The sequence below is a fragment of the Teichococcus aestuarii genome (assembly GCF_042651065.1).
Taxonomy (GTDB): domain Bacteria; phylum Pseudomonadota; class Alphaproteobacteria; order Acetobacterales; family Acetobacteraceae; genus Pseudoroseomonas; species Pseudoroseomonas aestuarii.
In genome coordinates this window covers 1-46,002 of sequence record NZ_JBHSCH010000033.1, presented here as the reverse complement: position 1 = coordinate 46,002, position 46,002 = coordinate 1, and the positions used below count along the sequence as shown (strand labels likewise).

The 46,002-nt window shown below is 71.1% G+C and carries 37 protein-coding genes; 17 read left to right on the top strand and 20 right to left on the bottom strand.

Features of this window, described 5'->3' with window-relative positions; all coding sequences use genetic code 11:
- The 8 genes from ACFOY6_RS13755 to ACFOY6_RS13720 form a co-directional block, all read right to left on the bottom strand.
- Window positions 1-1,469 (bottom strand): acetate--CoA ligase family protein (locus ACFOY6_RS13755; protein WP_379651272.1); only part of this gene is annotated, 1,469 nt, incomplete at its 3' end.
- 62 nt (window positions 1,470-1,531) lie between these two features.
- Window positions 1,532-2,512 (bottom strand): tripartite tricarboxylate transporter substrate binding protein, encoded by a 981-nt coding sequence (locus tag ACFOY6_RS13750; protein ID WP_109517091.1) that lies wholly within the window; start codon window positions 2,510-2,512, stop codon window positions 1,532-1,534.
- Window positions 2,513-2,581: 69 nt separating this feature from the next.
- Window positions 2,582-3,349, bottom strand: a complete 768-nt coding sequence (locus ACFOY6_RS13745) for a tyrosine-protein phosphatase (RefSeq protein WP_379651270.1) — start codon at window positions 3,347-3,349, stop codon at window positions 2,582-2,584.
- A 2-nt stretch (window positions 3,350-3,351) separates the two neighbouring features.
- Window positions 3,352-4,146, bottom strand: a complete 795-nt coding sequence (locus ACFOY6_RS13740) for a crotonase/enoyl-CoA hydratase family protein (RefSeq protein ID WP_379651268.1) — start codon at window positions 4,144-4,146, stop codon at window positions 3,352-3,354.
- Window positions 4,143-5,168: an acyl-CoA dehydrogenase family protein gene (locus tag ACFOY6_RS13735; protein WP_379651266.1), complete on the bottom strand. Its 1,026-nt coding sequence runs from the start codon at window positions 5,166-5,168 to the stop codon at window positions 4,143-4,145. Before ACFOY6_RS13735 ends, ACFOY6_RS13740 begins: the two co-directional genes overlap by 4 nt.
- Window positions 5,168-6,316 carry an acyl-CoA dehydrogenase family protein gene (locus ACFOY6_RS13730; RefSeq protein ID WP_379651264.1) on the bottom strand — a complete coding sequence of 383 codons (1,149 nt, stop codon included), beginning with the start codon at window positions 6,314-6,316 and terminating at the stop codon, window positions 5,168-5,170. The genes ACFOY6_RS13735 and ACFOY6_RS13730 overlap by 1 nt, the downstream gene beginning before the upstream one ends.
- Before the next feature lie 18 nt (window positions 6,317-6,334).
- On the bottom strand, window positions 6,335-7,342 hold the full coding sequence (locus ACFOY6_RS13725; protein WP_379651262.1) for a tripartite tricarboxylate transporter substrate binding protein: 1,008 nt from the start codon (window positions 7,340-7,342) through the stop codon (window positions 6,335-6,337).
- Window positions 7,339-8,661: a CaiB/BaiF CoA transferase family protein gene (locus ACFOY6_RS13720; protein ID WP_379651260.1), complete on the bottom strand. Its 1,323-nt coding sequence runs from the start codon at window positions 8,659-8,661 to the stop codon at window positions 7,339-7,341. The genes ACFOY6_RS13725 and ACFOY6_RS13720 overlap by 4 nt, the downstream gene beginning before the upstream one ends.
- 191 nt (window positions 8,662-8,852) lie before the next feature.
- Between ACFOY6_RS13720 and ACFOY6_RS13715 the strand changes: the two genes are divergently transcribed.
- Window positions 8,853-9,647 (top strand): IclR family transcriptional regulator domain-containing protein, encoded by a 795-nt coding sequence (locus ACFOY6_RS13715; protein ID WP_379651258.1) that lies wholly within the window; start codon window positions 8,853-8,855, stop codon window positions 9,645-9,647.
- A gap of 18 nt (window positions 9,648-9,665) precedes the next feature.
- Here ACFOY6_RS13715 and ACFOY6_RS13710 read toward each other — a convergent pair whose 3' ends face one another.
- The 3 genes from ACFOY6_RS13710 to ACFOY6_RS13700 all read right to left on the bottom strand — a co-directional run bounded on the left by ACFOY6_RS13710 (window position 9,666) and on the right by ACFOY6_RS13700 (window position 14,666).
- Window positions 9,666-11,162, bottom strand: coding sequence for a lipopolysaccharide biosynthesis protein (locus ACFOY6_RS13710; RefSeq protein ID WP_379651256.1), 1,497 nt, complete (start codon window positions 11,160-11,162; stop codon window positions 9,666-9,668).
- A gap of 130 nt (window positions 11,163-11,292) precedes the next feature.
- On the bottom strand, window positions 11,293-12,000 hold the full coding sequence (locus tag ACFOY6_RS13705) for a sugar transferase (protein ID WP_109517099.1): 708 nt from the start codon (window positions 11,998-12,000) through the stop codon (window positions 11,293-11,295).
- 488 nt (window positions 12,001-12,488) lie between these two features.
- On the bottom strand, window positions 12,489-14,666 hold the full coding sequence (locus tag ACFOY6_RS13700; protein WP_379651254.1) for a GumC family protein: 2,178 nt from the start codon (window positions 14,664-14,666) through the stop codon (window positions 12,489-12,491).
- A gap of 556 nt (window positions 14,667-15,222) precedes the next feature.
- Between ACFOY6_RS13700 and ACFOY6_RS13695 the strand changes: the two genes are divergently transcribed.
- From ACFOY6_RS13695 to ACFOY6_RS13645, 11 genes are read left to right on the top strand one after another with little or no spacing between them, the layout of a single operon-like run.
- On the top strand, window positions 15,223-16,437 hold the full coding sequence (locus ACFOY6_RS13695) for a hypothetical protein (protein WP_379651252.1): 1,215 nt from the start codon (window positions 15,223-15,225) through the stop codon (window positions 16,435-16,437).
- The gene (locus ACFOY6_RS13690) at window positions 16,434-17,294 is read left to right on the top strand and encodes an aldo/keto reductase (protein ID WP_379651250.1); all 861 of its coding nucleotides are present in this window, start codon (window positions 16,434-16,436) and stop codon (window positions 17,292-17,294) included. Before ACFOY6_RS13695 ends, ACFOY6_RS13690 begins: the two co-directional genes overlap by 4 nt.
- Entirely contained in the window at window positions 17,291-19,018 is a 1,728-nt protein-coding gene (locus ACFOY6_RS13685; protein WP_379651248.1) for a GMC oxidoreductase, read from the top strand. Before ACFOY6_RS13690 ends, ACFOY6_RS13685 begins: the two co-directional genes overlap by 4 nt.
- Window positions 19,018-20,271 carry a glycosyltransferase gene (locus ACFOY6_RS13680; RefSeq protein ID WP_379651246.1) on the top strand — a complete coding sequence of 418 codons (1,254 nt, stop codon included), beginning with the start codon at window positions 19,018-19,020 and terminating at the stop codon, window positions 20,269-20,271. Before ACFOY6_RS13685 ends, ACFOY6_RS13680 begins: the two co-directional genes overlap by 1 nt.
- Before the next feature lie 9 nt (window positions 20,272-20,280).
- Window positions 20,281-21,321 carry a class II aldolase/adducin family protein gene (locus ACFOY6_RS13675; protein WP_379651244.1) on the top strand — a complete coding sequence of 347 codons (1,041 nt, stop codon included), beginning with the start codon at window positions 20,281-20,283 and terminating at the stop codon, window positions 21,319-21,321.
- A gap of 1 nt (window position 21,322) precedes the next feature.
- The gene (locus ACFOY6_RS13670; protein WP_379651242.1) at window positions 21,323-23,047 is read left to right on the top strand and encodes an NTP transferase domain-containing protein; all 1,725 of its coding nucleotides are present in this window, start codon (window positions 21,323-21,325) and stop codon (window positions 23,045-23,047) included.
- Window positions 23,044-23,634, top strand: a complete 591-nt coding sequence (locus ACFOY6_RS13665; RefSeq protein ID WP_109517106.1) for a phosphatidylinositol-specific phospholipase C/glycerophosphodiester phosphodiesterase family protein — start codon at window positions 23,044-23,046, stop codon at window positions 23,632-23,634. Before ACFOY6_RS13670 ends, ACFOY6_RS13665 begins: the two co-directional genes overlap by 4 nt.
- A complete protein-coding gene (locus ACFOY6_RS13660; RefSeq protein ID WP_379651239.1) occupies window positions 23,625-25,739 on the top strand; it encodes a glycosyltransferase 87 family protein in 2,115 nt (704 codons plus the stop codon). Before ACFOY6_RS13665 ends, ACFOY6_RS13660 begins: the two co-directional genes overlap by 10 nt.
- Window positions 25,740-25,750: 11 nt before the next feature.
- Window positions 25,751-26,500 (top strand): HAD family hydrolase, encoded by a 750-nt coding sequence (locus tag ACFOY6_RS13655; protein ID WP_109517108.1) that lies wholly within the window; start codon window positions 25,751-25,753, stop codon window positions 26,498-26,500.
- A 50-nt stretch (window positions 26,501-26,550) separates the two neighbouring features.
- Window positions 26,551-27,675 (top strand): glycosyltransferase family 2 protein, encoded by a 1,125-nt coding sequence (locus tag ACFOY6_RS13650; protein WP_379651237.1) that lies wholly within the window; start codon window positions 26,551-26,553, stop codon window positions 27,673-27,675.
- Window positions 27,675-29,003 (top strand): hypothetical protein, encoded by a 1,329-nt coding sequence (locus ACFOY6_RS13645; protein WP_379651235.1) that lies wholly within the window; start codon window positions 27,675-27,677, stop codon window positions 29,001-29,003. Before ACFOY6_RS13650 ends, ACFOY6_RS13645 begins: the two co-directional genes overlap by 1 nt.
- 22 nt (window positions 29,004-29,025) lie before the next feature.
- Here the strand turns inward: ACFOY6_RS13645 and ACFOY6_RS13640 are convergent, their stop codons facing one another.
- From ACFOY6_RS13640 to rfbF, 4 genes are read right to left on the bottom strand one after another with little or no spacing between them, the layout of a single operon-like run.
- The gene (locus tag ACFOY6_RS13640; protein ID WP_379651233.1) at window positions 29,026-30,315 is read right to left on the bottom strand and encodes an NAD(P)H-dependent oxidoreductase; all 1,290 of its coding nucleotides are present in this window, start codon (window positions 30,313-30,315) and stop codon (window positions 29,026-29,028) included.
- An 18-nt stretch (window positions 30,316-30,333) separates the two neighbouring features.
- Complete coding sequence (gene rfbC, locus ACFOY6_RS13635) at window positions 30,334-30,900, bottom strand: dTDP-4-dehydrorhamnose 3,5-epimerase (RefSeq protein ID WP_379637090.1); 567 nt, start codon at window positions 30,898-30,900, stop codon at window positions 30,334-30,336.
- The gene (locus ACFOY6_RS13630) at window positions 30,897-31,955 is read right to left on the bottom strand and encodes an NAD-dependent epimerase/dehydratase family protein (RefSeq protein ID WP_109517112.1); all 1,059 of its coding nucleotides are present in this window, start codon (window positions 31,953-31,955) and stop codon (window positions 30,897-30,899) included. Before ACFOY6_RS13630 ends, rfbC begins: the two co-directional genes overlap by 4 nt.
- 4 nt (window positions 31,956-31,959) lie before the next feature.
- Window positions 31,960-32,736: a glucose-1-phosphate cytidylyltransferase gene (gene rfbF / locus ACFOY6_RS13625; RefSeq protein ID WP_109517113.1), complete on the bottom strand. Its 777-nt coding sequence runs from the start codon at window positions 32,734-32,736 to the stop codon at window positions 31,960-31,962.
- A 357-nt stretch (window positions 32,737-33,093) separates the two neighbouring features.
- On the opposite strand from rfbF, the gene ACFOY6_RS13620 reads away from it, so the two are divergent.
- On the top strand, window positions 33,094-33,987 hold the full coding sequence (locus ACFOY6_RS13620; protein WP_109517114.1) for a glycosyltransferase family 2 protein: 894 nt from the start codon (window positions 33,094-33,096) through the stop codon (window positions 33,985-33,987).
- A 17-nt stretch (window positions 33,988-34,004) separates the two neighbouring features.
- Here the strand turns inward: ACFOY6_RS13620 and ACFOY6_RS13615 are convergent, their stop codons facing one another.
- Both ACFOY6_RS13615 and ACFOY6_RS13610 read right to left on the bottom strand, forming a co-directional pair.
- The gene (locus ACFOY6_RS13615; protein WP_379651230.1) at window positions 34,005-36,824 is read right to left on the bottom strand and encodes a bifunctional diguanylate cyclase/phosphodiesterase; all 2,820 of its coding nucleotides are present in this window, start codon (window positions 36,822-36,824) and stop codon (window positions 34,005-34,007) included.
- Between the two features lie 171 nt (window positions 36,825-36,995).
- Window positions 36,996-38,351: an MmgE/PrpD family protein gene (locus tag ACFOY6_RS13610; protein WP_379651228.1), complete on the bottom strand. Its 1,356-nt coding sequence runs from the start codon at window positions 38,349-38,351 to the stop codon at window positions 36,996-36,998.
- 133 nt (window positions 38,352-38,484) lie between these two features.
- Between ACFOY6_RS13610 and ACFOY6_RS13605 the strand changes: the two genes are divergently transcribed.
- Window positions 38,485-39,273, top strand: coding sequence for an SDR family NAD(P)-dependent oxidoreductase (locus ACFOY6_RS13605; protein ID WP_379651226.1), 789 nt, complete (start codon window positions 38,485-38,487; stop codon window positions 39,271-39,273).
- Between the two features lie 27 nt (window positions 39,274-39,300).
- On the opposite strand, the gene ACFOY6_RS13600 is transcribed toward ACFOY6_RS13605, so the two are convergent.
- Complete coding sequence (locus ACFOY6_RS13600) at window positions 39,301-40,113, bottom strand: N-acyl homoserine lactonase family protein (RefSeq protein WP_109517117.1); 813 nt, start codon at window positions 40,111-40,113, stop codon at window positions 39,301-39,303.
- Window positions 40,114-40,180: 67 nt separating this feature from the next.
- On the opposite strand from ACFOY6_RS13600, the gene ACFOY6_RS13595 reads away from it, so the two are divergent.
- Window positions 40,181-41,215, top strand: coding sequence for a LacI family DNA-binding transcriptional regulator (locus ACFOY6_RS13595; RefSeq protein WP_379651224.1), 1,035 nt, complete (start codon window positions 40,181-40,183; stop codon window positions 41,213-41,215).
- A 109-nt stretch (window positions 41,216-41,324) separates the two neighbouring features.
- On the top strand, window positions 41,325-42,221 hold the full coding sequence (locus tag ACFOY6_RS13590; RefSeq protein WP_379651222.1) for an NAD(P)-dependent oxidoreductase: 897 nt from the start codon (window positions 41,325-41,327) through the stop codon (window positions 42,219-42,221).
- A 72-nt stretch (window positions 42,222-42,293) separates the two neighbouring features.
- Here ACFOY6_RS13590 and ACFOY6_RS13585 read toward each other — a convergent pair whose 3' ends face one another.
- Entirely contained in the window at window positions 42,294-43,262 is a 969-nt protein-coding gene (locus tag ACFOY6_RS13585; protein ID WP_181378112.1) for a Bug family tripartite tricarboxylate transporter substrate binding protein, read from the bottom strand.
- Between the two features lie 309 nt (window positions 43,263-43,571).
- A complete protein-coding gene (locus ACFOY6_RS13580; RefSeq protein ID WP_109517120.1) occupies window positions 43,572-44,027 on the bottom strand; it encodes an Lrp/AsnC ligand binding domain-containing protein in 456 nt (151 codons plus the stop codon).
- 140 nt (window positions 44,028-44,167) lie between these two features.
- Between ACFOY6_RS13580 and ACFOY6_RS13575 the strand changes: the two genes are divergently transcribed.
- Window positions 44,168-46,002 (top strand): proline dehydrogenase family protein (locus tag ACFOY6_RS13575; RefSeq protein ID WP_379651219.1); only part of this gene is annotated, 1,835 nt, incomplete at its 3' end.

Sequence of the window (46,002 nt, the reverse complement as noted above, 5' to 3'; positions counted from 1 at the left end):
GCCCCGGCGGCGCCTTCGGGGGCGGCACGGCGGCGGTCGGGGGCGCCCGCCGCGCGGAGCGCCCCGCGCGCCTGCCAGGCACCGATCGCCGCCATGCAGCGGTCCATCGAGCGGAACAGCGCCACATGCGGCTGCGCCTCCGCCTCCCGCGCGCCGGGGCCTTCGAGATACTGGCTGGTCCAGACCACGCAGGCCGGCTTGCCATGCTCGGCGGCAAGCTCGTTCAGCATGGCGAAGCGCGGCGTGGCGGTGTCGTAGGCATAGCCATTGGGCAGGATCAGCGTGCCGAAGGCGGGGTCGGCCAGCAGCGCGCCGGCGCAGGCGCGGAGCGATTCCGGGTCGGTCAGCACCTGCGCCGTCACGTCGCAGGGGTTGCGGGCGGAGCCGAACTCCGGGATGCGCGCCTCCAGCACGGCGCGCGCCGCCTCGCCCGGCTGCGGCATGGCGATGCCGCGCGCCTCCGCCCGGTCCGCCGCCATGATGGCCGAGCCGCCTGAGGTGGAGACCACCGCCACCCCCGCCGCGCGCGGCGCCGGCGCCTTGGCCAGAAAGCCTGCCAGTTCCAGCAGCCCCTCGTATTGCTCGGCCATCACCGCGCCGCTGCGCGCGAAGGCGGCGCGATAGGCGGCGTCCGACCCCGCCAGCGAGCCGGTGTGGGAGAGCGCGGCCTCCGCCCCGCTGGCGCCGGTGGCCAGCTTGTGCACCACCAGCGGCTTGTCGTTGGCCCAGGCCAGTTCGGCGGCCTCCAGCAGGCGGCGCGGGTCCGCCATGCCCTCGAACAGCAGGGCGATGGCCGAGCAGGCGGGATCTTCGGCCAGGGCCGCCACATAGTCGGCCACATCGACATCGGCCGAGTTGCCGCAGGTGAGGATGCGGCCGATGGCCACCCCCGCCTCGGTGGCCTGCGCCAGCGCGAAGCCCAGATTGCCCGACTGGCTGACGATGCCGATGGCCGGGCCGCCGAGCGGCCGCGCCGGGCGCGGCACCGTCATGAAGCTGGCGCCGGCACCGCTCGCATAGTCCACCACGCCGAGGCAGTTCGGCCCGACCAGCCGCACCCCGCCCTGCCGCGCCCGCGCCACCAGCCGCGCCTGCAATTCCACCCGCTCCGCGCGCCCCGTCTCGGCGAAGCCCGCCGCGTAGAGCACCAGCGCGCCCGTGCCGAGGGCGATGCACTCCTCCAGCACCGCCTCGGCGGCCTCCAGCGGCGTGGCGGCCACCACGAGGTCCGGCGCCTCCGGCAGGGCGGTGAGGCTGGGGTGGCAGGGGCGCTCGCCCAACCGGTCGTAGCGCGCATTCACCAGGTGCAGCCGGCCGGTGAAGCCGGAGAGGTGGTGCACCGTGCGCTCGCCGAAGGAGCCCTTGCGGGCCGAGGCGCCGACCACGGCGATGCTCCGTGGCGAGAGCAGCGGGCGCAGATCGGCCGCGCGGTAGAGCGGGCGGGGGGCGAGGAAGTGGGCTTCGGGCATCGTGTCCAGACTCTCGGGCTTCTTGGTCCGGCCGGGCGGCGGCGCCCGGCCGGCGGGCACCCCTAGCGGGGTGCCGTGGCGGCGAGGCGCTGCACCAGCGGGCGCCAGCGCTCCATCTCGGTGCGCAGGAAGGTGGCGAAATCCTCCGGCGAGCCGCCTGCGACGTACTGCGCCTCCGCCAGCAGCCGCTCGCGCAGCGCCTGCGCTTCCATGGCCTTCAGCGCGGCGGCGTTCAGCGCCGCCACGGCCTCGGGCGGGGTGCGGGCGGGGGCGAGCAGGCCGAACCAGGTCTGCGCCACCATGTTCGGGCCGAACTCGGAGAAGTTGGGGATGTCGGGCGTCGCCGCCACGCGCTGCTCGCCCGTCCAGCCGATGATGTGGGCGCGGCCCGAGCGGTGCGCGTTGAGGCCGGAGCTGCCGCCCACCACGATGGCGTCCAGCGTGCCGCCCAGCAGGTCGGTGAGCTGCTGGGAATCGCCGCGATAGGTCACCTCGGTCAGCCGGATGCCCATCCCCTCGAAGGCGACGATGGCGGCGATGTTGTTGAAGCTGGTGGGGCCGTTGGAGCCGTAGTTCAGCTTGCCCGGCTGCTTCTTCGCCAGCGCGACGAATTCGGGGATGGTCTTCGGCAGCCCGCTCTTCACCGCCACGGCGAAGGGCAGCTTGGAGACCAGCACGACGGGCGCGAAATCCTCCGGCTTGTAGGGCAGCCGGTCCGGCAGCAGCGGGTTCAGCGTCAGCGTGGTGCCGGAGGACATCAGCAGCGTGTGCCCGTCCGGCGCCGCGCGGGCCACCGCCTCGGCGCCGATGATGGTCTGCGCGCCGGGCTTGTTCTCGATGATCACCGGCTGCCCCAGCAGGGGCGCCATGCTGTCCGCCATGGTGCGGGCCGCGACGTCGGTGGAGCCGCCCGGCGGGAAGGGGACCACGATGGTCACCGGCCGCGTCGGGAAGGCCGCCGCGCGGGCCGGGCGCGGCCGGGCGGCGGCGGCACCGCCTAGCGCCAGGGCGGTGGCCGCCCGCAGAACATCTCGTCTTTCCATGGTGTCCTCCTGTTGCCGCGGCCGCTCATTCAGGCGGCGGCCGCTGGCGGGTGGTCTGTGGTGCCGCGCCTATTCGAGCAGGCTGTCGCGCAGCGCGGCGCGGCGGGGCGCGTCCAGCCCCAGCGCGGCCTCGAGGAAGGCGTCGGTATCCGCGTGGCCGCGCAGCGCCGTGGCCAGCGCCGCCTCCAGCAGTGGCGCGTGGGCGCGCTTCAGCGCCTCGGAGACGGCGGGCGGCGTGCCGGGCGGCAGCGCGGCGTGGCCGTCCCAGAAGCGGTTGGTGGCGAGGTAGTCCTCCAGGATGGTCTCGCGCGGCACGCCGAGCGCCGTCAGCAGCAGGGCGGCGCCGAAGCCGGTGCGGTCCTTCCCCGCCGAGCAGTGGAACACCAGCGGCCGCCGCTCCGGTTGCAGCAGCAGGCCGAACAGCGCACGGTACTGCGGCAGCTTGCTGGTGGCGTAGGCTTGGTAGGCCTGCCCCAGCAGCCCCACCACATCCTCGCCTGTCGCCTCGGCGCGCGCCAGGATGTCGCGCAGCGCGGCGCCGACGGTGGGCTCGATCGGCAGCGGCACGACCTCCGGCCCGCCTTCCGGCAGGCGGGAGGGGGCGCGGGCGCGCTCCTTCTCGCCGCGCAGGTCGCACACCGTGCGCAGGCCGAGCCGCCCCAGCAGCACGAGATCGGCCTCGGTCAGCGCATGCAGCGCGGCGGCGCGGAACACCTGCCCGAAGCGCACCCGCCGCCCATCGGCGGCGCGGTAGCCGCCGAGGTCGCGCAGGTTGGTGCAGCCCTCCAGCAGCACGCGGCGCGGCAGCACCTCATCGCGGGCGGCGGCGTGGTCCATGCTCACCGCCCCTGGAACTGCGCGGGGCGCTTCTCGAACCAGGATTGCAGCGCCTCGCGGTGGTCCTCCGTGCTGTGCGCCAGCGCCTGGTAGGCGGCGGAAAGCTCCAGCAGCGAGGAGAGGCGCATGTGCTGCCCCTCGCGCAGCAGCCGCTTGGTCAGGCGCAGCACCTGCGGCGGGTTGCGGGCGATGCGCGCCGCCAGCGAGCGCGCCTCCTCCATCAGCAGGTCGTCCGGCACCACGCGGGAGATCAGGCCGCAGGCCAGCGCCGCCTTCGCGTCCAGCCGGTCGCCGGTGAAGGCCATCTCGGCGGCCATCGACTGCCCCACGGCGCGCGGCAGCAGCCAAGCCCCGCCATCGCCCGGCACGATGCCGACGCTCACGAAGCTCTCGGCATAGGAGGAGCTTTCGGCGCCGATGCGGATGTCGCACATGCAGGCGAGGTCGAGCCCCGCGCCGATCGCCGGGCCGTTCACCGCGGCGATGGTCGGCACGTCGAGCTCGTAGAGCGCCAGCGGGATCTTCTGGATTCCCCGCCGGTAGCTGTCGCGGATCTCGGCCGGCGGCATGCCGTAGCGGTCGCGCATCGCCTTGAGGTCGCCGCCGGCCGAGAAGGCGCTGCCGGCGCCGGTCAGAATCACCGCGCGCACGTCGCGCTCGGCGGCGATCCAGGCGCAGGCCTCGGTGAAGGCCTCGGTGCTGCCGCCCTCGATGGAGAGCGCGTTGCGCTTCTCCGGCATGTTCATCGTCAGGGTGACGATGGGGCCGTCGCGGGCGATGGTCAGGAAGTCGTTCAAGGCGTCGTCTCCTCAAGCGGCGGGGGCGCGAGCCGGGCGCGCACGAAGGCCAGGGATTCGGCCTCGGCCCCGCGCAGGAACTCGGCGCCCAGCCAGGCATTCCAGTGGCCCTCGGCCCCGAAGCGCAGCCTGCCCCGGTGCAGCAGCCCGGTCCAGAGATGCAGGTCCACCTCGGCAGTGATGCCCATGGCGCCGTGCACCGCATGCGCGATGCCGGCGGCGCGCGAGGCTGCCTCGCCGATGCGCGCCTTGGCGGCGGCGACGCGCGCCGTGTCGAGCCCCGCCACGCCCGATCCGCCCGGCAGCGCCGCGAGCTGGGCGGCGATGCGCGCGGCGAAGACATCCTCCGTCATCAGGCTGATCTGCTGCTGCACGGCCTGGAAGGCGGCGATGGGGCGGCCGAACTGGCGGCGCTCCCCGGCATAGCGCACCGTCTCCTCCAGCATGCGCTCCAGCGCGCCGGCCATGCCGGCCAGTGTGGCGAAGGCGCCGGCGGCCAGCCAGTCCGCTTGCGGCAGCGCGCGCGCATTCCCGGCCGAGGCCCAGCGCAGCACAGCGCCATAGGAGGAACTGTCCTCCCGCGTGGCGCCGTCGGCGGGCAGCAGCCACGCGCCGCCCTCCGGCCGGGGCAGCAGCACCCAGGCCGCCGGCCCCGCCGCCGCCATCCGGCCGCGCGGCACTTCGCCCTGCAGCGCCTCGGCCAGCGGGATGGGGCCGGGCGGCACCTCCAGCCCGGCGCCGGCCAGGGCAGCGCGGGCGAGCATGGTCTCGCCCAGCGGCAGCGGGGCCGCGGCGCGGCCGGCGGCCAGCAGCACGGGCAGCGCCTCGGACAGCGCGAGCCCGGCGCCGCCGGCCGCCTCCGGCACCAGCGCGTCGGCGAAGCCGGCCTCCTCCACCGCGGCCCACAGCGCATCGGCGGGGCCGCCCTCCTGGATGGCCCGCACGGCGGCGGGGGCGGCATGGCGCGCGAACAGCTCCGCCGCGGCCCGGGCCAGCAGGTCGTCGGTCATCACGGCGTCCATCAGCGCAATCCCATGCCGCGCGCGATCATGCCGCGCAGGATTTCCCGTGTGCCGCCGCGCAGCGAATAGGAGGGCGCCATGGCGCTGGTATAGGCCAGGGCGCGCAGCAGCGCGGCGGGCGGCTCGCGCGCCGGGTCGGCGCCCAGCCGGTCCTCCAGCAGGGCGGGGACAGCCTGCTCGAACTCGGTGCCGAGATCCTTCACCAGCGCCGCCTCCACCACCGGGCTCTCACCGCGCACCAGGCGGTCCGTCACGGCCACCGACATGGCGCGCAGCACGGCCAGATGCCCGAGCAGCCGCCCGAGCAGCGCGGTGGAGGCCGCGTCCGTCGCCCCCGCCCGCAGCCAGCCGATCCATTCGTCGAGCAGCACGGCGGAGGAGAGCACGCGCTCCGGCCCGCTGCGCTCGAAGGCCAGCTCGGCATTCACCTGCGCCCAGCCGGCGCCCTCCTCGCCGACCAGCGCGTCCTCCGGCAGCAGCACATCCTCGAACACCACCTCGGAGAAATGCGCGTCGCCCGCCAGGTCGCGGATCGGGCTGATGCGCACGCCGGGCAGCGAGAGGTCGATGATGAACTGCGACAGCCCCTTGTGCCGGTCCTGCGCCGTGCCGGAGCTGCGCACCAGCGCGATCATGTAATGCGAGTGGTGCGCGTTGGTGGTCCAGATCTTGGCGCCGTTCAGCCGCCAGCCGCCCGCCTCGCGCACCGCCCGGGTGCTGACGCTGGCGAGGTCCGAGCCGGTGTCCGGCTCACTCATGCCGATGCAGAAGAAGCTCTCGCCGCGGCAGATGCGCGGCAGGTGGAAGCGCCGCTGCGCCTCCGTGCCGAAGCGCAGGATCAGCGGCCCGCTCTGCCGGTCGGCGATCCAGTGGGCGGAGACGGGGGCGCCGGCGGCGAGCAGCTCCTCCACCAGCACATAGCGGGCGAAGGGGCCGCGGCCGGCGCCGCCATATTCCTCCGGGAAGGTGAGGCCGAGCCAGCCCTGCCCGCCCAGGGCGCGGCTGAAGCCGGCATCGAACCCCATCCAGGAGCGGGCGCGCCGCTCGGGCGGGATCTGCGGCACCTGCTCCGCCAGGAAGGCGCGGATGGCCGGGCGCAGCGCCTCGTCCTCGGCCGGGATGGCGGACAGCGGCAGGGCGGCGAGCATGGCTTCGTTGTCTTCCCTTCAGTCCAGCCGGACGCCGCTCTCGGCGATGACCCTGCCCCAGCGGGCCGTCTCGGAACGCAGATACGCGCCATAGGATTCCGGCGTGCCGCCCAGCGGCTCGGTACCCTGGCCGGCGAGGCGGGCGCGCACATCGGCATCGGCCAGGGCGGCCAGAACGGCGCCGTTCAGCCGGGCAACGATGGCCTCCGGCGTGCGCGCAGGCAGCATCATCCCCTGCCAGGCTCCCACCTCGAAGCCGGGCATCAGGGTCTCCGCCAGGGCCGGCACATCGGGCAGCGGCGCGATGCGGCGCGGGCTGGTGACGGCCAGCGCCCGCAGGCGGCCATCGCGGATCAGCGGAAGGGCGGAATTCACCGTGTCGGTGAGGAACTGCACGCGGCCGGCGGCGGCATCCAGCAGCGCCGGCGCGCTGCCGCGATAGGGCACGTGCACCGCCTCGAGCCCCTGGGCGCGCAGCAGCATGAAGGCGGCGAGATGGGTGACGTTGCCATTGCCCGCCGACCCATAGGTGAGCTGCCCCGGCCGTGCCCTGAGATGCGCGACGAAGCCCGCCACGTCCCGCACCGGCAGCTCGGCGTTCACCGCCAGCACCAGCGGGATGGTGGCCGTCAGCGCCACGGGCCGCAGGTCGCGCAGCGCGTCATAGGGCAGCTGGGCATAGAGCGCCGGGCTGAGCGCGATGGAGGAGGTGTTGTAGAGCACCGTGTAGCCGTCGGGCTCCGCCTTGGCCACGGCGTCGTTGCCGATGTTGCCATTGGCCCCGGGCCGGTTCTCGGCCACCACGGCCTGGCCGATCTCGCGGCCGATCCGCTCGGCCAGCACGCGCGCGACGATGTCGGTCGGGCCGCCGGGCGGGAAGGGGATGATCAGCCGGACGGGACGCTGCGGCCAGGCATGAGCCTGGGCATGACCCTGGGCCTGGGCGGCAGGATTGGCCGCGAGGGCCGCGGGCAAGGTGGCGGCGGCCAGCAGGGCGCGGCGCCCGACGAGCGGAGAGGACGTCATGCCGGCAACTCCACATCTTGACGCGCGGCACGGGGCACGGCGCACTGCACCACGCCCGCCGCCTGCAGGCGCGCGATCTCCCGGGGCTCAAGACCCAGCGTGCCCGCCAGCACCGCCTCGGTGTCCTGGCCCAGCCAGGGCGGCGCCTGGCGGTAGCTGGGCGGCGTGCGGGAGAACCGGCCGGGATAGCCGATCACCGTCAGCGCCGTGCCATCGGCGCGGCGCATGGCCTGCAGCAGGCCGCGCGCCGCCACCTGCGGGTCGGCCAGCACCTGGTCGATGGTGTTGATGGGGCCGCCGGGCACGCCGGCCTTCGCCATGGCGGCCAGCAGGTCGGCCGCCTTCCAGGGGGCGATGGCCTTGGCCAGCGCCAGCTCCAGCGTCCGCCGCTCGCGCGCGCGGCCGGCATTGGTCGCGTAGCGCGGGTCCTCGGCCATCTCGTCCAGGCCGAGCAGTTGGCAGAGCGCGCGGAACTGCCCGTCATTGCCGCAGGCGACGATGACGTAGTCGTCCGCCGCGGCGAAGTCCCGGTAGGGCACCACGTTGGGATGGTCGTTGCCGAGCCGCTGCGGCACCGCGCCGCCCACCAGGTAGTTCATCCCCTGGTTGACCAGCAGGGCAAGCTGGCTGTCGAGCAGCGCGCAGTCGAGATGCTGGCCCTGACCGCTGCGGTCACGCTCGCGCAGGGCCGCCAGGATGGAGATGGTGGCATAGAGGCCGGTGAAGAGGTCGCTCACCGGCAGGCCCACCTTCATCGGCCCGGCGCCCGGCGCGCCATCGGGCCGGCCGGTGATGCTCATCAGGCCGCTCATGCCCTGGATCAGGAAATCGTAGCCGCCACGCTGGGCATAAGGGCCGGTATGGCCGAAGCCGGTGATGGAGCAGTAGATCAGCCGCGGGTTGGCGGCGCAGAGCGTGGCCTTGTCCAGCCCGTACTTCTCCAGGCCGCCCGTGCGGAAATTCTCCACCAGGATGTCCGCCTGCAGGGCGAGGCGGCGGACCAGCGCGGCACCCTCCGGCCGGGCGAAGTCGATGGCGAGGGACTGCTTGTTGCGGTTGGCGCAGAGGTAGTAGGCCGCGTCCGGCCGCTCGGAGCCATCCTCCAGGAAGGGCGGGCCCCAGCGGCGGGTGTCGTCGCCGCCGCCGGGCTGCTCCACCTTCAGCACCTCGGCGCCGAGGTCGCCCAGGACCTGGGTGGCCCAGGGCGCCGCCAGCACGCGGGAGAGGTCCAGCACCTTCAGCCCGGCCAGCGGTCCCGGCGCGGCGGCGCCCTCCCCTTCCCCGTTCACGGACTCCTCCGCGGGCGCGTGATGGCGCATGCGGCGTCTCCTCCCTGGCCTGCGGCGCCTCGTGCAAGATGGCGCGCGGTTCTGCATCCGAGGCAGAGTTTCATTGTTTGAAATGACGTTTCATAGGGACTATGACACGCCCCTCCCGGGCCGTGAACCGGGAATCGGCTGGCCTGGGGCTTTCCTTGAAGCCGGCCGTCTTTGCGAGGAGTCCACCGGGCATGCCCTCCTACGAGCCTGTCACCGCCGTGCTGCGGGGCCTGGAGGTGCTGCGGGCGGTGAACCACCTGCGCAGCGCCACGGTGCGCGAGATCCATGAGGCGACCGGCCTGAACCAGCCCACCGTGGTGCGGATGCTGGAGACGCTGATCCATGCCGGCTTCGTGGCGCGCCAGCCAGGCCAGCCGCGCTACCTCCCCACGGGCCGCACCCTGGAACTGAGCGCCGGCTATGAGCTGCAACGCGAGGTCGGGCTTGCCGCCACGCCGGTGATGACGCGGCTGCGGCGCGGCATCGGCTGGCCCTCCGATATCGGCGTGTTCGACGGCGATGCCATGGTGGTGGTGCACACCAGCCGCGGCGAGGGCGGGCGCTTCCTGTTCGAGCGCCGGCCCGGCTTCCGCGCGCCGATCCTGGCCACCTCGCTCGGCCTTGCCTATCTCGCCCATTGCAGCGAGGCGGACCGGCGCCAGGCGCTGGAACGCGCCGCCCGCCTGCCCGAGCCCTGGAACGAGCCCGCCCGGCAGCCGGCGGCGCTGGAAGCCCTGCTGCACCGCATCCGCACCGAGGGCTATGCCGGGATGGATGAGGCCTATGCGGCGCGCGACTATGGCGGGATGGCCAGCGCCATCGGCGTGCCGGTGCTGGAGGGAGGCGTGGCCATCGCCGCGCTGAACCTGATGTATCTGCGCGACGCCATCGACCAGGGGAGCGTCGTGCAGAAGCTGCTGCCGGCGCTGCAGCAGGCGGCGCGGGAGCTGGCCGAGGCCCTGAGCGGCCTGAAGCGCCCCGGCTGACGGCGCCCCCGCCCGGAGTCAGGCCCGCGCCTGGGCGCCCCTGCCGCGCCGCAGGCCGGGCAGGTGCACCCGCAGATGGTCGCTCGCCAGCACGGCGGCCGCGAGGGCCAGCCCCGAGGCGCCCACCGCGATCGCCAGGCGCGTCAGCAGCGGCAGGCTCTCCGGCGTGACGAAGCGCACCAGCCCGTAGGCGAGGCCGACCGCCACCAGCTGCGGCAGCACGCTGCTGCGCAGCCAGCGCCCGGCGAGCCCCTTCAGCCGGTTGCGGAAGGCCGTGGCGGTGAAGATCACGAAGGCCAGCCCGTTGGCGCCGATCAGGCAGAGCGCCGGAAGGATGACGCCGTAGCGCGGCGTCAGCAGCAGGATGGCGGGCAGGTAGAGCGCGCCGGTGACGAGGTTCGACTTCAGCGCCGTCGCCGGGTCGCCCTCCGCCATCTGCAGGGCGTGGGAGGGGCGGCAGAGGCCGCTCAGCGCATAGGCGGCGGCCAGCGCCGCCAGCACGGGCGCGAACTCCCGCGCCGCGTCGGGCCGGCCGCTGACCAGCTCGATGAAGGCGGCACCGAAGAAGACCAGCGCGCCCGCCGCCGTCAGCATCAGCGCGAAGGTGGCCTGCGAGGCGGTGAAGAACAGCACCCGCAGCTCCTGGATGTGCTCGCCGCGGACATAGGCGGACATGCGCGGGAAGGTGGCGGTGATGAGCGGCGTGGTCAGCCGCACCATGGCCGAGCACATGGTGGAGACCAGCGAATAGGTGCCGAAGACGGAGAGCGGCAGCATGGCGCTGATGACGAGGGAGTCGGCGATCTGCACGAAGGTGCCCGTGGCGGCGGAGGCCATGTTGGTGCTGGCGAAGGCCACGGTCTGGCCGATCAGCGCCATCTCCAGCCGGCGCGGCCGGAAGGCGCCGGGCACGACGCGCGCCACCACCAGCGCGAAGCTGCCGGTCTCGACGATGCTGGCGGCGATCTGGCTCCAGAAGAAGGCATGCGCGCTCGGCTCCACGGCCAGGGCGCCGAGGCCCAGGACGAGGCGCAGGATGCCGGTGGAGGCGAGCAGCACATTGCAGGTGACCTGCCGCTCCAGCCCTTCCAGCGTGGCCTGGAACACGCCGCGCAGGCGCTGGATGCCCATGGCAATCCCCATCAGCACGAGGCTGGAGGCCACATAGGAGGTCTCGATGTCCTGCGGCTTCAGCCAGTGCCGGGCCAGCAGCCCGGAGCCCGCCCAGACGGCGAGGACGAGGATGGTGGCCAAGGCCAGGTAGATCAGCAGGAAGTTGAAGACGAGCGAGCCGGTGCCGGCCGGGTCCTCCACCTGCTGGCGCGCGACCGCCCGTGTCGCCGTCTGGCCGAGGCCGGCATCGAAGATGGCGGCTGCCGTCATCAGCACGGTGAAGAAGCCGATCAGGCCATATTGCTCGGCGCCGGCGAGCCGGTAGCCGCCGAAGGCAAGCCCTGCCTGCACCGCGATGGAGACCGCCATTCCGACCAGATTGGCGAGGACGTTGCGAGCCATCATGTCCGTCGTGGAACCTTGTCTGGACAAAGGGAATGTTGCTTGGCGTCAAGGCGGAGGGCGCAACGAAAAATGGCTTCGCCATACCGCGAAGCCATCTCCGGAGTTCCCCTTGGTGGCTGCCGCCGCCTCAGTAGGCGCCGCGGCTGAACAGCACGGCCGGGACGGTCTTGAAGAGGATCTTCAGGTCGCGCCAGAAGGAGAACTCGCGCACATAGCGGCAATCCAGCGCCACGCGCTCGGTGTAGCTGGTGTCGCTGCGGCCGCTGATCTGCCACAGGCCGGTGATGCCGGGGCGCACCATCAGGTAGCTGGCGGCGGCCACACCATAGTGCTGGTCGAGCTCCTCCTGCACCACGGGGCGGGGGCCGACCAGGCTCATGTCGCCGCGCAGGACATTGAGGAGCTGCGGCAGCTCGTCGAGGCTGGTGGCGCGGAGGAAGCGGCCGATGCGGGTGACGCGCGGGTCGCGCGGCAGCTTGCGGCTGGTGGCCCAGAGGCGCGCCGCCTCCGGATCGTTCTGCAGCAGCTGCGCCAGCACCTCGGCCGCGTTCGGCACCATGCTGCGGAACTTCAGGCAGCGGAAGCTCCTGCCACCGCGCCCGATGCGCGAATGGCCGAAGATGGCCGGCCCACCATCGGCCGCCACGATGGCCATGACGATGAGGAAAAGCGGAGCCAGCACAACGAGCGCCATGCCTGAAGCCAGAATATCCAGCGAACGCTTGGCGACATGATGCCAGAAACTGTTCTTGCTCTCCAGCCGCCCATAGAGTTGGGCATCCAGAGATGTCGAATTGTCGATCTGGATATTATTTGGCCAATTTGCATGGGTCATTGGGCAACTCCGGTTACAGATGGCCGGTAAGGTATCCGTCTTTCGCCGTCTAAAAATACACGAAACAGTTGACTAAGATAGAATATTTTTGAAAACGCGTCTGCGAGTGCTTTCAACTGTCTGTGTCCATAAGAAGTAAAGCCGAGAGTTGTGCAGTAGAGTTCCACAACCTGAAGTCGTCCCTCGGTCTGGGACAGATTTCTTCTTATCTGTACGAGGGGAAAGAGGGCCTTTTCGGCGCTACCATTCCATGGTGCAGCGCACCATCAACATGACGGTTTCGGAGAAAACAGGCAAATCCGCCTGCCTGACGAGGATTTTACGAGTAGCGCCGAAATAACAGCCAGGCGGCCCCGGGGAAGCCTGCCAAGCCGCCGAGGCGACGGGGCGGCCGGAGGGAAGCGGCGGGCGGCGCTCCTCCCTCCCCTGCATGAAAAAGGCGCCGCCGGCGGGAGGCCGGCGGCGCCGATGGGGATGGCCGAGGAAGCTCAGGCGCCCGGCGCGGGCAGACGCTTGAGATCCGGCGAAGCGCTCTTGGCGTAGCCCGCATAGTAGCCGAGCGGGTCCAGCCGGCCGGGGCGCACGCGCGTCAGCACCGTCGCCATGCGCGCCCGCATGGAGCGCGGCAGGCGCCGGATGGCTTCCAGCACCATGGTGCGTGGCGCCCGCTCCCAGCCGACCGCGAACAGGACGGAGTCCGCGTGCTGCGACAGCACGACCGCATCCGCCACCCGCATGACCGGCGGGCTGTCCATGATCACCAGGTGGTACTCGCGCCGCGCGCGGCTGATCAGCTCGGCGAACTGCCGGGATTCGATCAGCGCCTGCGGGTTGGGCGAGGAGCGGTCGGAGAGCAGGGTGTGCAGGCCCGAGCGCTCGTCCACCTGCACGGCGTCCTCGAAGCGCGTCTCGCCGTTCAGCACCGCCTCGATGCTGCGGCCCGGCCAGGGCGCGCCGAAGATGGTGGACATCTGCGGCCGGCGCATGTCGGTCTCCAGCAGCAGCACCCGCAGCCCGTCGGCCGCCGAGAGGCGCGCCATGGAGGCCGCCACGGTGCTCTTGCCGTCGCCGATGCCGGGCGAGGTGACCAGCACCGTGTTGGCGGGCCCGCCGCCGGCCACGGACTGCATGGTCAGGCGCAGGGCGCGCAGCGTCTCGGCGATGCCGGACTGCCCCTGCTCCATCACCATCCCCGGCATCCGGCGGCGGCGGCCGCTGCCGAGCGCCGGCAGGCTGCCGGCATTCTGGATGCCGGTGATGGTCACCAGATCCTGCACCGAGTTGACCGTGCCGTGCGTCATCCGGCGCAGCACCAGCAGGCCACCCATCAGGAACAGGCCGATGAAGCCGCTGAACGCCGCCACGACGGAGGCCGGCGGGCCGTTCGGACGGAAGGGCACGGCGGCCGGCGAGATGACGCGCGCCGCCGGGAACTGGGCGGAGGCCAGGCGGGTCTGCTCCGTGCGGGTCAGGAAGGCCTGGTAGACCTGCCGCTTCGCCTCCGCGTCGCGCGTCAGCTGCGCGAGCATCACCTCGGCCTGGGCACCGCTGCGGGCGGTGGTGGTGGTGGTGGCCAGCGAGGCCTGGGCGTCCTGCAGGCGGTCGCGCGCGGCATCCACCTCACGCCGCAGCGAGGTGACGATGCGGCTGGTCTCGCCGGCGATCTGCCGCTGCAGGTCCCGCAGCTCGGCCTCGGCGGCCAGGCGGTCGGGATGGCGCGGGCCAAGGCGCTGGCCGAGCGTGGCGGCGCGCTGGACGATCTCCGCCTCGCGGTCGCGCAGGCTCTGGATCACCGGCGAGGCCAGCGCCTCGCTGGAGGCGCTGCCGCGCAGGCCGGAGCGCATCACGCTGTCCAGCGCCGCCTGGGCGCGGGCCAGCTCCTGCCGGGCCAGCGCCACGCGGGCCTGCTGCTCGTTCAGCTGCAGGGCGCCGAGCGAGCCCTGCGCCGTCTCCAGCAGGCCGCTCTCGCGCCGGAAGGCCTGGATCTTGCGGTCCGCCTGCTCGACATCCTCGCGCAGCGCGGTGAGCCGCTCGGTCAGCCACTCATTGGCCTGCAGGGTGGTGTCCCGCTTGGCGGCCACCTCGAGGGAGATGTAGCGCTCCATCAGGATGTTCACCACCTGCGCCGCCTCGTCCGGGGAGGGCGACAGGTAGCGGACGCTCACCACGTTGCTGTTGTCGGAGGTGCGGATGCTGAGCCGCTGCTGCAGCTCCTCGATGGCCAGCGCGACACGGTCGAGCGGCTGCTCCGGCTCCGCCGGGGCGGGGGGCACGCCGTCCACCGTCTCGCTCCACCAGCGGCCCGCCGAGGCCATGAGCCCGCGTGCCCAATCGCCCGCGTCCTGCATGGCCTTGGAGAAGCCGCTTTCCTGCTCCTCCTTCTGATGGAGTTCCAGCGTGCGGACCACCTCCTCGGCCAGCCGGCGCGAGCGCAGGATATCCGCTTCCGTCCGGATCCGCTGCATGCCGGGAGGCGCATTGGCGACGGATTGGTTCAACTCGGGGATGGGCGGCTCGCGGTTCTCGACCAGCAGCAAGCCTTCGCTGGCGAAGCGGACGGGCAGGGACTTCGCAACGACGAAGCCCAGCACAGCCGTGACAAGGGCCGCAAAGGCCAGCGTCATTTTGCGTCGCCACAAAAGGCTGAGAAGATCGGTCAGGCGCATAGGGTTTGCCTCATGAAGGCCACTGGACAATCGCAAAGGTTGCCAACATTGGGCAGCGGCGGGGCGCCGGGTTTTCCGGCGCCATGCTGAGACCCGCAGGGTGCAGCGTTACTAAACACAGCCTCAACGATCTGTCCAAATAATCGTCCTAGCCTCACACGAATGTGGCTGGTGAATGATAATGTGTCTCTTTAGAGCATTCGTGACGTCATTTTACGCGGTGTCAGGCCCTTGCCGACGCCCGCTTGTCATGTCGCGCATCCGGCACTTCATGCCTGGAGGACGGAATGTTGTTGGTACCGACTGCGTTTTCCCGATCGGCCGCCTGCAGGATTGCATGCTGGCGCGACCGTGGCGGAAAAGGCGACGGTCAAGCTTCAGCCCGCCGCTTTCAGCATAGTGTTTTGTGCAGCGCAAAAAAATCGGGAAGAAGCCCGAAACCGCCCGGCTTCTCGCGCGATTGCGTGAGCCCCTCCCTCCTGACGATGCAGATCCATCCATGATGCCACCCCTTCGCCCGGGACTGCGGGATTCCTCGGAATCCGAAGACGCCCGGATGGTGCGCCGCTGTCTGGTCGTGGCTCTGTTCGCCTCGATCTTCCTGCAGCGCTTCGCGATCCCCATCGGCGAGGATGGGCTGGCGATCAACCTGCTGGTGACCCTCCTGGTGCTGGGGGTGATGGCCGTCAGGGGCGTCTTCACCCTCGATCCGGTGCGGACCGTGGCCTTCTTCGCGCTGGCCACGGCCGTCTCGCTCAGCACCGCGCTGAACGCCGGCACCGCCTCGCTGCCCTCGATGGTGCTGATGCTGGTGATGTACGCCCCCTTCACCCTGGCGTTGAACGTCACCGACGGCGTGTTCAGGGGCTGCGTAAGCGCCTTCCAGAAGATGGTCCTGGTCTGCGCCGTCTGCGGCGTGGCGCAGTTCGTTGCGCAGTTCGCCATCGGCGCCGAGCACCTCTTCACCTTTCACGAATTCGTGCCCGAATCCTTCCTCCTGCCCAATTTCAACACCGCCAACCCGCTGACCTGGGATTCCCCCTACTACAAGAGCAACGGCTTCTTCCTGCTGGAGCCTTCGACCTTCTCCCAGTACCTGGCCATCGCCATCGTGCTGGAGCTGCTCTTCTACGGCGTGACCCTGCGGCTGCTGGCCTTCGGCATCGCCCTGCCCACCTCCTACTCCGGCACCGGGCTGGTCCTGCTGCTGTTCGTGCTGCCCTGGCTGATGCTGCATCTGCGGGCCTACGGCGCCATCGTGGGCGGCCTCGCCTTCGTCGTCCTGGCCGTGGTCACCGGCAGCCTCTGGAACATCGACGTCCTGCTGAACCGGATCAACGAGTTCCAGTCGGAGGATTCGAGCGCCAATGCGCGCTTCATCGCCGGCGCCTGGCTGATCGGGGAATTCCTGCTCTCCTCGGCGCGGGATGTCATCTTCGGGCTCGGGCCGGGCTCCTACGCGCAGCACACGCCGCTCGTGGCCTATGAGGCCCATGATCCGGCCTGGGCGAAGATGCTGTTCGAATACGGCCTGATGGGCTCCGCCATCTTCTGGCCTTTCTTCTTCGTCTCGCTGTTCAGCAACACGCCCTCGCGCTGGATCAGCGCCTCGCTGCTGATCGGCTACTTCACTTTCGGCGGCATGTTACTCGATCCCAGGCTGCAGATCATGATCCTGGTCTTCTGCGTCTGGCCGAAGCAGCCCTCGGCCCTGCCGGAGCGCGAGCGCCAAAGCTGGGTCCCCACCTTCAACAGCCGGCATGCCGCATGACCCTTCCCCTTCTCCCGCTTGGCCACCGCAGCGGCCTGCAGGCTTCCGCGATCGGGCTGGGATGCAGCCGGCTGGGCTCCACCCTCGGCGGCTGCACCGGCGATGACGCGCTCCGCCTGCTGCGCCACGCCCTGGACGCCGGCGTCACCCTGTTCGACACGGCCAACATCTATGGCCAGGGCGAGAGCGAGCGGCTGCTCGGAGCCGCGCTGCAGGGGCGGCGCGACGGGGTCATCCTCGTCACCAAGGCGGGGCAGCGCTTCACCCCGGCGCAGCGCGCGGCGAGCCTGGTGAAGGCGCCGCTGCGCTTCCTGGCCGGGCATGTGCCCGCGCTGCGGGCGGCCATCGCCAGCCGCCGCGCCGGCGCCCTGCCGCGCGACGTCTCGCCGGCGCATCTGCAATCCTCGATCGAGGCCAGCCTGCGCCGGCTGCGCACCGATCGCATCGATCTGTTCCTGCTGCACAGCCCGAGCGCGGCGATGGTGCGGGAGGGGGCGGCCTTCGCCATGCTCGACGCGCAGGTGAAGGCCGGCAAGCTGCGCGCCTGGGGCGTCTCCTGCGACGATGCCGAAACGGTGGAGGCCGCGCTGCGCGTGCCCTCCGTGGCAGCGCTGCAGGTGCCGCTGGACGTGGCGCGATCCATGCGCCCGTCGCTCGACGCCGCCGCCAGCCAGGGCGTGGGCCTGATGCTGCGCGAGATCTTCGCCGGCCAGCCCGCCTCCGCCCCGGCACGGGCCGCCGCCATCGGCGAGGCCCTGGGCCACCGCAACGCCATCGCCCTGGTCGGCACCACCTCCACCGCCCATCTCGACGAGGCGCTGCGCCACGCCCGGCAAACCCTGGAGATTTCCGCGTGATCCTCGACGCGCTTTCCCTGGCCCCCGGCACGACGCTGGAAGCAGATATCTGCATCGTGGGCGGCGGTGCCGCCGGGCTTTCGCTGGCCAGCGCGCTGGAGGATTCCGGCCTCTCGGTCCTGCTGCTGGAAGCCGGCGGCCGCAAATTCGATCCCAAGTTACAGGACGGGCTGCAGGGCAGCGTGGCGCCCGGCTCCAGCCACTCGCCGCCGCACATGTACCGCCGCCGCGTGCTCGGCGGCGCGACGGCGATCTGGGGCGGCCGCTGCGTGCCCTTCGACCCGATCGACCTCGAGGCGCGGGACTGGGTGGAGAGGAGCGGCTGGCCGATCGGCTGGGACGACCTCGCCGCCTACTACCCGGCGGCGCAGGTGCATTGCGAGGCCGGCGCCTATGCTTATGACGTCGGCACCGCCCTGCCGGTGGGTGCGCCACCCACCATCGAGGGCTTCAGCGACCCGGACCTGATCGCCGACCGGCTGGAGCGCTTCAGCCGCCCGACCGATTTCGGCAAGTCCACCTTCGCCCGCCTCACCGCCGCGCGGCAGGTCCGCATCCTGCTGAACGCCCAGGCGCTGCGGCTGGTGACCGAAGGCGCGGTGGGCCAGGCCGGGCCGGTGCAGCGGCTGGAGGCCGCCAGCGCCCCGGGCCGTGGCCTCACCGTCCGCGCGCGGCGCTACGTGCTGGCCACGGGCGGGCTGGAAGTGCCGCGGCTGCTGATGGCCTCCGACGAGTCGCGCCGTGGCGGTCTCGGCAACGAGAGCGGCGCGCTGGGCCGCTACTACATGTGCCATGCCGAGAACACGCTGGGCCGCCTGCGCCTGACTCCCTCGAACCGGCCCGTGGCGCTGGATTTCGAGGTGACGGAGGACGGCACCTATGTCCGCCGCAAATTCGGCCTCTCCGCCGCGGCCCAGCGCCGCGAGGGGCTGCTGAACACCATCTTCCGGCTGCACTACCCGCTGATCGCGGACCCGGCGCATGGCAGCGGCGTGCTCTCCGCCATGTATCTGGTGAAGGACGCCATCCTGCCGGAATACCGGCGCAAGCTGGCCACCATCGAGATCGCCAACCGCGGCCGCATGGTACGCGATTCGCGCTTCTGGCTGTCGCACATGGCCAATGTGGTGAAGGACAGCCCGGGCGTGCTGAAATTCGGCCAGGCCTGGCTGCGCAAGCGCACCTTCGCCAGCCGCAAGCTGCCCTTCGTCGTCGTCCGCTCGCGCGACGGCAACTACCCGCTCGACGTGAACGCCGAGCAGGTGCCGAATGCCGACAGCCGCGTGACCCTCACCGGGGAGCGGGATGCCTACGGCCTGCCGCGCCTGCAGGTGGACTGGCGCCTGCACCGGCAGGACATCGACAGCCTGGTGCGCAGCATGCGCGTGGCGCGCGACGCCTTCGCCCGCTCGGGCACCGCCACGCTGACCTTCGACGACGCCACCATCGAGGATGAGGTGCGCGCCTCCACCCCGGTGGGCGGCCACCATATCGGCACGGCGCGCATGGCCGAGTCGCCGCGCGACGGCGTGGTGGATGCTCATTGCGCGGTGCACGGCGTGCCCAATCTCTATGTGGCCAGCGCCGCGGTGTTTCCCACCAGCAGCCATGCCAACCCGACGCTGACGATCGTCGCCCTCGCCCTGCGTCTGGCCGACCACCTGAAGGCCTGCGCCGCGCGGGAGGCCGCCCCCGCCCCCAAGGCCGTCCCGGAGCTGACCTGATGACCCGTTGCCTCTGGCTCGCCCGCACCCTGCCCTTTCCGCTCACGGCCGGGGACCGAATCTACACCGCCAAGCTGGCTGGCGCGCTGGCCTCGGCGGGGGTCGAGATCACCTTCGCCGGCTTCGCGGGCGATGCGCCGGCGCAGGCCATCCCGGGCGTCACCTGGCATACCGTGCCCGGCGGCCCGCGTGGCCGGCTGCAGGCGCTGGCCAACCCGATGCCGCTGGTCGCCGCCCGCCACGACACCCCGGCCTACCGCGCGGCGCTGCGCGACCTCGCCGCCCAGGGCCCGTGGCAGGTGGTGGTGGTGGACCAGTACGGCATGGGCTGGGTGCTGCGGCACCGCCATCTGTTCGAGGCCGGCCGCCCCGCCTTCGTCTTCGTCACGCACGACCATGAGGAAAGCGTGACCAAGATGCAGTGGCAGGATGCCACGGCCAGCCTCGGCAAGCGCCTCTACCTTGGCCAGAACTACGTCAAGACCCGCTGGTTCGAGCGCTGGATCGCCCGCCGCAGCGATCTCGTCACCACTATCACCCAGCACGATGCCGAGCTGTTCGGCGCCAACGCGCCGGGTGTGGCCATGCTGCCGCTGGTGCCGGGCTATGACGGCGTGCGCGTGGCGAGCCGCGAGATCACCGCCGAGACGCCGCGCGCCGTCGTGCTGTTCGGCTCCTACCGCTGGAGCGCCAAGCAGGCCAACCTGCGCATCTTCCTCGAGCATGCGGACCCGGTGCTGTCCCGGGCGGGGATCGAGATCCGCGTCGTCGGCGACATGCCGGACGACCTGCGCCAGCAGCTGGAAGGCCGCTACAAGGCCGCCCGCTTCACCGGCTTCGTCGACGACCCGGCGCCGCACCTGGCCGGCGCGCGTATGGCCGTGCTGGCCGAGCCGATCGGCGGCGGCTTCAAGATGAAGCTGCTGGAATATGTGTTCAACCGCGTGCCCGTGGCGGCGCTCACCGCCTGCGCCAGCGGCCTGCCGGAGAGCGTGAGCGGCGAGATGCTGCTGGAGCCGGAGCTGGACAGGCTGATGCAGCGCGTCATCGCCGAGATCGACGACCTGCCGGCGCTGAACCGCCGCCAGGAGCACGCCTTCACCGCCGCCGAGCACGCCTTCGACTGGCGCGAGCGTGGCCGGATGCTGCGCGATGCCATCGCCGAGCGGCGCAGCGCGGCGGCGCGCGGCGCGGGAACGCCGAAGCCGGATTACGGGGCGCTGGAGAGCGCCCCGCAGCCCGGCAAGGCCTGAAGCCCCGCCATGGCATCCTCGCTTGCCGCGGCGCTGGCGCCGCTCGCGGCCCTCTCGGCGCGCCTGGGCGCGAACCGCGACCTGGTGCAGGGCGCGGGCGGCAACACCTCGCTGAAGCGCGGCGACAGGGAGCTGTGGGTGAAGGCCTCCGGCACCTGGCTTTCGGCCGCCGAGCGCCAGCCCATCTTCGTCGGGCTCGACCTGCCGGAGGTGCTGCGCCGCCTGAAGGCGGATGAGGCGGAGCCCGCCCTGCCGGCCCTGCTCGACCCCGCCGGCACGCTGCGCCCGTCCATCGAGACCACGCTGCATGCGCTGCTGCCGCACCGCGTGGTGCTGCATGTGCATTCGGTGAACGCCCTGGCCTTCGCCCCGCGCGCCGATGGCGAGGCGCTGGTGGCCGAGCGCCTTGGCGGCCTGCGCTGGGCCTGGATTCCCTACGCCAAGCCCGGCCTGCCGCTGACCCGCGCCGTGCAGGCCCGGCTCGGCGGGGCGCCGGACATCCTGGTGCTCGGCAATCACGGCTTGGTCGTGGGCGGCAGCAGCCCGGAGGAGGCGGCGGCGCGCCTCGACGCGGTGGAGCGGCGCCTCGCCACCCCCGCGCGCGCCGCGGCGCTGGCCGACCTGGCGCTGCTGGAGCGGCTGGCCGACCTCTCGGGCGGCCGCTACCGCCCGGCGCAGCTCACCGAGGCCCATGCGGCCGCGACCGACCCCGCGAGCTTCGGCATGGCCGCGCGCGGCGCGCTCTACCCGGATCACGTGGTCTTCCTCGGCCCCGCGCCGATCCCCACCCTCTCCGCCGCACAGGCCGCGGAATGGCTGCGCAAGCCGCCGGAGCCGGCCCCTGCCCTGCTGCTGGTGGCCGGCGCCGGCGCGCTGCTGCGCGCGGATCTCGGCGCCGGCGCGGAGGAAATGGCCGCCTGCCTCGGCCTGGTGCTGCCGCGGCTCGACCTCGCGGCGCCGCTGACCGTGCTCAGCCCCGCGCAGGAGGCCGAGCTGCTCGACTGGGACGCCGAGAAATACCGGCAGTCGCTGAACACCGCCAAACCGTAGAATGGACCGCCAGAGCATGCAGATCGTCATCCCCATGTCCGGCTTCGGGGAGCGCTTCCGGCGCGCCGGCTATCCGGTGCCGAAGCCGCTCATCGAGGTGGATGGCAAGCCGATCATCGCCCATGTGCTCGACCTCTTCCCGGGCGAGACCGACGTCACCTTCATCTGCAACGCCGATCACCTGGCGGAGCCGGGCTACCGCATGGAGGAGATCCTGCGCGGCCTGTGCCCGACGGGGCGCATCGTCAGCGTGGCGCCGCACAAGCTGGGGCCGGTACACGCCGTGCTGCAGGCCGTGCCGCAGCTCGACCCGGCGAAGCCCACGGTGGTGAACTACTGCGACTTCACCTGCTTCTGGGACTGGCAGGACTTCAAGGCCTTCACCGCCGAGACGCGCTGCGCCGGCGCCATCCCCGCCTATCGCGGCTTCCACCCGCATTCGCTGGGCTCCACCTACTACGCCTATCTGCGGCACGAGCAGGGCTGGGTGCGCGACATCCAGGAGAAGCAGCCCTTCACCGACCGGCCGATGGAGGAATACGCCTCCTCCGGCACCTACTACTTCGCCAGCGCCGAGCTGCTCCGCCACTATTGCGAGGAGACGATGCGGCAGCAGATCCAGGTGAATGGCGAGTACTACGCCAGCCTGGTCTACAAGCCGATCCTGGCGGACGGGCTGCCGGTCGCGGTCTATGAGCTGCAGCACTTCATGCAGTGGGGCACGCCGGCCGACCTGGAGGAATACCAGCGCTGGTCCCGCGCCTTCACCGCGCTGGCGGACGCCCCGGTGCCCCCCGCCCAGCCGGGCGCCGTGCTGGTGCCGATGGCCGGCGCCGGGCAGCGCTTCCGCGATGCCGGCTACGAGCAGCCCAAGCCGCTGATCGCCGTCTCCGGCCGCCCGATGGCGGTGCAGGCGGCGCTCGACCTGCCGGAGGCGCCGCGCCGGCGCTTCATCCTGCGCCGCGACCTGCCCTTCCTGGAGGCCGTCACCGCCGCCCTGGCCGAGGGTGTCGCCGGGGCCGAGACGGTGCTGCTGGAGAAGCTGACCGAGGGCCAGGCCAGCACCTGCCTCGCCGGCATGGAGGGGCTGGACCTTGACGCGCCGCTCACCATCGGCGCCTGCGACAATGGCGTGCTGTTCGATGCCGGGCGCTTCTCCGCGCTGATGGCCGAAGGCGGGCCGGATGTGCTGGTCTGGGGCGTGCGCGGCCATCCCGCCGCGCGGCGGCGCCCGCAATCCTATGGCTGGATCGACGCCGACGGGGCGGGCCGCATCCGCCGCGTGGCGGTGAAGGAGCCGCTGGCCGACCCGGCCGCCGACCCCATCGTCATCGGCGCCTTCACCTTCCGCCGGGCGCGCGACTTCGTGGCGGCGGCGGAGCGCATGATCGCCCGGCAGGCGCGGGTGAACGGCGAGTTCTACATCGACACCTGCATCAACGACGCGGTGGAGCTGGGCCTGGCCTGCGCGCTGTTCGAGGTGGAGCACTACCTGGGCTGGGGCACGCCGGACGAGCTGCGCAGCTTCGCCTACTGGCAGTCCTGCTTCCACAAATGGCCGCAGCACCCCTACCGGCTGGAGCGCGACCGCCGCGTGCCGCCCGCCGCCGTGCCGGAACTCGAGGCCGCCTACGCCGCCCCCGAGCCGCCACGCCCCGACCCCGTGCAGGCGCCCGAATGGTCGCCGCCGCGCCAGCCCGCCCCGCAGACGGAGGACCGCGCATGATCCTGATCGCCCATCGCCGCAACACGCCCGAACAACTCGCCGCGACGCCGGTGGATCTGGGCGTGGAGGTGGACATCCGCAGCCAGGGCGACCGGCTGATCATCCACCACGACCCCTTCGTGGCCGATGCCCCGGACTTCGAGGAATGGCTGGCCGGCTACCGGCACGGCACGCTGATCCTGAACGTCAAGGAGGAGGGGCTGGAGGACCGGCTGCTGGCCCTGATGGCCGCGCGCGGCATCGAGGACTTCTTCTTCCTCGACCAGTCCTTCCCCTTCCTCATCCGCACCGCCCGCCGCGGCGAGCGGCGCTGCGCCGTGCGCGTCTCCGAGTTCGAGACGGTGGAGACCGCGCTGAGCCTGGCCGGCAAGGTGGAGTGGGTGTGGGTGGACTGCTTCACCCGCTTCCCCCTCTCGGGCGCGGAGGCGGCGCGGCTGCGGGATGCCGGCATGAAGCTCTGCCTCGTCTCGCCGGAGCTGCAGGGCCGCACCGACCCGGCCGAGATCGCCGCCATGCGCGCCCTGCTGGCGCGGGAAGGCATTGTCGCCCACGCCGTCTGCACGAAAGCACCCGAGCTTTGGCGCTGATACCGATCGACCTGCGGACCGACCGGTGGTTCCTGCTGGGCCTTGCCCTGCGCATCGCGGCGATCGTGCTGCTGGTGCCGGAGGTCCAGGCCCACTGGTTCACGCCGTTCATGGCGCAGACGCTGGCTGCGCCGAGCCTGGACCCCTGGACCAGCTTCCTGCTTCAGGATGGCCGGACGCCGGATTTCTTCTACGGCCCGGTCATGTACCTGTACCATGCGCCGTTCCTGCTGCCGGGCATGCTGGCGGACCGCCTGGCCGAGAGCGGCACGATCTTCACGGGCATGGCCATGGGCGTCAGCCTGCTGGTCGCCGACCTCGCCCTGCTGCTGGTGCTGCGGCGGATGAACGAGGGGCATGACGAGCGTGTCCTGCTGTTCTACTGGCTCTCGCCGCTGGTGCTGTTCATCACCTACTGGCATGGCGACACGGACCTGGTGCCGACCCTGCTGCTGGCCCTCTCCCTGCTGCTGCTGCAGCGCAATTCGCCGGTCTGGGCTGGGGTGGTGCTGGGGCTCGGCATCGGCGCCAAGGTCAGCATCCTCGCCGTCGTTCCCTTCCTGGTGATCTTCCTGTGGAGCCACCGCCGGCATCGCGACACGCTTCCGGGCTTCCTGCTGGCCTGCATGGGGGTGGCGCTGCTGCTGCTGGTGCCGCCGCTGCTCTTCTCCCCGGCCGTGCAGCAGATGCTGGCGAGCAACCCGCGCCTGCTGGTGGCCAATCCGGGCATGGTCTCCATCCTGGACGTGGACATCGTGCTGGGCGCCGGCCAGAAGCTCTACATCATGCCGGTCGTCTACCTGCTGGGCCTGTACGGTGCCTGGAAGGTGGGGCGGATGAGCTTCGACCTGCTCTACACCGTGCTGGGCGTGGCCTATCTGGTGGTGCTGCTGCTCACCCCCTCGGCGGTCGGCTGGTATCTCTGGATCATTCCCTTCCTGGTCACCTTCCAGCTGCGCGCCGGCCCGCGCGCCAGCGGGCTGGTGATGGCCTTCACCGTGGTCCTCATCGCCGCCAAGTCGCTCATCACCGCGGCGCCGGCCGTGCCGCTGCTCGGCCTGCCGCTGGGCTGGCTGAGCCTGCTGCCGGAGGACATGATGTCCGCGCTGCGGCTCAACTCGATCATGGTCTCCGTGCTGATGGGGCTCGGCATCGTGCTGGCCCTGACCATGCTGCGGCGCGGCCTGGACGAGAACGACTTCTTCGGCCTCTCGCAGCGCCCGCTGGCCATCGGCATCGCCGGCGACAGCGGCACCGGCAAGGACACGCTGGCCCTGGCCATGGCCGGGCTGTTCGGCGAGGGCGCCGTCACCGGCATCTCGGGGGATGACTACCACCTGTTCGAGCGGCGGGGGAAGCTGTGGCAGGCCTTCACCCATCTCGACCCCCGCGCCAACGACCTCGAGGCCTTCACGCGGGACGCGCTCTCGCTGCTCGCCTGGCGGCCGATCATGTGCCGCCACTACGATCACGCGACGGGGCTGTTCACGCCGCCCCGCCGCATCCAGGCCAGCGACGTGGCGATGGTCACCGGTCTGCACGCCCTCTACCCGCCCGCCCTGCGCGAATGCCTCGATGTCGGGCTCTACCTCGACATGGACGAGGGGCTGCGCCGCTTCTTCAAGATCCGGCGCGATGTCGGCCAGCGCGGCCACAGCCTCGAGCGGGTGCTCGCCTCGATCGAGCGGCGCATGCCGGACTACGAGGCCTTCATCCGCCCGCAGCGCGAGCATGCGGATGTGGTGTTCTCGCTGATGCCGGCCGACCCCGTGCTGCTGGAGGACATCAACTACACCGGCCCGATGCCGCTGAAGCTGCGCGTGCGGATGCGCAGCGCCATCAGCCTGGACCGCCTGGCGCGGCTGCTGATCGCGCTGTGCGGCGCCCAGGTGGACGTGACCCAGGCCGGCGCCAACACGATGGCCGAGCTGGTGATCGACGGCAGCGACGTGCAGCCGGAGGACATCCACTTCACCGCGCTGCAGCTCGTGCCGCACCTGGAGGAGCTGCTGGCGCGGCACCCGGTGTGGCAGCCGGGCATGACGGGCATCATGCAGCTCATCGTGCTGCTGCAGCTGGCCGAGCTGACGCCGAAGCGGCGCTGAGGACAAGACCGATGAAGATCCTGAACGCTGAGGCCCTGCGCGAGAAGCCCCGCGCCATCCTCTTCGACCTCGACGACACGCTCTACGAGTATGCCGGCCCGCACGAGCGCGCCATGGCGGCGGTGCGCTCCAAGGTGGAGCGGTCGCTCAAGGTGGTGCCGGCGCAGTTCAACAGCGCTTTCCGCCTGGCCCGCGAGGAGGTGAAGAAGACGCTCGGCGCCACGGCCAGCTCGCACAACCGCCTGCTCTACTTCCAGCGCATGATCGAGCTGCTGGGCCTGAACAGCCAGCCGGCGATCGCGCTGGACCTGGAGCAGACCTACTGGCGCACGCTGATGACGACGGCGCGGCTCTACCCTGGCGCGGAGGAGACGCTGATCGAGCTGCGCGCCGCCGGGCTGCCGCTGGCGCTGGTGACCGACCTGACGGCGCAGATCCAGTTCCGCAAGCTCGTCTATTTCGGCATCGACCGCTACTTCGACAGCATCGTCACCTCGGAGGAGGCGGGCGTCGACAAGGTGGGGCTGAAGCCCTTCGAGATCGCCGCCGCCAAGCTGGAGCTGCAGCCGGGCGACCGGGTCTGGTTCATCGGCGACGCGGAGTGCGACGTGGTGGCCAGCAAGAAGGTGCTGAACGCCGCCACCTTCCAGAAGCTGCACCCCGGCGCCAGCGCGCCGCGGATCCATGAGGGCGTGGACGGCACCTTCCACGCCTTCGCCGATTTCCGCGACTGGGCGCGCGGCATCATCGCCTCAGCCTGAACAGGGGCGGCTCCCCCAGGCCGCGCCGCACCAACCGGAAAGCTGAAGCCATGACAGAATTCGTCGTCTCGGGCCGGGAAGACCTGTACCGCCTCAAGGGGATGCGCGGCCTCTCCCGTGTCGTCATCCACACCCAGCGGCTGGTCTACCGCAACCTGCTGATGCATGCGCTGAAATACGGGGTCTGGGCGCTGGAGCCGGGCGGCACGCTGCTGGTGCGCGACCGCTCGCCCAATGTCTTCGACCTCTGGCCGCGCTTCGTCTCCTTCAAGCTGATCCGGCAATGGACCTACAAGGCGCTGGCGCAGGATGCGGCGCCAGTGCGGCTCGACACGACCGCGGGCGAGATCGAGATGGTGCGCACGCGCCCCCTCACCCCGGCCGGGTGGGGCGCGGGCGTGGTCTTCTCCGGCCAGGAGGCGGAGCTGCCGCGCCTGCGCGCCTGCCTCGATTCGCTGCTGCGCCAGCCGGAGCTGCTGCCGGAGAATGGCGGGGAGATCATGGTGAGCGGCCCCGCCGGGGCGGCGGGCTGCCTGGAGGGCTACCCGCAGGTCCGCTACCACGTGCACGACCTGCCGCCCGGCCCGCGGGTGATGATCTGCCAGAAGAAGAACGCGCTGATCCGCGCCCTGCGCGGCCCGCGCGTGGCCATCATGCACAGCCGCATTACCCTGGCGCCCGACACGCTGCGGCATGTGCCGGAGGAGTTCGAGATCATCACGCCGCGCGTGCTGTCGCAGGGCGCGGGGGGAATGGAGGACTATCTCTCCCTCGGCGTGCATGACAGCGGCATGGCCGGCTACGCACCGCGGCTGACGCCCTCCAGCCTGCGCCGCGGCACGCCGGAGCAGTATCTGGACCTCTACGACCAGGGCTACCCCTATGTCGATGGCGGTCTCTTCATGGTGCGCAAGGACGTGCACGCGCGCTGCCCGCTGAACGACGACATCGCCTGGGACGAGGCCGAGGACCTGGAGTGGTGCAACCGCGCCCTGGCGGCAGGCCTGCTGATCGACCTCGCGCCCGGGGCCTCGGCCGTCTCGGAGGTGAGCAAGCTGCGCTCGCTGCCGCTGCCGCCGCGGGTGATGCGCTGGGTACGCGACGCCAAGTTCACCGCCTTCGCCGGCCGGCACCGGCTGCGCGACCAGGCCGAGCGCTGGATGGGCCGCCGCTGATGCTGCGCAGCGCGGCGGTGCGCAAGTCGCTCACCTTCTTTCTGCTGAAATCGGCCAACACGGCGCTGGCCACGCTGTGGAGCTTCCTGCTGGCCTACAGCCTGGTGCGAATCGTGGGGCTGGAGAACTACGCCTTCTTCGCCACGGTCATCGCCTTCGCCTCGCTGATCCTGCAGGCCGATCTCGGCATCTCCATCCGCCTCTTCGGCCGCATGCGGCAGGATTTCCTGCATCCCGGCCAGGCCTCGCGCGAGGATCTGGGCAGCGCCGCCATGGCCGCGCTGTGGTCCTACGCCGCTCTCGCAGTGCTCGCCACGCTGCTCTTCGGCCTGGCCGTCTGGGCGGCCGGGCTTGGGGTGGAGGCCTACCGGCCGGTCTATGTGCTGCTCTTCCTCGGCTCCGCCCTGCCGCTGCCCTGGATGATCCTGCGCGTCACCGCCAATGCCTTCGACGCCTATGTGATGACGGAGACGATCGACTTCATCCGCCGCTCGGCGCTGTTCGGCCTGACCCTGGCGCTGCTGGCGGGGCTGCCGCTGATGGCCTACTCGCTGGCCTTCGTGGCGCTGTGGCTGGCAGGACTTGCGGTGCTGTTCGCGCTGGCGCGGCGGCGCGTGCCGCTGCTGGCGCAGCAGGGCCTGCGCGCGCGGCGCGGCTTCTCCGTGCTGCGGCAGGACCTGCGCGGCATCGCCGCCTCGGCGCAGCTCTCCATCTCCGAGTTCCTGATCTACATCTTCCCCTACTACGCCATCCCGCTGATGCACCGGGACGCGCTGGCCCTCGTCGCCTTCGACATGTTCTACAAGGTGACGCGCTTCGCCACGACCGCCTACCTCACCGTCTCGGAGACGCTGCTTCCGCACCAGACCCGTGCCTGGCACGCGGGGGACAGGGCCGGGCTGTGGCGCACGCTGCGGCTCGCCTTCGTGCTCGGCCTGGTGCCGATGCTGGGCGGCGCGGGTGTCATCGGCCTGTTCGGCGAGCAGTTCTTCGGCCTGCTGCTCGGTCAGGCGGGCGTGGTCACGCCGGCGGTGCGGGTGGCCATCTGCGTCATGCTGGTGCTGATGCTGGTGCAGACCCTCTGCGGCGCCTTCCTGGCGGCCACCGGGTTCCTGGCGCCTCTGGCCCGCCGGGCCTCGCTCACCCTGGCCGCCATGCTCGGCTTCGCGGCGCTCACGGCGCAGCAGGGCTGGACGGTGGAGGTGTTCATCGGCGGCTATGTGGCGCTGTATGGCTGCGAGGCGCTTTCCTACCTGGTGCTGATGATCCGCACCATCCGGCGCCACGAGCAGGGCTCCTCGCCCGCGGGATCCCCCATAGGGGTCTGAGGAGAATCCCGCGGCCCGAGGGTCACGCCACGGGGAAGAGCCTGTCCTGCTCCGCCCGCAGCGTGTCGATGAGGCGACCTGGGGGGATCTCCACATCGTCGTAGGTGAGCACGGCATCCTTGGCGATGTCGCGCTTCAGCCGGCAGCCCTGGGCCAGGCCCATGGGCAGCAGCGTCTCCCGGCGCGAGATCTCGTAGGTCTCGCACTGGCCGTAGGTCATGTAGCCGCCGAGCGCGTCGATCTCCTCGCCGGCCTTCAGGTCCTTCTTGGCGGTCGCCACCACCTCGACGCGCGGGCCGTCGATCGGCTGCAGCACGGCGTCGTTGCACAGCACCACGCGGGCCACCGAGATCGGGATCTCGAAATGGCAGAGGTGATACGGGGTGTAGAAGCTGTAGAGCGGGCCGGTGCCCAGCTTGTACAGGTTCAGGTAGTGCTGCTGCTTCGGGTCGTCATGCGTGGCCAGCACGTAGATGCCGGGGCCGGGCTTGCTGCCGACCACGTAGTCGACGATGCCGCCCTTCTCCTTCAGCATGTCCACGTCGTAGAGCTGGGTCAGCTCGTCGACATGGCCGCGGTGGTCGCGCCCGATCATGCCGCGCTGGTTCACCGTCATGCCCGTGGCATTGGCGACGATGGCCTGCTCGAAGCTGATCTTGGTGCCGTCGGCGAAGCTGGTCACCATGTAGGGGTCCTGCCCCCACTGCTTGGCGAAGCCTTCCTGCGTCGTCGGGTTGCGATAGGGGTCCTGCAGGCCCTTGATGTTCCCGCAGACCAGCGGCGTCAGCCCGATCGACTTGACGAAGCGGAACAGGTTCATCTGCACGCCGGGCTGGTCGCCATCGGCGCCGGTGAAGATGATGCCGGCGGCGTCCGCCTTCTTCTTCAGCAGCGGGCCGACCGTGCCGTCCAGCTCGGCGTTCATCGAGACCATGTGCTTGCGGTTCTCGATCGCCGCCATGGTCACCATGGCGCCGTACTCGATGGCACCCGTCGCATCCACCAGGCATTCCAGCGCCGGCGAGCGGCAGAGCAGCAGCGGATCGCTGGTGATGGCGGCGCGGCCCTGGGCGACCGCCTCGGCCAGCGCGGCATCCGTCTCCACCACCGCGATGTCGGTCACGCCGGCGATCTCGAAGGCCTGCCGGGCGCGCTCGATGTTGCGGTTGCAGATCACCGCCAGCTCCATGCCGGGCACGGAGTTGACGATCTGGTTGGTGATGCCCTTGGCCATGAAGCCGGCGCCGAACATGCCGACGCGAACCGGCTTGCCTTCCGCCGCGCGGGCCTTCAGCAGCGTGTCATAGATCATGATGCGTCTCCGGCCGGCTCAGCGCACGCCGCGCAGTTGCTCGACGGCATGGAACCCGGCGTCGAAAAGCGGCCAGCTGCGGTCCTTCTCCGAGACCAGCTCGGGCTGGATCGGCCAGTCGATGCCGAGATGCGGGTCGTCGTAGCGCAGGCCGCGCTCGCCGCCGGGCATGTAGGCATCGCTGACCATGTAGAAGGCCTCGGTGTCGTCCCGCAGCGTGACGAAGCCATGCGCGAAGCCGCGCGGCACGTACAGCATCTTGCGGTTCTCGTCGTTCAGCTCGATGCCGAAATGCTTGCCGTAGCTGGCGGAATCCGGCCGCATGTCGACGATGACATCGTAGAGCGCGCCGCGCAGGCAGCGCACCAGCTTCACCTCCGCCGCGGGCGGCAGCTGGTAATGCATGCCGCGCAGCGTCCCCTTGCGGGGGTTGAAGGAGTTGTTGACCTGCGCGTAGCGGCTGACGAGGCCGGCTTCGGCGAATTCCTGCTCACAGAAGGCGCGGGCGAAGAAGCCGCGCTCATCGGCGCGCGGCTCCATCTCGATCACATACGCGTCCTGGAGCGGGGTCTTGTGGAACTTCATGCCACCGCCTTCTGCGGTTCGAGGTTGTTGTCCACCGTGCCGGAGGCGATCAGCTTCTCCAGCGTCACCAGGCGGATCGCGCCCGACTTCCGGTAGTTTCGGTCGGCGAAGCCCTGCGCCTTCAGCTCGTCGCGCAGCTCGGCGATGGCGCCGTCGAGCGTCTCCTGCGGCTGGTGCTCCGGCGCCAGCCTGGCGAAGAGCGAGAAATCCACCTTGTAGGAACGCTTGTCCGGCGGCGCCGAGGTGGCGATGGACACCGTGGCCTCCGGCATGGCGCGGCCCACCGCCTCGGCCAGGTCGCGCACCTGGTAGTTCCAGCGCTCGGTGCCGACATTGACGGTGAGGAAGTTGCCGCCATTCTCCGGCGCGCGGATGATCGCCCACTCGATGGCGCGCGCCATGTCGCGGACATGGATCAGCGGCCGCCAGGGCGTGCCGTCGCTGAGCACGCTCACCTCGCCATTGGCCAGGGCGCCGGCGACGAAGTCGTTCAGCACCAGGTCGAGGCGCAGGCGCGGCGACATGCCGCAGGCCGTCGCGAAGCGCAGGCAGGAGACCACCATGCCGCTGTTGTCGAGCGCGCGCAGCGAGGTCTCGGTGTCGATCTTGGAGCGCGCATAGGCGGTCAGCGGGTTGAGCTGATCCTCCTCGACGCGGGCGCGGCCATCGGCGGCGAAGCCGTAGACGCTGCAGCTGGAGGCGAAGACGAAGCGCTTGACCCCCGCCTCGGCCGCGGCCTTGGCGACATCGACGCTGGCGCGATGGTTGATCGCGTCCGTCACCGCCTCGAAGCGCTGGCCCATCGGGTCGTTCGAGATGGCGGCCAGGTGCACCACCGCGTCGAAGCCGCGCAGCTCCTCGACGCCGATCTCGCGCACGTCGCCGAACTTCTGCTCATCCAGCAGGGTCTCGGGCAGCGGGTCGTTCGTGGTCAGGCAGTGGCCGAACCAGCCGCGGTCGTAGCCGACCAGGTGCGCCTGCGGGAACACCTGGCGCAGGTGGCGGACGACGACGGGGCCGACATAGCCCATATTACCGGTGATCAGGATACGCATGGTTTCAGCACCCCCAAACGCGCCACGGCGCCTTGCCGGAAGTCCACAGCCCCTCGAGATGGCTCCGGTCGCGGATGGTGTCCATCGGATGCCAGAAGCCGTGGTGCTGGTAGACCGTCATCTGCCCATCGGCGCAGAGGCGCTCGATCGGCTGGTCTTCCCAGACGGTGGAATCGCCCTCGATATAGTCGCCGACCTTCGGGCTGAGCACGAAGAAGCCGCCATTGATCCAGCCGCCATCGCCCTGGATCTTCTCCTTGAAGGCGGTGACCTGCTTGCCCTCGATCTGCAGCGCGCCGAAGCGGCCGGCAGGCTGGGTCGCGGTCATCGTCGCCAGCCGGCCTTCCGCCTTGTGCAGGGCGATGGTGGCCGTGATGTCGATGTTGCCGACGCCGTCGCCATAGGTGAGGCAGAAAGCTTCCTCATCCTTCAGGTAGGGCATGACACGCTTGATGCGGCCGCCCGTCATGCTGTCCTCGCCCGTGTCCACCAGCGTCACACGCCAGTTCTCGGCGCGGGCGTTGTGGACCTCCATGGTGTTCTTTTCCAGATCGAACGTGACGTCCGACATGTACATGAAGTAGTTTTTAAAATACTCTTTGATGACATTCCCGCGATATCCCAGGCACACAACAAAATCGTTGATGCCATGGGCGCTGTATATTTTCATGATGTGCCAAAGGATAGGCCGGCCGCCGATCTCAACCATGGGCTTCGGGCGGACCGAGGTTTCCTCGGCAAGGCGGGTTCCCAGTCCACCGGCCAAGATGACTGCCTTCATATCTCAGAACCCTCGCTGCTGGGGCGGCATTTGAAAATCCCGGGACGAATTGTCCCAAGACATAGCCTCAGTGTGATTTATGAGACCGAGTTTGCATAGAGAGAACGAACATCACCAAATAGTCAGTACGAGATTGTTATTTTAGTACCGAAACAACCTTCCCTTGTCCTGCGTATCCTCCCCGGCGCTCAATCCCGCATGAAAATCGAGCAATCATCCTTACAAATGATGATCTCATAAATTTGTTCTGTTTCTGCTTGTTTTTTGGAATAGATTTTAAAAAATTTAGACCCTCGGAATGGGCCGATCGGCTAGCCAAGCGTTTAGGCGTGAAAGCCGGACAAGGAATTGAGCAGCATGACTGAAGACACGCAGGTTACGATTGGCATGCCTGTTCGAAACGGCGGGCAGCAGATCAGGACCGCGATTGACTCATTATTGTCGCAGACTCACCGGAACATCAAACTCGTCATCTCCGACAACTGCTCGACCGACGAAACGCGTGAGATCTGCCGCGAGTATGCCCGGCAAGACAGCCGCGTCGTGCTGCATGAGCAGAAGGAGAATCTCGGCATCTGCGGGAATTTCCGCTTCGTGCTGATGCAGGCCAAGACCCCCTACTTCCTCTGGGCGTGCCATGACGACGTCTGGGCGCCGGAGTTCATCCAGAAGAACCTGGAGAATCTGCAGCGCCACCCCAACGCCGTGGCCAGTACCTCGCGCGTCGCCATGGTCACTCCGGCCGGGCGCCGGGAGATGTCGAACGGCACCTTCGCGCTGCAGGGCACCGCGGCCGAGCGCCTGCGCGGCTTCTTCTGGGATCCGGGCGAGGTCTCCCGCTTCTATGGCGTGTACCGCACGGAGGCGCTGAAGCGGTCCTTTCCCGAGGATATCGACGTCTTCGGCTATGACTGGATCGTCATGGCGCTGAACCTGCTCGAAGGCGATCATCTCGAGCTGCCGGAAGTGCTGCTGACGCGCGAGGATCACGACGACGACCACTATCATCGCACTCTGGTGCGCCGCCAGCCGCGCCGGCTGCACCGCTGGATGCCGCATCTGCCGATGACGCGGGTGCTGCGCGAACGTCTTCCGCCGGAGATCTGGCGCGCCTGCCGCAGCCGGGTCCTGCGGCGCAACGCGATCCAGTCGCTCATGTACTGCAAGTATCGCGTCCCCGCCGTGGCGCCGCTGGTGCGGACGCTCTCCGTGCTGGAGCGGGCCCGCACCCGCTACATCAGGGCGTTCTGAAGCGGGGCCGTGCCCGCCTAGGCGAAGGGCGGCTGCCGCAGCAGAGCGGCCACCTTCGCCGCCGGCACGGGCCGGCTGAAGAGATAGCCTTGCCCCTCGGTGCAGCCGAGCTGCCGCAGCGCCGCAAGCTGCTCGGCGCTCTCCACGCCCTCGGCCGTGACGGACAGGCTGAGGCTGCGCCCCATGCTGACGACGGCGCTGATGACGGCGTTCGACTCCACCCGCCCCGGCAGGCCCGCGATGAAGGAGCGGTCGATCTTGATCTTGTCGAACGGAATGCGCAGCAGGTAGCCAAGCGACGAGAAGCCTGTCCCGAAATCGTCGAGCGCGATGCGCACGCCCAGGCCCCGCAGCGCCTCAAGCGTCGCGATATTGGCCTGGTCGTCCTGCAGCAGCGTCGATTCGGTGATCTCCAGCTCCACCCGCCCGGGGGGCAGCCCGGACAGCTTCAGCGTCTCGGCGAGGGTGGACAGCAGCCCCGGGTCGCGGAACTGCACCGCCGACAGGTTGATGGCGACATTCACCGGCTCGGGCCATTGCGCCGCCTCCGCGCAGGCGCCGCGCAAAATCCACTCGCCGATCCGGATGATCAGCCCGCTCTCCTCCGCGAGGGGGATGAACTCGGCCGGTGAGACATGGCCATGCACCGGGTGATGCCAGCGCAGCAGCGTCTCCAGGCAGGTCACGCGGCCGCTGCGCAGGTCGACGAGCGGCTGGAAATGCAGGGAAAGCTCGCCGCGCTGCAGGGCGGTGCGCAGCCCGGCCTTCAGCATCTGCTTGCGGCGGGCCGCCGCCTCCATGCTCCGCTCGAAGAAGCGGAAGGTGCCCCGCCCCCCGGATTTGGCATGATAGAGAGCAATGTCGGCGTTCCGGATCAGGCTTTCCGGTGTCTCGCCATGCTCGGGCGCGAGGGCGAGGCCGATGCTGGTGCCCGCCGCGACCAGCTGCCCCTCCAGATTATAGTCCTCATCCAGCAGCGCCAGGAGATGCCGGGCCGTGCCGGCCGCCTCCTCCGCCGTTGTCAGCCCCGTCTGGAGCAGGGCGAATTCGTCGCCGCCGAGACGGTAGACCTTGCAGCCCTTCCCATGGCCGGCCCCCAGCCGGTTGGCCACCTGCTGCAGCAGGCAATCCCCCGCGGTATGGCCCAGCACATCATTGATGCCTTTGAAGTGGTCGAGGTCGAGGTAGTAAAGGGCGAGAATCTGCCCGTCCTGCTTCTCGGCGAAGAGTCGCTTGATGTCCTCCTGGAACAGCCGGCGATTGGGCAGGCCGGTCAGCGGGTCGTGATAGGCCAAGTAGGCGATCTGCTGCTCGGCCTGCCGCCTCTCCGTGATGTCCTGCGACACCACGAGCAACCGCACCACCGCGCCCGCCGCGTTGCGCACGGGCGAGACGATCACGTCCCACCATTTGGGCCTGCCGCGGACGGTGGGGCAGAAGCCGGTGAAGTTGCCGGCATCGCCGGCCCGCGCGGCCTCGACCGCCTGGCGGGCCTTGGCCGCCATCTCGGCGGGCAGCGCGGCCAGCCAGTCCTTCCCGTGCAGGCGGCTGGAATCCTCGATCTCCATGAGCGTTTCCCCGGCCTTGTTCATGAACAGGAGCCGGCCGGAGAGATCGAGCACCTTGATGCAGACCACACTGCTCTCGACGACCCCGCGGGCGAATTCCTCGCTTTCCCGCAGCGCCTCCAGCGCCAGCCTGTGGTCGTGGATGTCTTCATCCATCCCGTACCAGCGGATAATCCGCCCCGCCGCGTCGCGGCGCGCCGTGGCCCGGGAACGGAACCAGCGATATTCCCCGTCCGCCAGACGGAACCGGGCTTCCAGGTCGACCGGCTCGCCGCTGACGAGAGAGCGCCTCCAGTGCCGCAGCACCTCCGCCCTGTCATCGGGGTGCACCACCGAGAGCCGGCCCATCTCCAGGACCTCGTCCTCCGTCATGGCCAGCAGGCGGCTCCAGCGCGGGCTGATGGTGATCAGCGCCCCCTTCTCGTCGGCGACCCAGGCGATCTGCGGGCTGAGCTCGATCGCGTGCCGATGATTCTCCTCGCTCTCGCGCAGCGCCTCCTCCACACGGACGCGGTCCGTCACGTCCCAGATCGTGACCAGCACGGCGTCCCGCCCGGCGAAGACGAGAAGGTGCGAGAGGACATCGACGATGCGCTCGCTGCCCTTGGCGTCCACATGCCGCCAGTTCTGGCTGATCTGGTAGGCCTGGCGGGGCGCCGTGACGGCAGCGCGCACCTGCTCACGCTCCGAGGGCTCGCGGATATCCAGGATGGTCATGCGCAGGAACTCCTCGCGCGACCAGCCATATGCCATCACGGCCGCATCGTTCACCGCCAGGAAGCGCAGGGTTTCCCGGTCATAGACCCACATCGGCACCGGGTTCTGCCGGAACAGCAGGCCGAGGGCTTCCTCGGTCTCCTTCTGCGGCGTGATGTCGCTGGCGACGCACAGCGCCCCCCTGGCCCCCGCCTGCCCACCCGCCACGGGGCTGAGCGAGAGCCGCAAGGTCCGCGGCCGGCCATCGGCGCTGGACGGGCCGCCCTTCCAGTCCAGCGTGGCGGTGCCGCCGGCACGCAGCACCGCCGCAAGGGGCTCGTCCAGGAAGGCGGCCAGCGCCGCGAGGCTATCAGCCCCCCCGCTGCCGGAGAGGCTGTCCTCCGATCCGCCGATCAGCCGGATCAAGGCGCGGTTGAGGTAAAAGGGCTGCCCGTCGCTCCCGAAGAGGCAACATCCGAGCGGGGAGGCGTCCAGCCCCGCCGCCAGCGCCTGGAAGCGCGCTTCCATCATACCGCCACGAGCCGAGGCGTGACGCAGGGCCGAGGTGGTCATCGACAATCCGTCCGTCACCTGAAACGCCACACGGCCTATCACCGGAACGTGAGAATAGTGGAGGGCGGCGGGCAAAAGCAACCACCCCCTGGCCTTCCCCGCCCGCCGCGCCCGTGGCTCTGGCGGCCGGCCAGCGCGGCAGGACGCGCCCGGACCGCCGCGGAGGCGCCGTCATCCGGGCGAGGCGGCCGCCGCGAAGCCGCGCATCAACCCAGCCATATCGGGGTTGTCCTCCAGCGACCAGAGCAGCCCGATCTGCTCCTCCGCCCGTGCCGCCATGCCGGCCAGGCTGGCGTTGGCGCGGTACTTCGCCTCCAGCTCCGCATCCGTGAGCGGCTGCCCCTCGCTGCCGCGCGGTGCCGTCACGGTGATGCTGCGCTCCTCCCCGCCGCCGGTGCGCAGCGTGACACGCGCCGCGCCGCGCGGCAGCCCGTCGTCCAGCACCGCCCGCACCCTGCCGCGCAGCGCCGCCACGGCGGGGTCCCGCACCGCCGCGAGGGAGAACGCCGCCGGCCCGGCCTCGCCCCGCGCCAGCACCACCGCCGCGGTGTGGTGGATGCTCACCCGCGCGTCGCGCTCGTTCCGCACGGGCCGGTCGCCGCGGTCGAGCAGGAGCTGGTTCCCGGCCACCACCACCTCGGCGATCGCCTCCCCCGGCACGCGCAGCGCCAGGCAGGCATCGATGACGGCGTGGAAGACGATGCCGCTCGGGTAGGGCTTGTAGGTGTTGCGCGCGAATTCCCAGCGGGTGCCGAGCCCCCCGGTGACGCGGCGGAGATCGGGGGCGTCGCCCATGGCCCGCGCCCAGCCGAGCGGCCCCTCGATGGCGGCCGGCGCGGCGCCATAGCCGGCCTGGGCCAGGAGCGCGGCCAGCAGGCCGTTGCGCGCCGCATTGCCCATGCCGACATTCTTGGCCGCGCTCGGCAGGTTCTCCACCAGCCCGGCCGACTGGCTGGCGGCGATGCCGAGCGCCGCCCAGCATTGTGCGGCGTCCAGCCCCAGCAGCCGGGCGCAGCCCGCCGCCGCGCCGAACACGCCGCAGGTGGAGGTGATGTGCCAGCCCCGTGCATAATGCCCGGGCGAGACGGCACAGCCGAGGCGGCATTCCACCTCGGCGCCCAGCAGGAAGGCATGCAGCACCGCCTTGCCGCCCAGGCCGCGCTGCTCGGCCAGGGCCAGCAGCGGCGGCGCCACGGGGGCGGTGGGGTGGATCACCGTCTCCAAATGCGTGTCGTCGTAATCCAGCAGGTTGGCGGCGATGGTGTTGACAAAGGCGGCGCCCATCGCGTCCAGCCGCTCGGCGCGGCCGATCACCGTAGCATGGCCGCCGCCCGAGAAAGGCGCCATGACGCGCAGCGCCGTCTCCACCGCCGGGTCACGCGCCACGCCCAGCGCGCCGCCGAAGAAGTTCAGCAGGGCACGCCGGCCCTCATGCCGCAGCGAGGCGGGAATCTCCTCCCAGCGCGAGGCCGCGATGAACCGGCCGAGGATCTCGCCGGCATAGGGAGCGTGCCCGTCTCCACCCATGATGATCCCCCCGCTGCGGGCCGCGCCGCCGGGAGGCGCAGGCCCTTCCCGCGCTCTCCCCGGCTTGCCCTCGGCTTGTGTTACCGATATCAAGCCTGGACCATCCGGGAGGCACGGTCAATTGCGGCAGCGCGTGCAACAGGACGGCGCAGGCACCGGCCGGCGCCGCGCCCTCGTCACCGGCTCGACCGGCGGGCTGGGCCTGGCCGTGGCCGATGCCCTGGCGGCCATGGGATGCGACATCGTCCTGCACGGCCTGCTCGCGGAAGGGCCGGCGGCGGAGCTGTGCGGCGGCCTTTCCCGGCGGCACGGCGTGGCCGTGCGTTACCACCGCGCGGACCTGGCCGACGCCGCCGCCATCGCCGCCATGATGGCCGCGGCGGGCGAAGTCGACATCCTCGTCAACAACGCGGCGACCCGGCATTTCGCCCCGATCGAGGCGATGCCGCCGGAGGATTGGGAGGCGGATCTGGCGGTGAACCTCACCGCCGCCTTCCATACCATCCGCCTCGCCCTGCCGGGGATGCGGGCACAGGGCTGGGGCCGGATCGTCAACATGTCCTCGATCTACGGGCTGGTCGGCGCCACAGACCGTGCCGGCTATGTCGCCACCAAGACGGCGCTGATCGGCCTCACCCGCGCCGTGGCGCTGGAGACGGCGCGGCAGGGCATCACCTGCAACGCCCTCTGCCCCGGCACCACGCTGACCCCGGGCATCGAGGAGCGCATTCGCGCCGCCATGGCCGGCGGCGCCCTGGACCGGGCCGCGGCGTCCAGCCACATCCTGGCCGGCAAGCAGCCGAGCGGCCGCTTCATCGCCGCCGAGGCGGTGGCCGGGCTGGTCGCCTTCCTCTGCAGCGAGGCGGGCCGCGACCTGACCGGCGCAGCCCTGCCGGTGGATGGCGGCTGGTCCGCCACATGAAGCGCGCGACCAGCCGCCCGCGCCCCGCTATGCCGGGCGGGGCACGGCGTCCAGCCGGGCCACCATCCCCTCCAGCCCCGGTGCGGAGGCCGGGTAGCGCTCCAGCACCAGGGGGTCGTGGCCGGGGATGATGTGGTCGGGCGAGCTGGCCAGGCGGTGCAGCGTGTCGTAGCCCTCCAGCATCTGCGCCACGTCGGCGACGATGGGGAAAGGCCGGCGTTGCTGGAGGTTGGCGTAGAAATGCGTGGCATCGGAGGCCAGCACCACCCAGCCGCGCCGCGTGCGCACGCGCATCACCTGCAGCCCCAGCGAATGCCCGCCGACATGGTGCAGGCTGATGCCGGGCGCCAGCTCCACGCTGCCGTCATGGAAACTGGCGCGGCCGGTGAAGACGCGGTCCACCATCGCCTTCACGTCCGCAGCCTCGAAGGGCGCGCGCAGCAGGCCGTGGCACATGCAGCGCCCGGTGCAGTAGGCCATCTCACGGTCCTGGATGTGGTAGCGGGCGGCGGGGAACATGTCGTGGTTGCCGGCATGGTCGTAGTGCATGTGGGAGAGCACGACATCGGCCACGCCGCCGGCCTCGATGCCGATGCGCCGCAGCCCCTCGGCCGGGGTGCAGAGCAGCCGCCGCCCGCGCCGCGCCGCCACCTCGGCGCTGAAGCCGGTGTCCAGCACGAAGCTGCGCTTGCGGCCGACCACCGCCCAGACGAAATAGTCGAGCGGCATCGGCGCGTTGTCATGCGGGTCGCCGCCGAAGAAGTTCTCATGCGCGGGCCGGTCGTGCCGCGCGTATTTGACGGCATGGATCTCGTAGGTGTCTTCGTCATGCTCAGCCATTGCTGGTCGTTCCTTCCCTGCCCGGCCGGAGATCGCCGGGCGATGACACAGGCCGGGGCGCTGCGCCGTGCCGGATGATGGCGGCGATCCCGCCGGGCCGCCCCCGGGCGGGGTGCGGATGCGGGACGTGGCGCAGCGCGCCGGCGTCTCCACCATGACCGTCTCCCGCGTGTTGAGCGACCCCGGCAAGGTCTCCGCTGAGGTGCGCCAGCGCGTGATGGCGGCGATCGAGGCCGCGGGCTACGTGCCGAACCGGCTGGCGGGCAGCCTCTCCTCCCGGCATTCGCGGGTCATCGGGCTGATCGTGCCGAGCCTGGAGAACTCGCTGTTCGCGCCGACCATCCAGGGCATCTCGGAGGTGCTGCGGCGCAACGGGTATCAGCTCATGGTCGCCGATTGCGGCGGCAGCGACGCCGAGGAGGAGGCGCTGGTCACCGCCTTCCTGGCGCAGCGCGTGGCGGGGCTGGTGCTGCACAACACCCGCCACACCGCGGCGGCACGGGCCATGATACGCCGCGCCGGCATCCCCGTCGTGGAGACGGGCACGCTGACGCCAAAGCCGCTCGACATGGTGGTGAGCTACTCCAACCACGAGGCCTCGCGCGCCATGACGCTGCACCTGCACCGGCTGGGCTACCGGCGCATCGGCTTCGTCAGCCTGCCGGCGGCCGGCAACAACCGCGCCCTGGCGCGCCAGAGCGGCTACCGTGCCGCGTTGGCCGAGGCCGGGCTGCCGCCGGAGCCGCGGCTGATGCTGGAAATGCCGCCCGGCCTGCCCTCCGGCGCCGAGGCGGTGGTGCGGCTGGCGGAGGGTCCGGTGCCGGCCGATGCCATCTTCTTCGCCGGCGACGTGCTGGCGGTCGGCGCCCTGTTCGAGTGCCAGCGGCGCGGCTGGGCGGTGCCAGGCCGCGTCGGCATCGCCGCCTTCGACAACATCGAGATCCTGGGCCAGATGGTGCCACCCATCACCACCCTGCGCCTGCCGCGCGCCGAGATCGGCCGCCGCGCGGCGGAGATCCTGCTCGACCGCATCCAGGGCCGGTCGGCCGGGCCGGTGCGGGTGGATCTGCGCTTCGAGATCATCCAGCGCGCCAGCACCTGAACCAGAGATGGCGGTTTTGATGATATCGGTATCATGATTCGGCTTGTGCGCTGCCCGGACGCTGCCTAGACCCGGACCAGGGGCCGGCACGGCCCAGGGAGGACGCAGGATGTCGAAGCCGGTTCTGGGCTTTGTCGGGCTGGGGCAGATGGGCAGCCGCATGGCGCTGCGCCTGCTGGAGGCCGGGTATCCGCTGGTGGTGTGCGACACGGCGGAGACGGCGCTGGCGCCGCTGCTGGCCCGGGGCGCGCGCCGCGCCGCCACCCCCGCCGCGCTGGCCGACCAGTCGGACATCGTGCTGGGCAGCCTGCCGACGCCGGAGGCGGTGCAGGCGGTGGGGCTGGGCCCGCAGGGGCTGCTGCACGGCCAGAGGGCGCGGCGCTTCATCGACCTGTCCACCACCGGGCCGCGCATCGCCCGCCAGGTGGCCGGCGCCTTCGCCGCGCAGGGCCGCGTCGCCCTCGACGCGCCGGTGAGCGGCGGCATCACCGGCGCCGAGCAGGGCACGCTGGCGCTGATGGTCTCGGGCCCCCGCGCCGAATTCGCGGCGCTGGAGCCGGTGCTGCGGGTGCTGGGGCGGCCCTTCTTCTGCGGGGAGGAGGCCGGCCAGGCGCAGGTGATGAAGCTGTGCAACAACCTCCTCGCCGCCGCCGCCCTGGCGATCTCCTCGGAGGCCATCGTCATGGGCGTGAAGGCCGGGCTGGACCCGGCCCTGATGTGCGAGGTGATCAACGCCAGCAGCGGCCGCAACAGCGCGACGCAGGACAAGTTCCCCCGCGCCGTCATCCCCCGCAGCTTCGACTTCGGCTTCGCCACGGGGCTCTCGCACAAGGATGTGCGGCTCTGCGTGGACGAGGCGGAGGCGATGGGCGTGCCGATGGTGGTGGGCAGCGCGGTGCGGCAGATGCTGGCCGTGACCAGCGCCTCCTTCGGGGCGGAGAGCGACTTCACCTCCATCGTCAAGGTTGTGGAGCAGTGGGCGGGGGTGGAGGTGCGCGCCCGCTGAGGCGGCGCCGGCCAGGATCAAGGTGCCAGGGAGGGTAGCCAGGGAGGGTTCCCTCCCCGGCCGGGCGGGCCCTCATTCCAGCCGGATGTTCAGGTCGCGCACCACCGAGGCCCAGCGCGCCGCGTCCTGCGCGATGAACCGGCCCGTCTCCTCCGGCGAGGTGGCAGCGGGGATGGCGGCCTGGCCGCGGAACGCCGCGCGCAGCGCGGGCGCGGCCAGCGCCTCGGCCATCACCGTGGCGAGGCGCTGGGCGATGGAGGCGGGCATACGCGCCGGGCCGAGCAGGCCGAACCAGTTTCCGCTCTCCACCGGCACGCCGAGCTCGATCATGGTGGGCGTGTTCGGCAGCAGATCGAGCCGCTCCGCCGCGCCGAGCGCCAGGATGCGCGCCTTGCCGTCGCGCGCCAGCGCCTCGGCCGGGCCGGCATTGAGGAACATGCAGTCCACCTGCCCGCCGAACACGGCGGTGCTGGCGGGCGCGGCGCCGGTGAACGGCACATGCAGCATCTGCAGCCCCGCCTGCTGGGCCAGCGCCTCCATCGCCAGATGGGAGGTGCTGCCGATGCCCCAGGAGGCGAAGCTGACCTGCCCCGGCCTGGACCGCACCAGCCCGAGGAAGCCGGCGAGATCCTCCGCCCCCAGCCCCGGCCGCAGGATCAGCGCGAAGGGCCCGCGCGCGAACAGCGTGACGGGCGTGAAATCCGACACCGCGTTGTAGGCCAGCCTCGGGTAGATGAGCGGGTTGATCGCGTGCGTCTCGGCATTGGCCAGGATCAGCGTGTGCCCGTCGGGCGCGGCGCGGGCCACGGCCTGGGTGCCCACCGCGCCATTGGCGCCGGGGCGGTTCTCGATCACCACGCTCTGGCCCAGCGCGGCGGAGAGCGGCTGCGCCAGAATGCGGATCAGCACATCCGCCAGCCCTCCCGCATTCCAGGGCACGACGACGCGCACCGGCTGTTCCGGATAGGCGGCCAGGGCGGGGGCGGCCAGCGGCAGGGCCGCGGCCGCCCCCAGCAGGGTGCGGCGGCTGATGGGAGCCATGGGATCGTTCCTCGCGCGGTGGGTCTTGCTTGGCGCCATCCTCGCGCAGAACCAGATTGTCGGACAAGAATTTTTGTTATCGATACCACACGCCTCCAGAGGCGGGGCCGGGGAGCCGGGGGAGAGCGGCGCCATCCTGCGGGCCGGCGGGCGATCGCCGCCCCGCGGCGGCCGGCCCGGGCGATATTCGCAGCCAGAGGCGCGCCACCCATCCTTACGGCCTGGCCGTAGCCCCGCCCGGCGTGGCACGCGCAGCAGGGGGAACGGCCGGTGGAATCATCCGGCCGGAACGGGCGGCTCCGGCCCCGCTCAGAGCGGCAGCGGGCCGTCGCTCTTCACCTCTTCCATCACGGCATAGGTGCGTGTCTCCCGCACGCCGGGCAGGGCCAGCAGGACATCCCCCAGGAAGCGCCGGTAGGCCGCCATGTCCTGCACCCGCGTCTTCACCAGGTAGTCGAAGCCGCCGGCCACCATGTGGCATTCCAGCACCTCCGGCGCCCGGTTCACCGCCGCGGCGAAGCGGGTGAAGACATCCGGCGTCGTCTTGTCGAGCAGCACCTCGACGAAGACGAGCAGGCCGAAGCCGAGCCGGTGCGGATCCAGCCGCGCCCCGAAGCCGGTGACGACGCCCTCCTTCAGCAGCCGCCGCATCCGCTCGCTGGTGGCGGTGGGGGAGAGGCCGATCCGCTCGGCCAGTTCCAGATTCGTGATCCGGCCCTCGCGCTGGAGAACGGAAAGGATCATGCGGTCCGTACGGTCCATCATCCGAAGCTTTCACTATCAACCCGGCTCCGTGGCGCCGATCATGCTGCCCAATCGCCGAAAGCCGCGTGTCGATCAACCCAACGCGGCGGTAGGATCGGCTCCTCCGGCTCCCGGGCCCTGTGCTGCCGAAAGACCGCATGATGAGCGCTGAATCCCTGCCAACACCCTTCCTCGCCCTGGCGGAGGGGCTCCCCACGCAGGGGCCGATGCGTGACGCTGTCACCGCCGCCTACCGGCGGCCGGAGACGGAATGCCTGCCGCCCCTGCTGGCCGCCGCCGCCCTGCCGCCGGCGCAGGAGGAACAGGCCGCCGCCCTGGCGCGGCGCCTGGTGCAGGCCCTGCGCGGCAAGCCGCGCCAGGGCGGGGTGGAGGCGCTGATGCAGGAATTCTCGCTCTCCAGCCAGGAGGGCGTGGCACTGATGTGCCTGGCCGAGGCGCTGCTGCGCATCCCTGACACCGCCACGCGGGACGCGCTGATCCGCGACAAGATCGCCGGCGGCGACTGGCGGGGGCATCTCGGCCATTCCGGCTCGCTCTTCGTCAACGCCGTCACCTGGGGGCTGGTGGTGACGGGCCGGCTGGCCGCGCCGGAGGGCGAGGCGGGGCTCGGCGCCAGCCTGACCCGGCTGCTCCGCCGCGCCGGCGAGCCGGCCATCCGGCGCGGCGTCGATCTCGCCATGCGGATGCTCGGCGAGCAGTTCGTCACCGGCCAGACCATCGCCGAGGCGCTGGCCAACAGCCGGGCGCGGGAGCGGCAGGGCTTCCGCTACTCCTACGACATGCTGGGCGAGGCGGCGGCGACGGCGGAGGACGCCGCCCGCTACCTGCGCGACTACGAGGCCGCCATCCATGCCATCGGCCGGGCCTCGGCCGGGCGCGGCATCCAGGAGGGGCCGGGCATCTCCATCAAGCTCTCGGCGCTGCACCCCCGCTACAGCCGCGCGCAGCGCGGGCGGGTGATGGCGGAGCTGCTGCCGCGCGTGGCGGGGCTGGCCGTGCTGGCGCGGCGCTACGACATCGGCCTCAACATCGACGCCGAGGAGGCGGACCGGCTGGAGCTGTCGCTCGACCTGCTCGAGGCGCTCTGCCACGACGAGAGGCTGGCGGGATGGGACGGCGTCGGCTTCGTGGTGCAGGCCTACCAGCGCCGCGCGCCCTACGTGATCGACTTCGTCATCGACCTCGCGCGGCGCACGGGGCGGCGGATGATGGTGCGGCTGGTCAAGGGCGCCTACTGGGACAGCGAGATCAAGCGCGCCCAGCAGGACGGGCTGGCGAGCTTCCCCGTCTTCACCCGCAAGATCCACACGGATGTCTCCTTCCTCGCCTGCGCGCGGCGGCTGCTGGACGCGCCGGAGGCGGTGTTCCCGCAATTCGCCACGCACAATGCGCGGACGCTGGCCGCCATCCACGCCATGGCCGGGCCGGAGCGCTACCGGCCGGGCCAGTACGAGTTCCAGTGCCTGCATGGCATGGGCGAGCCGCTCTACGAGGAGGTGGTCGGCCCGGCGAAGCTGGACCGGCCCTGCCGCATCTACGCGCCGGTCGGCACGCATGAGACGCTGCTGGCCTATCTGGTGCGCCGGCTGCTGGAGAACGGCGCCAACAGCTCCTTCGTGAACCGCATCCACGACGCCCGCGTGCCGGTGGAGGCGCTGGCGGCGGACCCTGTCGCGGCCGCCGCCGCCCTCGTCCCGCCCGGCCGGCCGCATGACGGCATCGCGGCGCCGCCGGACCTGTTCGGCGCGGCGCGGCGCAATTCCGCCGGGCTCGACCTCTCGGACGAGCACAGCCTGGCCGCGCTGGCCGGCACGCTGCGCGCGGGCACGGCGCCGTTGCGGGCCGCGCCGATGCCGCCCGCTGAAGGGCCTGAGGCCGCCCCGCCGCGCCCCGTGCGCAACCCCGCCGATGGGCGGGACGTGGTGGGCCATGTGGCCGAGGCGACGCCGGCCGCGGTGGACGCCGCCCTGGCCCG

Bases quoted from the DNA above. Each gene is read 5' to 3' on its own strand.
- ACFOY6_RS13705 (WP_109517099.1), bottom strand. From the start codon at position 12,000: ATGACCCATGCAAATTGGCCAAATAATATCCAGATCGACAATTCGACA.
- ACFOY6_RS13615 (WP_379651230.1), bottom strand. From the start codon at position 36,824: ATGACCACCTCGGCCCTGCGTCACGCCTCGGCTCGTGGCGGTATGATG.
- rfbF (WP_109517113.1), bottom strand. From the start codon at position 32,736: ATGAAGGCAGTCATCTTGGCCGGTGGACTGGGAACCCGCCTTGCCGAG.
- ACFOY6_RS13650 (WP_379651237.1), top strand. From the start codon at position 26,551: ATGACAGAATTCGTCGTCTCGGGCCGGGAAGACCTGTACCGCCTCAAG.
- ACFOY6_RS13655 (WP_109517108.1), top strand. From the start codon at position 25,751: ATGAAGATCCTGAACGCTGAGGCCCTGCGCGAGAAGCCCCGCGCCATC.
- ACFOY6_RS13690 (WP_379651250.1), top strand. From the start codon at position 16,434: ATGACCCTTCCCCTTCTCCCGCTTGGCCACCGCAGCGGCCTGCAGGCT.
- ACFOY6_RS13640 (WP_379651233.1), bottom strand. From the start codon at position 30,315: ATGATCTATGACACGCTGCTGAAGGCCCGCGCGGCGGAAGGCAAGCCG.
- ACFOY6_RS13680 (WP_379651246.1), top strand. From the start codon at position 19,018: ATGACCCGTTGCCTCTGGCTCGCCCGCACCCTGCCCTTTCCGCTCACG.
- ACFOY6_RS13645 (WP_379651235.1), top strand. From the start codon at position 27,675: ATGCTGCGCAGCGCGGCGGTGCGCAAGTCGCTCACCTTCTTTCTGCTG.
- ACFOY6_RS13620 (WP_109517114.1), top strand. From the start codon at position 33,094: ATGACTGAAGACACGCAGGTTACGATTGGCATGCCTGTTCGAAACGGC.
- ACFOY6_RS13725 (WP_379651262.1), bottom strand. From the start codon at position 7,342: ATGACGTCCTCTCCGCTCGTCGGGCGCCGCGCCCTGCTGGCCGCCGCC.
- ACFOY6_RS13630 (WP_109517112.1), bottom strand. From the start codon at position 31,955: ATGCGTATCCTGATCACCGGTAATATGGGCTATGTCGGCCCCGTCGTC.
- ACFOY6_RS13585 (WP_181378112.1), bottom strand. From the start codon at position 43,262: ATGGCTCCCATCAGCCGCCGCACCCTGCTGGGGGCGGCCGCGGCCCTG.
- ACFOY6_RS13720 (WP_379651260.1), bottom strand. From the start codon at position 8,661: ATGCGCCATCACGCGCCCGCGGAGGAGTCCGTGAACGGGGAAGGGGAG.
- ACFOY6_RS13730 (WP_379651264.1), bottom strand. From the start codon at position 6,316: ATGCTCGCCGCCCTGCCGCTGTCCGCCATCCCGGCCGAGGACGAGGCG.
- ACFOY6_RS13580 (WP_109517120.1), bottom strand. From the start codon at position 44,027: ATGATGGACCGTACGGACCGCATGATCCTTTCCGTTCTCCAGCGCGAG.
- ACFOY6_RS13745 (WP_379651270.1), bottom strand. From the start codon at position 3,349: ATGGACCACGCCGCCGCCCGCGATGAGGTGCTGCCGCGCCGCGTGCTG.
- ACFOY6_RS13750 (WP_109517091.1), bottom strand. From the start codon at position 2,512: ATGGAAAGACGAGATGTTCTGCGGGCGGCCACCGCCCTGGCGCTAGGC.
- ACFOY6_RS13675 (WP_379651244.1), top strand. From the start codon at position 20,281: ATGGCATCCTCGCTTGCCGCGGCGCTGGCGCCGCTCGCGGCCCTCTCG.
- ACFOY6_RS13665 (WP_109517106.1), top strand. From the start codon at position 23,044: ATGATCCTGATCGCCCATCGCCGCAACACGCCCGAACAACTCGCCGCG.
- ACFOY6_RS13695 (WP_379651252.1), top strand. From the start codon at position 15,223: ATGGTGCGCCGCTGTCTGGTCGTGGCTCTGTTCGCCTCGATCTTCCTG.
- ACFOY6_RS13715 (WP_379651258.1), top strand. From the start codon at position 8,853: ATGCCCTCCTACGAGCCTGTCACCGCCGTGCTGCGGGGCCTGGAGGTG.
- ACFOY6_RS13735 (WP_379651266.1), bottom strand. From the start codon at position 5,168: ATGGACGCCGTGATGACCGACGACCTGCTGGCCCGGGCCGCGGCGGAG.
- ACFOY6_RS13590 (WP_379651222.1), top strand. From the start codon at position 41,325: ATGTCGAAGCCGGTTCTGGGCTTTGTCGGGCTGGGGCAGATGGGCAGC.
- ACFOY6_RS13710 (WP_379651256.1), bottom strand. From the start codon at position 11,162: ATGGCTCGCAACGTCCTCGCCAATCTGGTCGGAATGGCGGTCTCCATC.
- ACFOY6_RS13600 (WP_109517117.1), bottom strand. From the start codon at position 40,113: ATGGCTGAGCATGACGAAGACACCTACGAGATCCATGCCGTCAAATAC.
- ACFOY6_RS13700 (WP_379651254.1), bottom strand. From the start codon at position 14,666: ATGCGCCTGACCGATCTTCTCAGCCTTTTGTGGCGACGCAAAATGACG.
- ACFOY6_RS13610 (WP_379651228.1), bottom strand. From the start codon at position 38,351: ATGGGTGGAGACGGGCACGCTCCCTATGCCGGCGAGATCCTCGGCCGG.
- ACFOY6_RS13670 (WP_379651242.1), top strand. From the start codon at position 21,323: ATGGACCGCCAGAGCATGCAGATCGTCATCCCCATGTCCGGCTTCGGG.
- rfbC (WP_379637090.1), bottom strand. From the start codon at position 30,900: ATGAAGTTCCACAAGACCCCGCTCCAGGACGCGTATGTGATCGAGATG.